The sequence below is a fragment of the Paenibacillus sediminis genome (genome assembly GCF_017873765.1).
Lineage (GTDB): Bacteria > Bacillota > Bacilli > Paenibacillales > Paenibacillaceae > Paenibacillus_AG > Paenibacillus_AG sediminis.
In genome coordinates this window covers 1,153,432-1,211,102 of record NZ_JAGGKP010000001.1, presented here as the reverse complement: position 1 = coordinate 1,211,102, position 57,671 = coordinate 1,153,432, and the positions used below count along the sequence as shown (strand labels likewise).

Genomic DNA, 57,671 nt, shown 5'->3' with positions numbered 1-57,671 from the left:
TACCTACCTTAACCGTTGGTATTTGGGAATATGTGCGTCACCAGTTTCTTATGCCTTACATATCGATGACAGCGGGTAATTACCTTACCCCGATCATCTTATTTATGGTCAGTGTCACACTTCTTGCACAATTGTTCAAAATCCTTGAACGTTATCAAGAAGAATTAAATCAAGAACGTGCGGTCAAAGCAACTTTAGAGGCGAGAGAACAGCTCGCAAGAGAGCTGCATGACGGGATCGCACAGTCACTCTTTCTGTTGTCGGTCAAAATCGACCGATTGGAGCGAAAAGAGCCGAAGTTCATAGAAAGTGAAGATTTACACAGTGTTCGTAAAACAGTTCATGAAGTAAATCGCTACGTGAGACAGGCTATTGCTAATTTACGTTATAATGCTACTTCAGAAACCGTGATTGCCGGAGAATCCATGCGGGAGCGTGTAGAACAGCTTGTACAAGAAACACATATAAGAAGCAAAATCGATTGGCGAATACCAGATTCCAGCTTGAGTCCAAATGAGAAGGTTGAAATGCTGGCTTGTATTCGGGAAGCGCTTCTGAACATACAGAAGCATGCGAAAGCGTCAGAAATAACCGTGTCTGGACAAGGAGAAGGAAATCGGTGGACGGTGCAAATTGAAGATAATGGGGTTGGTTTCGAAGGAGATCCGTTCGGGTGGAACGATCGTTACGGTCTTAAAATAATGAAAGAACGTGCTGAAGAAATGAATTGGCATATCGCGATTACGTCTGTGCCTGGAAAAACTACCGTTACGATAGAGAAAGGAGAGAGCTCATAAATGACGATTCGTGTATTAATTGCCGATGATCATGAGCATGCAAGAGAAGGCATCAGCGAAATATTATCAGCAGATCCGATCTTTGATATTGTTGCTGTGGCCAAGAATGGCCGAGAAGCGATTGAGCTCACAGAACAATGGATGCCTGACCTGATCTTAATGGATATACAGATGCCGGAAATGGATGGTCTTGAAGCAACCAAAATTATTAAACTGCGTTACCCGTACGTTAAAATAGTGATGGTCACGGTATCCGATGATGCGGCTCATTTATTTGAAGCGTTGAAGCAAGGAGCGCAAGGGTATTTGCTAAAAAATTTATCTCCATCGACATGGATTGAATATTTGCGTTCCATTATGAACGATGAAGCACCGCTCAGCAAAGAGTTAGCGTATCAAATTTTACAAGAGTTCCCTTTAGCAATGAAGAATGACGAGGATAAGCATCCATTAACAGTAAGGGAGCGGGAAATTTTGAACTGGGTAGCTCAGGGATTGACGAACCGTGAAATTGCTGAACAATTAACGATCTCCGAACAAACGGTCAAGAACCATTTGAAAAATATATTACATAAGCTGCATCTAGAAAATAGGGTTCAACTGACCAGATATGCGATGGAGCAAGGATGGATTCGTAGTACGGTCACAAAGCGGAGCGAGAATAAGGAGTAGAATAAGAAGGGGTGTCCCAAAAGCCATTTCGGCAAAGGGATACCCTTTTTTGTTGAAAAGAGCCCAATGGACTGAAAATTGTAATTGACAATTTAAGGAAATATAATAAAATAAATTTAATGATAAAATTATTTTAATGATATATAAATTAAAACGCCATACCATTTAGGAGGAGCGGATTACAAATGGCTGAAGCGGTTTTGGTTGAAAAACAAGGCATTCGTGAATTAGTTCGTTTTAAATCGTATATGCTCGTGATGGTTGCAAGAGTGATCTCACGTTTTGGGGATTCAGTTGACTCGATTGCGTATAGCTGGATGGTTTACTTGCTTACCGGTTCTAAATTGCTCATGGGAACATTGTTCGCGGTTAACTTCATTCCGAATATCGTAATCAGTTTTTTCTCAGGAGTATTAGCGGACCGGTGGTCGAAGAAGCGGATTGTCGTAATATGCAGTTTAGGCAGAGGTCTTACCGTCTGTCTAACAGCTGTACTGTTCTGGACGGGGCATCTTGAAGTGTGGCACTTGTTTCTTTTTACCGTCATCAATTCTACATTTGAATCGTTCTCGAGTCCTGCTGAAATGCAGCTCGTGCCCAGAATCGTTCCGAAACAAGTGCTGATGTCAGCTAATTCGTATAACAGCTCCATGTCCAGAATTGCAGAATTGATAGGCTTAGGGGCGGCTGGAGCACTTATTGGATGGCAAGGCATTTCTGGAGCAATTTTAATTGACGGTATCACATTTCTGATCGCTTCAACAATCTATATATTCATTCGAATAAATGATGATTCGCGAGCTATAAGCCCAATGTCTGCTAAAGTATATGTTAAGGAACTGAGAGAAGGCTTTTCTTTCATCAAATCTCACACGCTAATCTTAACAACAACACTCATGTGTGCACTCGTTAACTTTTGCTTGGCGCCCTACAGTGTCATGGAAACCGTTTATGTTCGTGACGTCCTGGAGTCAGGGCCGATCACATTAAGTTTGCTTAGCGCAGCTCAAATTATCGGCATGATTTTAAGCGGCATTTGGATAGGAGAGAAGGGTGCAAAGTATAAGAAGAGCATCCTCATCATGATTGGTTTTACGACGCTGGGTGTTTGCTATGCTCTGTTTTTCGTTACGGGTGTAATGTCTTCTTTATACGCGGTTGCAGCTGCTGTAGTCTTTAGCTTTGGTATCGGTGTCGCTATTCCTTTCGTCACGACGCCGACGTCAACTTATATGATGGAAGTAACGCCTAAAGAGATGTTAGGCCGTACGGGCGCGCTGTTAAATATGATCTGTATCTGCGCGATGCCGCTAGGCAGCAGTGCAGCTGGTGTCATTGCAGAATGGGTCAAATTGCCGGTTCTCTTTCTAAGTATGGGAATTCTAATTACTTTGCCCGTGTTATGGCTCGCACGCTATCGTAAATTTAGAGCGATCTAATAGAATGGATGTGCACTTCGGCGTTATTTTACATTTATAGTAAGTTCGTGGGATAATAGAGTCAGTTACAATAATCGACAGTCGATAACAGAGGTGTAAAAATTGGCACAAAAAGTATTAACAACGATTGAAGAGATCAAGGCTTATTCAGATCCATATCGAATTAAAATTATGAATACGTTTCAAAAAATGGGCCGTCCAGCAACGGTAAAAGAAATCGCCGATGAGCTGGGTGAAGTCGCTGCGAAAGTACACTATCATGTTAAAAAGCTCGAGAAGGTAGGCTTAGTTGAACTAGTAGAGACGAAAGAGATTAACGGCATTATTGCAAAATATTATGAAGCTTTCTCTGGAGATATACGGATTAAGCATGAAGGAATGGAGGATCATATTAAACAGGTCTTTGCTTCAGAGACGATTGCACTGCTCTCAGGTCTCTATGATGAGAATAAGAGTCGATTTCTAAAGTATGCTAACCGCATGGATGTATCCCCCTTTGCCAACTTGATCAACAATACACTTTATTTGACTCAAGAAGAAGCTGAGCAGTTTATTGACTATATCAAATCTTTTGCAGAAGCCCACAGTAAAAAAGTTAGACAAAAAGATATTCAAGCTTACGAGTTTTTTGCCACGATTGTTAAAGAGATGCCTAAAGAGAAAGATAGTAATTCGTAGATTTACAATATTTTTTATACTTCATATATAAAAATACTGTACTTGAAAAAAGAAAGTGAATTATATATGATTAAGTAAGATTTTCAGTAGGGGGTGTCTTTATGAAGGTAGAAATTTGGTCCGATTTTATGTGTCCATTTTGCTATATAGGAAAACGCCGATTCGAGGCTGCTCTTGAGCAGTTCCCGAACAAAGAAGAAGTTGAAGTCATCTACCGCAGCTTCGAGCTCGATCCATACTCCAAGCGAGATGTGGATTATGATGTACATGATATGCTTGCGAAGAAATACGGTATGACTCGTGCCCAAGCGATTGCGAATAATGAACATGTGGGCAAACAAGCACAAACGGTTGGTCTTACATATCATTTCGATACGATGATTCTGACCAACACATTTGATGCACACCGCCTGGCGCATTATGCTGGCGAGCTTGGCAAAATGAAGGAAATGACAGAAGTGTTGTTTAGAGCTTACTTCACTGATTCCAAACATATCGGTGATCATGAAACACTGGCTGATCTGGCAGCTGAAGTGGGACTTAACAGACATACGGTTCTTGAAATGCTCGCAGGAGATGACTACTCCAAAGAAGTTCGTGCTGATGAACAAGAAGCGAGTAAGCTAGGCATCACAGGAGTTCCGTTCTTCGTCATTAACCGTAAATATGCGGTTTCTGGTGCGCAGCCAACGGAATTGTTCACAGAAGCTCTAACAAAAGCTTGGAACGAAGAGAGACCTTTGACCGTTCTGAATGTTACAACGAATAGCACGGAAGATGCAGCTTGTGTTGACGGCACATGCATTGCACCTCAAAAAAAATAAGCAAAATCATTTTGGGCGAAGACCATCCTTTGAAAGGATGGTCTTTTTATTTTCACTAGCGCGTACCAACATTTTCATGTATAATGGGTGAAAATATCAACATATGAAAAATTCACAATAGAAAATAATAGCATGAACCTAGAAACTGCTGATCATATCCAAACGTTTGATGTACTTATTTATTTAGATTAATTGTATTAAAGGTAAACCTGAAAAAAACCATAATTTGTAAATTAATAAACATATGGAGGCGATATTCGGATGGCATTCTTAATTGCGCAGCGTGCTTTTATTAAATTGTATCTCATAACTATGGTAGAGAAGAATCGAGGGTATGGGTATCAGATGTTGGAGGAGCTTCGGAATGAATTCAAATCATTTGGCTACTCTCCTCCGCAAAGTGAAATATACCGGGCACTTCATGAGCTTGTACAGGAAGGAGTCCTCTATCGAACGAAGAAGCTGAAGGGCAATGATCCATCAGTCGATTTTCAGGAAATTGTACTCTATCATTTTACAGACCAAGGAGCCGAGTTAGCTAAGCTGTATAAGAAACAAGTGAAAGCCGATTTGGATCGGTGTCTCGCTATTTTACATAAATCAGTCGAAGATAATTATTGATCAACTGAAGGAGACAACAGAAATGAGACTTTTATTTTGGATAGGCTGTTTATCTTACTTACTTATTGGCTGTGCGCATGTTGTACTCGGTTCGCTGCTTCCTGTTATGCTCGATTATTACGGGCTGGATTATAGAGATGGAGGCACGCTTGTTTTTGTGCAATTCGCAGGGTTTATGGTTGGGGTATTACTCTCGCCGTATCTGATTGGTAAGTTCGGGAAGAGGAGAGGCTTAATTATTGCGCTTGTGCTGCTGTCGATAGCAGAGCTTGTGTACACTTTTCTACCGCCTTGGGGATGGATGTACGTAACAGCATTCGCGGCCGGGATGAGCTTTGGAACGATTGAATCTGTCATTGGTACGATCATTATTGCTGGGATTACCGAACAGACTGCTGTGGCGATGAGCCGATTAGAAGTATTTTTTGGAGTGGGTGCGTTATCGATGCCGCTGCTCTCAAGCTGGTTCATTCAAATCGATATATGGCGATGTTCATTCCTGATTATCTCCCTGATTGGTGTTATAGCTGCCGTCTTATGGGCACGAGGTTCTTTTGGATCGTTAAGTGAGGTGCTTGATCAACGCAAAGCGGACCTGAAAACAGCTCAAATCGTAGATCAAGCAAGTCGTATGCAACCAAGCTACAGTAAGAAAATGAATAAAAAAACCGTATCGATCATCGCATTGTTTATCGGATTTTTCTTCCTTTACGTTGGCATCGAAACGAGTTTGATTAACTTTATACCGTCGATTCTAATTGAGAAGCTTCATCTGAAAGAGTCAAGTGCGGCGCTTAGTGTAACGATCTTCTGGGTTGCCATGTCGATCGGCCGTATCTTCGCTGGAGTGATCGCTGAGAAGATTCAGTATGGGGTGTACGTATTAGCCAGCTGTATTGGTGCGATTATATTATTTGCCCTATTTCCGACATCTCAACATTCCATCATTTCGTTTGTCATTATTCTGTTATTAGGCATTGCACTATCTGGTTTATTCTCCATTGCGCTTGTATTTGTGAATAAGCTGTTGCCTGGTTCAGAGGAGTCTACGACAAGCATTATGATTGCTTCTGGTGCTGCGGGTGGCGCTGTTCTCCCGCTCATGATCGGCTGGAGCATGGACTTGTTCAGCGCGAATACGACTGCATGGTTATTAGCATTGTTTGCAGCATGTATGCTTGTTTTAAGTTTTGCGGCATTTGTCACGCAGCGTCGTCATAGAGTAGTACAAGAAATTCCAAATGGAATGTGATGGGTCTACGTCTTTTTTTATAATGAGGAGGGAAATATGGGTCTGAAAGCGGGAGACACTTTTGTATGGGAAAGAACCTTTACTGAAGAAGAGGTTTTGAAATTTGCTCAACTTACGGGTGACCAAGGAAGACACCATATGGAACATGATGATAAAGGGCGATTAATGGTTCATGGTTTACTCACCGCAAGTATAGGGACAAAAATGGGTGGAGATTTTAATTACATTGCGAGAGAAATCGTTAGTGAGTTTCTCAGGCCTGTCTTTACAGGAGATACAATCACATGCGAGCTCACACTTACCGAAATAGAGGAAATCGAAGGCTTCAAAAAGGTCGCCATCAAGTCTATCTATCGAAATCAGCATGGCAAGGAAGTCTTGATTGGAACAAGTCACGGAATTATAAGAGATTAAATAAAAGAGCTGACCTCGTTAATCGCAGAGATCAGCTCTTTTGAGTTTAGAGGTAAATTAGAATGCCCAGTTTCCTTTTAAGAATACAGGTTCTTCTTTACCGTCTTTCGTAATGCCGATAATGTCCATTTCCCCTGAGCCGATCATGAAGTCTACATGAGTTAAGCTCGTATTTAGACCGCTGGCAATAAGCTGCTCTTTAGACATTGCTTTTCCGCCTTCAAGACAGAATGCATATGCAGAACCAATGGCTAAGTGATTGGAGGCATTCTCATCAAATAACGTGTTGTAGAACAAAATGTTCGATTCGGAGATTGGGGATTTGTGTGGAACGAGAGCCACTTCACCAAGATAGTGGGAACCTTCGTCCATCTCTACAAGGCGTTTCAACGTTTCTTCACCTTGCTCAGCAGTCACATTGACAATCCGGCCATTCTCAAAGGTAATGCTGAAGTTATCAATAATATTTCCGCTGTAGCTAAGAGGTTTCGTGCTGGATACTGTACCGTTTACCCCAGTTTTGAGCGGTGCAGTGAATACTTCTTCTGTAGGCATGTTCGCTACGAATGTATTGCCATGCTCATTGATGCTGTCTGCAGCTACCCAAATATGACCTTCTGGAAGTTCTATGGTCAAATCTGTACCTGGAGCTTTGTAATGAAGTTTATGATACTTTTTATCGTTTAAATATTTGGATTTCTCATTTAGTGTCTTAATATGCTTCTCCCAAAGTCCGATTGGATCTTCTTGGTCTACACGAACGGTGAAGAAAATCGCATCCCACAGCTTTTGAACTTGCTCTTCTTCGGGAACGTCAGGGAATACCTTAGCAGCCCATGCTTTGGATGGAACAGCGACGATTGACCAGCTGAATTTATCCGCTTGTTGATAGGCACGATATTTTTCCATCGCTTGAGCGTATGTTTTTTGGAAGTTGGTGATCCGTTCTTGATCAACGCCTTTTAACAAGTCAGGATCTGCAGATGTGATGTGCAGTACAGCGGCGCCATTTTCAACGAGTTCAATCATTTCACCTGCATACCAGTGATGAGGAAGTAAGAATGAATCATCTGGAGCTAAGTCGTAACGAAGACGAGTCACCGTTTCATCTGACCAGTTCACTTTGACGTATTTCGCGCCAAGTTCATAAGCTTTTTTGACAACCAATCTTACAAATTCAGCAGATTCAATGGAACCATGTACGACCAACGTTTGGCCTTTTTGAATATTAACTCCGATTTTCACCGCGAGTTCAGCATATTTGTCTAATTTCTCTTGAAATGTTGACATGTTCATTCCTCCAATCTCTATGTAACTACAATTATTTATTGTACCGCAAATCGTCCAGTAAAGAAAATGCATTGCAGGGAAAATGATGTATAAGGCTAAGTGTTATGGAAAAGCATTCCATTATATTGAGATAGATGATAAATTTAAATCAATGTAATTAGTATGGGATAAAGGAGTTTATCTATGAACATTAGAAAAGCCGTGATAGAGGATGCTTACTCCATTGCTGCGGTTCAGGTAAACAGCTGGCGAACAACGTATAGAGGTATTGTGTCTGATGCTTACTTATCCAATATGTCTATTGAATCAAGGGAACAGGTTTGGAGAGGAGCAATAAGTCCTGAAGCAAATACAGATCTTAGATTTATTTATGTTGCTGAAGATGATGGAGGAGAGGTCGTCGGGTTTGCCATGGGCGGGCCTAATCGCAGTAAAGAGTTCGAATATGAAGGCGAACTGTATGCCATCTATTTGCTCGAGCATGTGCAGGGTCAAGGCATAGGAGCAAACCTGGTAAATCAGATTGTTCATGATTTCATAGAGCATGGCATTCATTCTATGTTAGTCTGGGTACTACGGGGAAATAAGGCTCTAGGATTTTATGAGAGAATGGGTGGACAGATGATCGGCTCGAAGACTATTTCCATTGGAGAAGAGGAGCATGAAGAGCTGGCTCTTGGATGGAAGGAACTACGGAACAATTGACACTTTAGCAAGGAATGTGTATTTTAATTAATAATAATGAAGAAAAAGCAACGACCATGGCCATAAGTTACGCGGGTAATACGGTTACAGAGAGAAGACTCAGCGGCTGAAAGGTCTTCCAAAGTATAGCGTAAGCTTCCTACCATGCAGCTGCAAGTCTGAATAGACTGCCGGATCATTCCCGTTATGGAAATGAAGGACTGCTTGCTATTGCAGGTCAGTCGAATTAGGGTGGTACCACGACACATTCGTCCCTTGAGGACGAGTGTGTTTTTTTATTTTATTCATATAATTCATGAAAATGGGGGGATTTCCATGCGTCAAAGCACCTTATTATCAACGACATTACGGGAGACGCCTGCAGAAGCGGAAGCGGCTAGCCATCAGTGGTTGCTGCGATCAGGGATGATTCGGCAGCTGGCGGCTGGCATTTATTCGTATTTACCGCTCGGCTGGAGAGTGCTTCGTAAAATTGAAAACATCATTCGTGAAGAGATGGACAGAGCGGGCGCGCAAGAAATATTCATGCCTGCGATGCAGCCTGCAGAGTTGTGGGTGAGATCGGGCCGGGATGAGCGATATGGACCTGAATTGGTTCGTCTTCAGGACAGACACAATCGTCCGTTCGTTCTTGGCCCCACGCATGAAGAAGTAATTACAACCCTCGTAGGCGGCGAAGTGAACTCTTACCGAAGATTACCGATGAATGTATATCAGATTCAGACGAAGTTCCGTGATGAACGAAGACCAAGATTTGGCCTGTTAAGAAGTCGAGAATTTCTAATGATGGATGCTTATTCCTTTGATACGGACTGGGAAGGCTTAGACAAAACGTATTGGCAAATGGTTAAGGCGTATCGTAATATCTTTACTCGCGTTGGACTGAATTTTGCTGCGGTTGAAGCAGATCCAGGCGCGATCGGAGGGGAAGGCGGCACGCATGAATTTATGGCTTTAGCCGATATTGGCGAGGATACGATTGCTGCATGCAGCAATTGCGACTATTCAGCGAATTTAGAGAAGGCTGCAGCCGGACCTGTGTTACTTTCGTCAGCTAACCATGAAGAAGGAGCAGTGTATGAGAAAATTTATAGTCCACAAATCAAAACCATTGACGAGCTTGTGACAGCATTGAATATCACCGCACGTGACATTATCAAGACGCTTGTCTATGAGGCAGATGGTCAGCTTATTGCTGTTGCGGTCCGCGGAGATCATGAAGTGAATGAGATCAAAGTGAAGAATACGATTGGAGCTAATGAGCTTACTCTTGCAGATGCTGAAGTGATGAAATCTCATGGTCTTGTGCTAGGTTTTGTTGGTCCAATTGGATTGACGATTCCTCTCTATATCGATCATAGCGTTGCTCAAATGACTTCTGCGGTAACAGGGGCGAATGAACTCGATTTTCATTTGCTCAATGTTCGCCCTTGCCGTGATTTTACAATGGCACACGTCGGTGATTATCGGAATGTGGTTGAAGGAGACTCTTGTCCTCGTTGTTCTGGTCAGCTGCGTTTACAGCGCGGTATTGAGATCGGGCACGTATTTAAACTTGGTACCAGATACAGCGAGACGCTAGGTGCAACATTCGTTGATCGTAACGGTAAAGAGCAACCGATGATTATGGGATGTTACGGTATCGGGGTATCCAGATTATTGTCTGCCATTGTAGAACAACATCACGACGAGAACGGGATTGTCTGGCCTGAATCAATCGCCCCATTCCAAGTCCACATTATCCCTGTATCGATGAAAGACGAAGCGCAAATGAATCTAACAGAAGCGTTATACAAGAGTCTTGTTAACCAAGGCTACGACGTATTAGTCGATGACCGTGATGAACGTGTCGGCGTCAAGTTGAAAGATGCAGATATGTTCGGCATTCCAAGCCGCGTAGTTGTTGGTAAGAAGGCAGCAGAGGGATTTGTAGAGTTTAAGAAGCGGCAGGAGCAAGAGGCAAGCTGGATTCGTGTGGATGAAGTGATTAGAAGGATGACGCTTTGAACATGACAGGATATTGTATCTAAAGTTGATTGAAATTTGTAAAGGATGAGAGAATAATCTCTCATCCTTTTTTGTCATTAAAGGTAATAGTTGTTTTTTGAAAAGAACTTGGGGACATTCCCGACGTCGTTTATTACGTAATTTCGACTTTAAAAAAGGAAAGAATCATACAATTCGCGAATACATTATCAACGCAAATATTTACGAAATTCACAAACATTCATTCTACAATGAAATATACGACGTTCGTGAATACAACAACGTTAGCTGAAATTACCGAGGGACAAACACATCAAACTAATTTAACTTTATTTCAATCTTTAATCTTGGAGGATATGAAATGATTTTACAAAGAGTTAGTTTAATCACGATAGGCGCATGGAATTTGCCTTTGCTTCGTTCGTTTTATAAAGGACTCGGATGGACAGAAACTGATTGGAGTTCTGATAACTACTCAGTATTTAAAACTGCTGGAGGAATGTTATCGATCTGGTCAATTGAAGAAATGACAAAAGGCATTGATTTACCAAAACCTTCAAGTCCCAATTATTTTAGAGGGGTGACATTAAGTATTAATACTGATTATCCGGTACAAGTAGATGAAATCATTAAATTAGCTCGAGAAGCAGGAGCCAGAATAATTCATGAGCCTAATAATGCTTTTTGGGGAGGAAGAAGTGCAGGATTCTTAGATCCGGAGAATAACTATTGGGAAGTAGCCTTTAATCCAAATTCTAAATTTGATGAACGTGGAACAATGATTGAAATGAATGGATAATGGATTTTGAATGTATTTCAAAGAAGTCGGTAACATCAGCTAACACCGTATTAACGCTTCGGATCATTCGGCCCTCGGTCCGCCGAGGCATTTCGGAGAAGCGGAATCAGCGGACACATCCGCACCGGCTAACTGCGCTTCGCGCAGCCGGCCACTTTGTGGCCTTAAGCCGGTGGGACGTCGTGAATACAAGAACGTTAGCAGAAATCCCCGAGATCGAAAGAGCATTAGAAAAACAAATGAAAGGGGCATTCATTTATGTGTGGAATAGGGATCCTCATTCTCATCGCAATTTGTTACACGCCAATTATTTATAGGATAAATAAACGATTAAATCATATTGAAAGACAGCTAGAAATGATAACAAACAATAATCAAAGAAATGATAATCAATAATTAGACGCGAGCTGAAACGAGGAATTTAGCGTCCTTTCGTCACCGCAAATTCTATTTTCTATAGTTAAACAAATGAAAAAGTGTAAATAGAAATTATAGGCTATAATACCATTTATAAAGAGCTTGATTAAAGAGCGAATAAAGAAAAATAATATTAAATGAAATTTGAATGAAGCTCGAAAAGTCGGGGACATCTGCTAACAACATATTCACGCTTCGTGGCATTCGCCCCCCCGCTCAAAATATCTTCCCCTATTGATCTTCATTATTTTCTTGACTTCTTGCACACATCTAACGATTCAAACTCTATGAAATAATAATTTCCACTAATCAGCTTCCACTTGAAGCAGTATAGAATGCCGTAGTCGTTCACAGCACCAAATTCTACGTTGCACGATGGTCTTAGATGGCTACTCGTTAAAGGAAATGCTCCAACGAACGTACTCACGCATATCAAACCCTCCAGCGTTATCATGATGTATGTTAGGTTTGCGTAAGCTCCTGCTTCTCCAGAATGGGCAGCGTGATTCGGATGGCTGTGCCATAGCCGGGCTCGCTTTCGATACGAACGCCGTATGGTGAGCCGAATAATAATTGGATACGGCTATGGACATTGTTGATGCCGATACCGGATAAATGCTGTTGCTTGCGCTCATTCACTTGATCCTCGATAGCTGACATACCGACCCCGTCGTCGATAACTTCGATAATCAGGAATTCCACTTGCCTGCGAATAAAGATATGAATATTCCCGCTAGGATAGCCGGGAAAGGCGTGGAAGAACGCATTCTCCACGAAAGGTTGAATGATGAGCTTCGGAACCAGCAGTTGCAAGCAATTTTCTTCGACTTCATAATGTACACCGATCTGATCGCCATACCGGATTTGCTTAATATACACGTAGTGTTTCAGGGTTTCGATTTCTTGCTCTACCGTCACGCGATCTTCCGTGGAACCGAGGGTACTCTGCAGCATGGAGATCAGACTGTTAATGGTCTCGTCGACTTGATCGGTACGATTCATTTTGGCCAAATATTTAATAGAGCTTAATGTGTTATACAGAAAATGCGGATTAATCTGCATTTGCAGCGCATTTAAATCCGCTTTTCGCCGCTCCTGCTGCTCATATATGAGCTTATCAGTGTATTGATTGATTTCGGTAATGAAACGATTGTAGGCCTTCGTTAAAACATTGGTCTCATAGCTACCGTCTTCCTGCAAGGGGTGATACTTCAAATTGTATCCTGTGGAGGCTTGCATCGTCTTGACCAGCTTATTCAAGGGGCGTGTTATCCGTCGGCTAATGGAATAGACGAACAACATACTGACGAGAAGGATGAAGATGACCACCTTGAGAATTTCATATGAGATCTTGTACAGTGAAGCAAATGCCGTTAACTGATCGATTTCCTCGACGAGATACGCATTGTACTCCGGTAAAAAATAGGAAATATAGGTTTGCTTATCATCGGCATCAGACCACACCCCCTTATGTTGCACAGAAGTGTTCGTAGCAATGGAAAGGAGCGACATATCCTTCTTGCTAATAAGCTTCTTGTTGCTGCTAGATAGTACGGTGCCGTCAGACGAAATAAGCGAGATATGGATACCGTCCGAAATATAGGGCTTATATTTGCGGTATATATTCTGTTCATCCATGACAACGGCTACATAACCGTACATGCGATCGGTGCTTGCGTCCATTAAAGGCTTGACGGCAAACAGGTAATTATCATAAGGAACGGATTCCGAGAATAAATCCAGACTGCTGTAGTAATGAATTCGGTTCTGGACTTGGCCGCTCAAGTTCATGAATTTCGATACGAAATCTTGAGGGATCTTGTCCCATTTCAGCGAGTTGCTCGAATAATGCCGTCCCCCTTCGCCAGGGATGCCGGATACGATGATATGTGAATTCTCCGGGCTTAGATAATCCTTATAGAGATCCATGTACCGACCGAGCGCAATGACGAGGTTAATCTGTTCCAAGGGCGTGTTGGCTGGCTTCGTAATATAATTTTTGAACTCCTTGCTTCGGTTGACTTGAAGCATGGTATTGACCACTTGTTCGTTATAGCTAAGTAAATCATCTTTTATCAGATTCATGTTGGCGGAGGCGCTTCGGATAACCTGGTCTAGCAGAATACGCTCCGAGATCGATGAGGATGCGAACATCAATAGTATAGAAATTATGATGATGCCGGATAACATCAGCATGAGGATTTTGATAAAAATGCTGTTTTTTCGAAGCACGTCATTCACCTGTCTTTATTTGTAGATATAATTGCGGTACTCCACAGGAGTCATGCCGGTCATCTTTTTAAATACTTTGGAAAAGTAATTATGATCCGAGAATCCGGTTAACTGGCTGATTTGAGAGATGGACAGCTCATAGTTTTGCAATAGCTCTTTTGCTTTATCGATCCGTACCCGATTGATAAACGTCGTCAGATTTTCGTTCGTCCGCTGCTTGAAATAAGAGGACAAGTAGCTGTAATTCAGATGAAATTTGTCAGCCAGCTCCGACAAGGAAATATCATTCGCATAGTTCTGGTTCACATATTCGTAAATCCGATGCAGAATCATAGATTGAGGATCTGTCTGCCGAACGACGGCTTTCAAATCGTCTACAAATTGAATAAAAACCGATTCCAGCTCATCCAAATCAAAAGCCAGGTCAATCTTCTTGAACAGTTTTAGCTTGGAAGAGCTTAACTCGGATAAAGGCTGCTTCATTTGTTCAAGCGTGCTCATAGCAGAATAGATAATGTTCTGGCATAAGCGTTTCAGGCTGTATTCGTCATACGCTTGTGTGGATCGAATGTGCGCGAATAAGGCTTGGGATTGAACGGAAGCGTCATCGATGGCAAGTGATCGGAGCGCCGATGTGAATTGAGCTTGATCAAAATTTACTTTATCGGTCTCCGGCTTGATCTCATGCTCAGGGATACAATGTCGCTTAGGGAAATAAATGAGCTTGCCTAAGTAAGGCGATAATCGTTCATGCTCGGCTTGAATCTTGGCAATGTTCTCGAACTCATGGGAGAGAACAAATTTAATATAGGTAAGCGATTTCATGGCAAGCCGCGTAAATTCATCTAGACAGGATTGCACGTCGTCAGCTTGATTCGTATCATAATTAACGAGCACGACGCATTCATTTTTGAGAAATACACAGACATAATTGCAGGAACTCAAATGATCCTGAGCAAGCTCAATGATCACTTGCTCGATTTGGGCTTGTGTCCAATGGGTTTTGGATAGCAGAATGCCAGTGCTGGCTTTCACTATGCGAAAATGCTTTCCTGCGAATTGTTCTCTCCATTCCTGCCAATCGTAGTCAATGTCTTCACTAAAGTTTCTATCGGTACTGAGTAATTGCCCGAGCCTTATGGCGGGATCCAGCTTCATTGGAGGTGAATCCAATCGGTTTGGAGGCATCTCACCGCAAAGGGATTGGATTAGGGAGATCAACTCCGTGGCCGATACTTTCGGCTTGAGCAAATAATCCGTGACACCGTATTTGAACACTTCTCGGACGTAGTCGAACTCGCTATAGCTGCTGAGCACAACTACTTTAATGTCGGGGTACTGCATACGCATCATTTTGGTGAATTCAACACCATCCATAATCGGCATGACAATATCTGTAATGACAACATGCGGACGAACCTTGTCGATCAAATGCAGCGCCTCTTGGCCGTTAGAGGCTTGAGCGACAATCTCTATGTTATATTCGCTCCAATTACATAGATGTATGATTCCTGTCCGTAAGATGCTTTCATCGTCTACAATCATGACACGGTAGGTTGCGGAGTTCTCTTTCATGATGGGCGACACCTCGTTGGAAAATCTATTTCCTTTATCATATAACAATCCAAAATAAAAGCATATGGTTCACCGCGTCCGTCCAAAATATACAAAAATTAATACTAATATCCGAAAATCCTACCAATAAAACGGTTTCATAACATTTGAGAGCAATAATTAATGCTAATAAAAAGCGATTTAATCTTATACAATCCCGCCTATAATTTTTTACAATACAAGTGCAAGATATAAAGCGTTTACAAAAATAGAACAAAGGGGTTGTACAACATGAAAAAGTTTCTCTCCGTATTATTACTTGTTACGATGACTGCTTCGCTCTTGGCGGCGTGCGGTTCATCAAACTCAGATTCTAACACAGCTGGAAGTACAGATCAGGGAGGTTCATCGAAAAAGAAGGTTGTAGCATGGGCGTGGGATCCTTCCTTTAACGGTGCTGCTTTGAAAATTGCCGAAGAGTTGTATCAGAAGGAACATCCGGATTTTGAATTGGAAGTTGTTGATATGGCCAAAGCGGATTTGGAGCAAAAGCTGAACGCCAACTTGGCTGCTGGGGTGAAAGATGGGTTGCCAGATATTATTCTCGTCAACGATCCAAATATCCAGAAATATGTGACGGCCTATCCGAATACATTCGCTGATTTTACGGACAAAATCGATTTTACCCAATTCTCTCCTTATAAAGTGGATGCGCTTCGCATCGGTGATAAAATCTACGGCGTTCCCTTCGATATAGGGGTAACCGGGATGTTCTACCGATCCGATTACTTGGAGCAAGCGGGTTATACAGCCAAAGATTTAGAGAATATTACGTGGGATCAATATATTGAAATCGGAAAAGTTGTGAAGGAAAAAACAGGGAAGTACATGACGACAATCAATCCTAACGACGAGGCTTTAACGTCCATTCTCTTGCAATCCGCAGGATCTTGGTACATTACACCTGAGAATAAAGGGAATTTCGTGAATAACCCGGTTATGGCGGAGACGCTTCGTGTGTACAAAGCGATTTCTGATTCGGGAATCGCAAAACCGGTAACCGGCTGGAGCGAGTTTGTCGGCAGCTTTAACGCAGGGGATGTCGCGACGGTTGTGTCCGGGGTATGGCAAGTGCCTTCCATTATGGATGCGAAAGATCAAAGCGGCAAATGGAGGGTAGCTCCGATTCCTAGATTGAATATAAAAGGCGGCGTGAATGCATCAAATGAAGGCGGATCCAGCTGGTTCGTATTAAACGGTTCCAAGAACAAAGATTTGGCGATTGATTTCCTTGCTAAGACGATCGGCGGAAGCAGTGAATTCTATGAACGCTTCTTGAAAGAAAAGGGCGGTGTTGGTTCTTATATTCCAGCGTTCTCTAGCGATGCTTACGGTCAGCAATCGGAATTTTTCGGCGGACAAGCCATTTATCGTGATTTTACGAAATGGTCAACGGAAGTGCCGGGGATCTCGTTAGGGATGTACACGCAAGAAGCAAAAGATGCGCTGAAGAACGAGCTTCCTAATATTTTGCAAGGCGCGGACCTGACGCAAAGCTTGGCTAACATTCAGAAATTGTTTGAACAACAGGTGCAATAAATAAAAAGTTAGCAGGTGGTAACCCATGGAACGCAAATGGAATAAATCCTCGCTGATGGGATGGCAATTTGTCGCATTGCCTTCGGCGCTCATCTTATTATTTAGTTTCTATCCGATGTTTCAATCTTTGCTGTTATCCTTTCAGTCTGGAAAAGGTACCGTATATCACTATGTAGGCATTGACAACTATATCCGGTTATTCTCGGATCCGATGTTTAAGCAAGCGGTGTTCAATACTCTGTTATACCTTATCGTCCAAGTACCCATTATGCTATTGCTCGGACTTGTGATCGCACATTTATTGAATAATCCGAAGCTTCGTTTTAAAGGCTTTTATCGTACGGCTATTTTTCTTCCTTGTGTAACGTCGCTTGTATCGTATGCGGTGTTATTCAAAAGTATTTTCGCGGTGGACGGCATTCTGAATAAGATGCTTTTATCGATGCACGTGATCCAAGAGCCCATAGCGTGGCTCATGGATCCGATCTGGGCGCGTGTGGTTATCATAGCGGCTATCACATGGCGGTGGACGGGATATAACATGATTTTCTATTTATCGGCTATGCAGAATATTGATCCAAGCATCTACGAAGCGGCGTCGATTGACGGGGCATCGAAGACACGTCAATTCTTTAGTATTACCGTGCCGATGTTAAAACCGATTATTTTGTTTACAGCTATTATCTCGACCAACGGTACATTACAATTGTTCGATGAAGTTGTGAACATCACGAAAGGCGGACCGGGGAATGCAACGATGACGATTTCGCAATATATCTATAATCTTTCATTCGTCTACACGCCTAACTTTGGTTATGCCGCAACTGTATCCTATGCCATTGTTGTTATGGTTGCCGTCCTAGCGTTGTTCCAACTAAAATTAGGGGGTGAGAAGCGATGAAAAAGTTGACAACAATGGTTGTCCATCTGTTTCTAATCGTAGCATCCGTCATCTCACTATTCCCGTTCGTATGGATGTTGATGGGGATGACGAACAGCTCCTCCGAAATTTTAAAAGGGAAGTTCAGCTTTGGATCGATGCTCATGGAGAACATCCATAAGCTGTTGGATATGACCAGTCTTGGGGCTGCGTTCTGGAATTCCGCTATCATTGCCATTATCGGTACGGTCGGGACGTTGCTCTTAAGCTCCATGGCAGGGTACGGCTTTGAAATTTATCATTCCAAAAGCAAAAGCCGACTGTTCGGATTGCTCATGCTGTCGATGATGATGCCATTTGCTGCCGTTATGATTCCGTTGTTCCGCATGTTCAGCGGCATGGGACTTTTGAATACGCCGACGGCCGTCATCTTGCCAACGATTACTACGGCCTTTATGATCTTCTTTTTCTTGCAAAATACGAAGTCATTCCCGCGTGAGCTGTTGCAAGCCGGTCGTGTGGACGGATTAAGCGAGTGGCGGTTATTCACCCGAATCTATATGCCAACGATGAAGCCTACCTACGCGGCGGCGGCGATCATAACATTTATGAACTATTGGAACAGCTTCTTGTGGCCGTTGATCGCGTTGCAGACGCAAGACAAGAAAACATTACCGTTAGTCGTCTCATCGCTGGCGTCATCTTATAATCCCGACTATGGCATTATTATGGTAGCGATTGTCATCACGACGTTACCTTCCGTATTAATCTTTTTCCTACTACAGAAACAATTTGTACAAGGTATGTTAGGTTCAGTGAAGTAATCGATAGAGGTGATTGGAGTGAAAAGGCAATTTGGGGAACGGCTGCTGCATGGTGCTGACTATAATCCGGAGCAGTGGCTGCATGACCCTGAGGTGTTGAAGCAAGATGTTCAGCTTATGAAGCAAGCCGGTTGCAATGTCATGTCCATCGGAATTTTCTCTTGGGCCGCATTGGAACCGGAGGAAGGGCGTTATCAATGGGAATGGATGGACCAAGTGATCCAAACTCTGCATGAGCATGACATTTCCATTTTCTTAGCGACACCGTCCGGAGCCCGCCCGGCATGGCTGGCAGAGAAATATCCGGAGGTGATGAGAGTTGCTTCGAATCGGCAGCGAAATTTATATGGGGCACGGCATAATCATTGTTACACGTCTCCGATCTATCGCGAGAAGATCGGGCAGATGAATCAGCAGTTAGCTGCCCGCTATGCGAAGCACCCAGCCGTTCGACTCTGGCATATTTCCAATGAATATGGCGGCGAATGCCATTGTGATTTATGCCAAGAGGCGTTCCGATCATGGCTTCAACGGAAATATGTAACGCTCGATCACTTGAATGAACAATGGTGGACTACGTTCTGGAGTCATACGTATACCGATTGGTCGCAAATCGAGTCGCCGGCACCGCATGGCGAGAATGCAACGCATGGCATGAATTTGGATTGGAAGCGGTTTGTAACCGACCAGACGTTGGATTTCATGCAGCATGAAATTGCAGCAGTGAAGTCGAGCAATCCTGATATCCCGGTGACGACGAACTTTATGTACTATTTTGACGGACTGAACTACTTCAAATTCAAGGATGCCGTGGATATCGTATCTTGGGATAACTATCCGACGTGGCACAAGCGAGCCGATCTTGATATCGCTATCGATACCGCGATGTATCACGATATGATGCGATCGATCAAACGTCAGCCGTTCTTGTTAATGGAGAGCTCTCCGAGCAGTACGAACTGGCAGAGTGTGTCGAAGCTGAAGAAGCCGGGCATGCATGTATTATCTTCCATGCAGGCAGTTGCGCACGGCTCCAATTCCGTTCAGTACTTCCAATGGCGCAAAAGCCGAGGCTCCAGCGAGAAGTTCCATGGTGCGGTGGTATCGCATGATGGAAGCCCAAACACGCGTGTATTTCAGGAAGTGACCGAGCTTGGAAGACTCCTGCATCAGCTGTCCGACGTAGCGGATACAGGGCGGGATGCCCAGGTAGCGATCGTATATGATTGGGAGAATAAGTGGGCCATCGAAGACTCGCAAGGTCCGCGGAATATCGGCATGGGCTACAAAGAAGAAGTTCAATCGCATTACCGTGCGTTGGTGAAACAAGGCCTTACCGTTGATTTCGTAGACATGGAGTGTGAAATCGACGGCTATAAGCTCGTGATTGCCCCGATGCTATATATGCAGCGCGCCGGCTTCGAACAGAAGCTTCGCAGCTTTGTCGAGCAAGGCGGTACCTTGGTGATGACTTACTGGAGTGGTATCGTGAACGAGAACGATCTCGTGCATTTGGGTGATGCTCCGCATCAGCTAACGGATGTTGCGGGAATCGTCAGCGAAGAAATCGACGGCTTGTACGATCATGAGCATAATCGTGGCCGCGTCATTCATCATTTGGAGGGACAAACTCTTACTGGCGAGTATTGCTGCCATAAGCTCTGTGACCAGTTGCACCTGCATGGGGCCGAAGCCTTAATGGTCTATACCGATGATTTCTATGCCGGACGTCCCGTATTGACTCGCAATAACTTCGGTCAAGGTCAGACCTATTACATCGGCAGCCAGTTCGAACCGAGCTTTTATGATGATTTGTACAAAGATTTGATTCGCCAGCTCCATATACAACGTCCTGTTGAAGCTGAAATGCCGCAAGGAGTATATGTAACAACGCGTTCGAATGCGAAGGTGGAGTATCTTTTCGTTCAGAACTTCACGGCGGAGGCACAGGCCATTCCGGCTCTAGGAGCGGAATGGTCGGCGGTTACCCGAGACGTAGATCTGAGCCGTGATTGGACAGCGGCATCGTTCGAGGTTTTGGTAGCGAAGCGTAGCTTAATAATCTAAAACTTTCTCACCAAACGTGGATTTTCTATATATGTAATTCGATCTTCTTATTATTCACTCCCCCAAAAAACCTCCTGGTACATATTAGTTCCAGGAGGTTTTACATATCCATCACAAAGGAATCATCGCCGTAAATGTCGTCAATTGATCGGTACTATCGATCGTAATCGTGCCTTTATGTTTATTGAGCGTATTCATGACAATCGAAAGTCCAAGGCCTGAATTGTGCGAATTTGAGCCTTTTTTCGTACTGAAGCCTGGCTCGAAAATTCGAGCTTTCATGGAATCTTCGATCTTAGATCCGTTGTTATGAACTTTAATGAAGAGATAGTTATTTTCTATGTATACGAATACCTTGACTTTCTTATCAGGGTTGTCCGTTGCAAGAACGGCTTCAAAGGCATTATCGATCAGATTGCTTAATATTTTAACCAGATCCGTTGTTTTGATCACATTAATGTTCAGAGATTTTAAGTCCGTAAAATGCTGTTCAAAAGTTATTTTTTTCTCAAAAGCTTGAGTGATTTTTGCCTGTATGAGTGCGCTTAGCACAGGTATGTTTATATTTACAATATCGTTTATTGCCTTGATCTCACCGATAAGTTCTTTCATATATAATTTTAATTCATCGTAGTGCTTTAAACTAACTAACAGTTGGATTGTCGTTAAGTGATTGTTGAAATCGTGCCTTTGTTCTCGAATTGAACTGAATAGTGCATCTACGTTTTCTAAATACATATTTTCAACATTCTCTTCAGCAGCTTCACGTACTCGCCTATTAATGTGAATCGAAGAGAGAACAATAGCGATAATAGCTAAGGTGCATAATGAAATGACCAATCGGATTCTGTTCATTTGCTCTTTTAGAATTAAATTAATTTCATCTAAATCCGACACTAGACCGATAACAACAGGCTTGCCGATTTGCACAGGAATAAATGTTTTTAAAATATTCTTATCATGAACAGTAGTAGAAAAAGAAGCGATTTTACCCGTTTGCATCACTTCACGAATGTACTGTTTATCTTGTGGATCTTGATATTGATATGTACCAAACAATACTTTTCTAGTTACATATTCGATGATGCCATCTTTTTCTCGTTGCTTCGCTTGATCCAGCATATAAGATGGATTAAATACCGAAATCTCAAGAGTATGGCTGTTTTTATTGTTCTTAATTAATTGCTGGATAGATGCATCAACGCCCGTTTGAGTTTGGTATTGTCTGAACGTCGTACCATGTACAAAAGGGTTAATGATATAGTTCGTAGTCCCGTCGTAATAATATCCCCATTTATCTATATTTTGCAGATTGGATGAAGAGGTGTTGAGCGGTCCCGACCAAAAATTAGGAAGCGTCTGCCCGATGCTCACATGGACTTGCTCCTTGTTCATGAGCTGCTTCAGCGCAAGAAACCAATCTCCGCCCCAGCTTTTTGCACTTGTATGAATATCTAAAGGATCTGATGATTTGTAGGATACAATATCGTCACCTGATCGTTTAAATAACGTAATTTGATCTACGCCAACTTTGCGGCTTAATTCAACGAGTTGTTCGTTAGTAACCTTATCGATATCAGGATCAAGATTGGATTTTGCTGCAATTGCTGCTGTTCTCAGATGCTCTGCCATCATTTGTTCGAAGTAATCTTCGCCTTTCGAAGATAGTTCAATCGACGTTTTGATTTGATGAGCAATGAAATTCATTTTATCAATTTGATCTTTGATGAGGGCTTTCTGCGTTGAATAATAGTAAGTAACGTTAACGATGATGAGTACTAAAGACATAACAGCAATAATGTAAAAAGTAATATGGAGCGGTTTTGAAAATAATTCTTTTTTCACCCTCATTATAATGTATTTATCCTCCGTATGTCATGAACGCTAGCAGTTGTTTCTCTTAATTATACATATTTCGTCAAAATATCACACAAATTTCGTCAAAATACTACAAATATTTTACTTCCGTTGTATTTGGTCTATTGTTCCTTGCACATGGTATAAACAAATTCCAGATGGGTTTACCAAAGGTTGCTGGTTGGTTTGGAAGTCTTGGTGTTCCATCGACTCTCGGATATATCGTTGCATATCTTGAATTGCTTGGTGGAATTGCTCTAATTATCGGAATTGGCACACGTTATGTAGCTGCAGGTTATGAGATGGATATTGCATATCTGCTTGTTGCTATATACCTCGTATTTGGCGGTGAACCTGGATACTCTGTTGATTCTGCATTGACAAGAGGCAAGACGAGAAGAGCTTGAGACATGCAAATACCCTTGACGTAAAGTCAAGGGTATTTTTTAGTTTGTATGTCTACAAGTGCAGTTCCTTAATTGTCTCAGCCCATCTATTTACTACTTCACTCGGCTCATCTAATTCAAATTCAATGCCGGACGTTAATGTTGCATATTTTGCGGTATCTTCTCGGCATGAAATGATTTTGGCTGTAAATCGCTGCCGCTCATGTTGTGCATTTGGAATGACAGGGAGTGGAGTAAGCTGCAGCTTGATATAATAAGCAACTCCTTCATATACAAAGATGAGCGTCGCTTTGCCAGTTCTCATCATGTTATTCGTCGTTGTAGTCTTCGGCCACATGGCTAGTCTTAACTCCGTTTGACTCGTGCATACTACTTCTCCCACACTAATCATGGCGCTATGCGGCCAGCCATCTTCCGATACTGTTGTTAGCATCATTGCGAAATGTTGTTTCTCAGATAAATTTTTACCATCAAATAGCCACTCAAGTTTCGAGTTTAAATGTCTGTTCGTGGTCACATTTAGTCAGTCCTTTGTACCCAATAATCATTTAGAATCACTGCAATCTCAGGACATTTCTTCCAATCAAAAGAACATGGTATAATAGTTATACTAATGTGCAAGGAGAGAATGTCAAATGAGCGTTAACATCGTAAGTGCAGTCATGAATGTTACAGAGGATCGGAAATATGTTGGGAAAACCGTCTTCAAATATGAAAATCATAAAGCACCGTATGAAATTACCTTTTACAGCGAAAAGGGAAAAGATTGGGATTATAGTTTGAGCTTTGCTTCTAAATCGGGCGATGAAGAACAATTTCTGCAAGTAGATGCACGTATCGAAGAAGATGACGAGTTGTTCGATACACTTCTGGATGCCGCCCTAGACACATTAGAAGAGAGTAAATAACCGTTACAAACAACAGCAAACTCCAGATGCATCTAGGGGCAAGGAGTTTGCTGCTTTTAGAAACGTTGAATAATTAAATATGATGATTTACAACGAAACTTCACTTTAAGCTTCCTTCACAAGCGGATCGTCCGTTGCTGCTGTGGAATCAAGTTCAACCCATGCTGTAGACCATTCTTGAATACCTCTTATGACAGGTTCTAAAGCAAGTCCTTTCGGTGTCAAAGAGTATTCAATACGGACTGGAGTTTCTGGGTATACATGTCTTTTCACGACGCCTTCTTGTTCAAGATCTTTTAACCGTTCGGACAAAAGTCTGCCGCTGATCGGAAGAGACGATTCAATGGTACAGAAGCGCTTCGGACCTGAAAGAAGCTGATAAATAATCAAACCTGTCCAACGTCTGTTTAACATTTCCATACCTTTTTCAAATCTTGGGCATAACTCCGTTTGATTCATGCTCATCACCTCACTATATAACTAATTATACCCTAAAACTACTTCTTTACATATAGTTATCTTATAAAACTCCATTACTTGACATATATAAATTATTTATCTATACTTACTTACATAAAGTAATGAGATACCAATGTAACAAAATATAGATTATTATTACTATAGATTAAAAATAAATGTTATCCAGAACTTTTGGAGATTGGAGTAATCATATGATATCGAATGAAGTAATGAACCTTCTTAAAGATAAAATGACGATACTTTCACAACCAAACAAAGAGGATCTGTGCCTTGTAGGTCCGATTGAGCTTCCTGTTCAATTGGATGATCAAGTTGTTCATTTCAAATGGTATAGCTGGGTGAATCTGCACGGCGCCTCTGCGAAAAAAGAAGATATATTAAATTCGCTCGCAAGTGCTAATTTGGCAGCTTCTCAACAATCATCTGTATTAGTCTATGGTGACTTTGAAAATTCGGATGAAGCGCTCATTCGGATGCACAGCATTTGCCATACAGGCGATATTTTCGGAAGTAAACGTTGCGACTGCGGATTCCAATTGCGTCAATCGATGCGAATGATCGTTGAGAACGGAAGCGGTGCATTATTCTACCTTGCGAACCATGAGGGTAGAGGGATCGGGCTGTTCTCGAAATCTTTTGCTTATCTTCTTCAACAAGAGGGGTACGATACTGTTGAAGCGAACCACGCTCTTGGCTTTGAGGATGATACTCGTTCGTATGAAGAAGCTATTCGAGTGTTAAACAACTTGCGTGAGAAGCCTGTTAAATTGATTACGAACAATCCTAAGAAGCTCAAAGCATTGCGTGAAGCTGGGCTATCTGCTGAAGAACACGTATCGCTTTGGGGTGACATATCCGACTACAACCGCAAATATCTAGCTACGAAAGTGAATAAGTCCGGTCATATTCCACAAGGACAACGAGCTATATCTGTCTAAGGAGCGAATAAAGTGAATAACGCAAAAACAGATCAAACATTTATGAAAATGGCGCTCGACTTAGCGGCAACAGCAAAAGGAAACACGAATCCAAATCCGGTAGTCGGCGCTTTAATTGTGAAGGACGGCGTCATTGTTGGCTCAGGTATCCATCGGAAAGCAGGCGAGCCTCATGCAGAAGTGCATGCTTTCCGTATGGCTGGAGATCACGCTAAGGGAGCTACATTATATGTGACCCTGGAGCCTTGTTCGCACTATGGTAAGACGCCGCCATGCGCAGAGCTTGTGAGAAGTTCTGGCGTGGCTCGCGTCGTTGTTGCCATGCAAGACCCTAACCCTCAAGTAGCTGGAAGAGGGATTAACATGTTGCGCGAAGCAGGCATCGAGGTTGAGGTTGGGGTCTGCGAGGAAGAAGCAAAGCTCCTTAATGAACGTTTTATTCATAATATGCTTCATAAGACACCTTTTGTCATTTCGAAAGTTGCGATGACCTTAGATGGTAAAATTGCTGCTCAAGGTGGGCATTCCCAGTGGATTACTGGTGAAGAAGCTCGCTTGTCTGTGCATCACCTCCGTAATGAAGTAGATGCAATATTAGTAGGCATCGGCACGGTGCTTGCAGATAATCCAAGTCTGACGACACGTCTGCCTGAAGGCGGGAAAAATCCGATTCGAGTTATTGTTGACTCCCATCTCCGTACTCCTATAGACGCCAAAGTTACAGATTGTACAGCAGCGCCTACGATCATTATTGCGGCTGAGGGTGCGAATGCAGATAAAGCAGCTGCTTTAGAGGCGAAAGGTGTAGAAATTATTTATACCGAAGCTTCAGACAGTGGGGTTGATCTCGCTGCAGCGATGTCTAAATTATATGATAAAGGTATAACCGATGTCCTTGTAGAAGGCGGTAGTGAAATACACGGCGCGTTCTTAAGAGCTGGTCTAATTCATAAATTCATGATCTATATTGCTCCGAAAATTTTAGGTGGACGTCATTCCTTAACGCCGTTTGCTGGTCAAGATGTGAACCGGATGGATCAAGCGCTGGACGTTGAGATCCATTCCATACAAACATTCGGTCAGGACATTTGCATCACAGCATATCCAAAACGGTAAAATCACCTTAATCTCGCTGCGTAGATTATAAACATCACTAGAGTTAGGTTGATTATAAAATGATTATTGAACAATTAACGCTATTAACGAATCAGTTAGAAGAGACTCGTCATTTCTATACAAAGGTATTTCCTTTTGAATTAGTGGATCAAGGAGACAGCCACTTCACAGTAAAGGTCGGACAGACGCTCCTTACGTTTCAATACAAACAGAGTGAGACAGATCCGTTCTATCACTTTACATTCAATATTCCAGAGAACAAATTCGCCGAAGCTGTGGAATGGGCATCAACCAAAGTTGATTTTGCCGAAGAAGTGGGAGAAATTGTGTACGATTGTGTAGAATGGAATTCGCATTCTGTCTATTTCTATGATCCTGCAGGCAACATTGTTGAATTTATCGCACGCCATAATTTGAATAATGCTGTGAATCATCCGTTCTCGCCCAAAGATTTTTTGTACGTAAGTGAAGTCGGTGTTGTGACATCTGATATTCACGCTATAGTACATCAATTAAATGAGCTTGGTATTCCGAGCTGGAATGCAGAAGAGAATTTTAATCCCGTTGGGGATGAGCACGGGTTGTTCATTATTGTAAAAGAAGGACGTCGCTGGCTCTATTCTAATAAAAATGCTCATTTTTACGATGTCAAAGCAACGGTTAAAGGGCTTGGAACACTTTGTTTTGAACAGGACGGGGATCAAGTCGTCATTAGGCGATCTTCATCCAATGTGATATACTCAACCTAAGATTAATGATTCGCTCCACAATATGCCAATGGAGAGGTCTTAATTATATAAAATAATGCATAAGAAAAAGGAGATCAAACACATATGGCTCATGTACAAATTGGACAAGTTGTAGACTTTACACTTCCTGCTTCCAATGGACAAGAAGTATCTTTGCACGATTATAAAGGAAAGAAAGTCGTTATTTATTTCTATCCAAAAGATATGACACCAGGCTGCACAACGGAATCTTGCGATTTTAGGGATTTCAATGGTCAGTTTAAAAACTACAACACTGAAATTTTAGGGATTAGCGCTGACGATCTGAAATCCCATGATGAATTTATCGCTAAACACCAGCTTCCATTCCTTCTATTGTCTGATACAGACCATAAAGTATCTGAGCAATTTGGCGTGTGGAAACTTAGAAATATTGATGGTAATGAATTTATGGGTATCGAACGTTCCACGTTTTTAATTGATGAAGATGGCAAGCTTGTGAAAGAATGGCGTGCCGTTGAAGTAGAAGGTCACGTTCAAGAAGTTCTTGAAGCGATTAAGAATAACTAATAGTTTTATTTATTTATAAAATAACCTTCTGAATGATCGCTTCTGACGATCGATCATTCAGGAGGTTTTCTCTTATTAATTAGAGCTCTTCTTATGGGTCGGATGCTCTGCCGGCAATCTTTCCACCGGAAATAGATGTTTGTTGTATGTGAGCAAATCAGAAACTGTAATCAATTTGTACCCTCTGCGAGTCAATTCCGGAAGGATCTGTTTCAACGCCTCAACGGTTTGGTATCTTCCTCCCTCGACATGATCGTGCATGAGCACAATATCCCCGTTACGAGCATTGCCCAGCACTTTGTTTACAATTTTATTGACGCCAGGGTTTCGCCAATCCTTCGTATCTTGGTGCCATGACCACATAATCACTAGAAAACTATTTTTACTGCATACATTTACAAGGGTATCGTTATAAAATCCAGCAGGCGGCCGAAAGAGAAAAGTATTTTGACCGATAATCGATTTAATTACTTTTTCATTATCTTTTATTTCTTTCTCGATTAACTCAGCGCTGCTGCGCTTACTGAAATATCGATGAGTATATGTATGGTTGCCAATTTCATGGCCTTCTCTAACTTCTCTTTTCCCAATCTCAGGGTACAATTGTAATTGTTCACCTACGACGAAAAATGTAGCTTTCGCATCATACTGCTTCAATAAGTCCAAGATCATCGGTGTTTGCTTCGGATCCGGACCGTCATCAAATGTTAGGGCTATAACCTTCTCTTCTGTTGGGACTTCCCATATGACACTGCCATGCGATTCGTAATAATCACGGCTTCGTTGTTCGACAGGCACTGCAGCCCAGCTCGAATTTGGAAAGAGCAGAAAGATGGCAATAAGCATTACCCATTGCTGTAATTTATTCATTGAATTTGAATCCTCCGCAAGATGTATTATCGTGTACAGATAAACCTTATTATGCGGTTCCACTTTTAAACATATGCGTACAAAATTCGACTAAAAAGCAGGAGAAATGTTATGATCTATAGAATAAGAAGGGACGAGTGCTTTATCATTGAATATGCATACTAAATATTGGAAAAAGTAGAATGGTGGTAGAAATTTTATCTTTTCTTAAGGTTTGTTTTCTTATAATCTGATAAAGTAACTTAGAGTAAGAACTATGTTTTGATACATTAAGAAGGGAGTTTTACACAGAATGAGCGAGAAAGAACAGTGGGAGACAGAAGAGGGGACAAGCAATAAAGAGCAATCTGCTGATATTGTTGAAACGAATGAACAAGCAGACAATAACTTGGAAAATGAAACAGCTGAACAAGAAAGTGCAGTTGCTGCTGCCCCTTCCCATAAAGGAAGCAACAAGATTTGGATGGGTATCTCTATTATACTAGCTGCAGCTTTAATTATCGTAATTCTTACAAAATTCACTGGAGGCAACGAAACCGTTGCTACTGTAAATGGCACTAAGATCACTAAAGATGATTTCTATAAAGAACTCGTTAAAGCAGGCGGAGCAAAGACTTTAGATAATATGATTACACAGGAACTCGTGAAACAGGAAGCAGATAAAGCTGGCATTAAAGTTACAGAAGATGACATCAACAAAGAGCTTGCGAAGATGAAAGAAGGATTTGGCTCGGATGAAGAGTTCAAACAGGCAATCGAGAACTACTATGGTATGACTTACGATCAATTCAAAGATCAAATGAAATTCCAAGTAGAAGTTAGAAAGCTGCTTGAGCCTCAAGTCAAAGTAACGGATGATCAAATCAAACAATATTATGAACAGAACAAAGCATCTTATAATACCCCAGAACAAGTTAAAGCTTCTCATATCTTGGTGAAAACCGAAGCAGAAGCAAAACAAATTTTGCAACAGCTGAAAAGTGGTGCTGATTTTGCAACACTCGCGAAAGAAAAATCAATCGATCCAGGCTCTAAAGATAAAGGCGGAGAACTTGGATACTTCTCACGCGGCGATATGGTCAAAGAATTTGAAGATGCAGCATTCTCAACTAAAGTAGGTGAGATTAGCGGTATCGTTAAATCTGAGCATGGATACCATATCATTAAAGTAGAAGATCATAAACCAGCTCATACAGCAACTTTGGAAGAGAAAAAGGCTGAAATTAAAGATACTCTAATCTCTCAAGAAGTTAGCAACAAATATAACACTTGGATTGAACAATTGAAAGCTAAAGCAGACATCTCCAACACATTGGAAAGTGCCAATAAAGATGCAGCTAAAGCAACAACAGACGCGACTACAACAAAATAACCTATAAATATTTATTACCCCCTCAAACGATGGTAACGTCGATTAAGGGGGTATTTATATTGCATATGTGATGATTCACATAAGGCTTAGCCAACTGATATCGCGGCCTGGCAAAACAATGTCTGCACGGAGTAGACCGAACAGCCAATTGTGAGATAAGTTGCCGATATCCTACTCCAATCTATTATTTTCTTAATTTAGTTTAACTCGGTTCGTTTTAAAACAAAATTAATGGGTAAAAGTTACCATTCATTGACAAGTTCATGTTTTTTACTTGACTGTATTGTTGGGTATGCTACCATTATAAAATTGTGAGCACAATTATCGATGCATAGAGAAAGGAAGGAATGGGACATGGAGAACAACGAAATTGTTGTCACACGAGAAGGCTTAGCGAAGCTGGAAGAAGAATTGGAATATTTGAAATCCGTGAAACGCAGAGAAGTTGCAGAACGGATCAAAACTGCGATTGGATACGGTGACTTAAGTGAGAACTCGGAATACGATGAAGCTAAAAATGAACAAGCATTCGTCGAAGGCAGAATTCTTACCCTTGAGAAGATGTTAAAAAACATCCATGTTGCAGATGAAAATTCCGATAAATCGACCGTCTATGTTGGAGCGACCGTTAGGCTGAAAGATCTCGAATTCGATGAAGAATTAGAGTACATGATTGTAGGTCAATCGGAGTCAGATCCATCCAATAACAAAATTTCATACGTCAGTCCGTTAGGCCAAGCTCTTGTTGGTAAAAAGAGCGGTAGTATCGTTGAAGTGGCAGCGCCAGACGGCGTTATTCAATACAAAATACTCGAAATCAAATAAATTATTCGTGTGATTTAGTTTGCGACACAAACGATGTCTGATGATGTCTAGAACGTTTATTCGTTTGTGTCGCAAACGATTATTATCCAGCCTGTTGAATTGACGGACTGGTTACCGGCGGTTCATGAATATGCTGCTTCGTACGCATAAACAAAATAAGGCCGAACAACGTAAAGACTCCGCCAATCGTTTGAAGAGTCGACAGCCTCTCACCAAGCAGAATCCATGCCAGAATACTAGCACCTACAGGTTCGCCTAATATGGACATCGACACTGTCGTGGCAGAAATATATTGCATGAGCCAATTAAATAGAAGATGACCGAATACGGTTGGCACGACTGCCAGCAAAGTGAATATTCCCCAATCCGAGGCTTCGTAATTCGTGAATGATATACCCATAACTGCGTTATACACCGCAAACACAACGACTGCACATGTAAACACAATGATGCTGTACAAATATGAAGAAACTTGGGATAATACTTTTTGTCCCGCCAGCATATGAAAGGCAACTGCGGCAGTTCCAAGCACCGATAAAATATCTCCGTACAACTGCGTAGTTGATACTCCAATATCACCCCATGCGATAAAAGCGACCCCTCCAATTGCAATAAACATTCCTAGAAGCGAGGATAAGGCTGTTTTTTCTTTATATAAAATAAATGATCCGATCATGACAAACACCGGCTCAAGCGCTAATATCATCGTCGAACTTGCAACTGTTGTATATTTCAGGGAACCCATCCACAGCAAGAAGTGAAGGGCTAAGAAAAAGCCTGATAGGATAAGTAGAATCCAATTTTGTTTACTTATGTATGGAATTTGATTGACATGTTTTCTGCCAAAAGGGAGCATGAGAATAACGGTAAATAACAAGCGGTACATACCCTGAATAGATGCTGGAGCGTCCGACCATTTCACAAAAATAGATGAGAACGAAACGGCAACAATTGCGATAAATAACGGGATAAACATAGATGTGGAAGATTTCGGTTTCATGATGTCTACCTTTCTTATTCTAGTATTGAACATCTCATTATACCGAGGATTATTGTCATTTTCCAATATTTTTTCAAACGATTATTCATCATTTTTTGATATGATAGGAGATGAAATCTTAATATAAAGAGAAAGGCGATGCAGCTAGTGAACAAGCTATTGACAGTCATTTTTGTTCTAGTCATATCGATAGTTGCAATTTGTTCAAATGCGCTGGCAGCTGCTGCAATACCTTTTCAAGATATTTCAGATAGTTACGCTAAGCAGGAAATTGTTGATTTATATAATAAGCATATTATTGCTGGTACAAAACCTCAGCAGTTTGAGCCTCATAAAACAGTTACGAGAGCTGAATTTGTTGCGATGATGAATAGATTACTTAAGGTTGAACCAGTGAATAATCAGATTGCTGCATTTGTTGATGTGCCGGGGAATGCCTGGTTTTACAATGAAGTTCAGGCGGCGATCAACTTGGGCTTGGTGCAAGGAACGAGTGAGCACTATTTTTCACCGAAAAAAGTGGTCACACGCCAAGAAGCCGCGGTTATTCTAGTACGTGCGCTTAAACAGAATACAGATTCAGCAGTCAACTCCGACTTGTCATTCTCTGATGCAAACGACGTGGCATCATGGGCAGTTGACGAAGTGAATAAAATGAATCAATTAGGTTTGATGAAGGGCAGCGGCGGGGAGTTTCGACCTGAAGCTCCTTTAACACGCGAGGAGACAGCAGCAATAATGTATCGTGTCCTTCATATGTCTAACTGGTCTAAAGTCATTCAGACGAACCCGGCATCAACCATTCAAATGGGATGGCAGCTCGATCAATCTGCAGCACAGTTTATTGACAGCATTAAGAAATCTCATGTGAATACAGCAGTTCCTAGATGGTTCTTTATCGAAAAGACGGGGACTGTATCTAACTACACAGATACGACTCTATTAAATTGGACAATGAAGAATCATATAAAATTATGGGCACTCTTTGGCAATCATTCGGATTCGAATGTAACTCACGAGATGCTGTCCACTGAAGCGAATAGAAGCAAAACGATTAATCAAATTGTTTCGTATGTAAAGAGATATCATCTCAATGGCATTAATATGGATTTCGAAAATGTAGCTGCCAGTGACCGAGATCATCTCACCAGCTTTGTCGCTAGTCTAGCGAGTGTGCTCCATCAGGCAGGTGCTGTGTTATCCATCGATGTCTCTCCTGATTTAGGATCGGACTGGACGGCAGCATTTGATTATGCAAAGCTTGGTACCTTTGCAGATTATGTTGTACTGATGGCATATGACGAACACTGGGGAGGGGGGGCTGAACCAGGTTCAGTATCTTCGCTGCCTTGGTTCAAACAAGCAATCGACAAGCAGCTTGCTAGTGTTCCGTCATCCAAGACAATCGTTGCACTTCCTTTCTATACAAGAGATTGGTCGGTCACTTCTCAAAGTGTAACGTCAAGTGCAATAACATTAACCGAACAAGTTGCAAAGATAAAATACGGGCCGGGCAGAGTAAAGTGGGACGACGCGGTAGGTCAATATGTAGTGAGCTACACTAAACAAGGTGTACCCCATTACATTTGGGCTGAGGACAGTCGTTCGCTTTCTGCCAAATATGAATATGCAAGCAGCCGAAACGTAAAAGGATTTGCATATTGGTATATGGGTGCTGAGACTGCTGATATATGGACAAGCATTCATAACCTACAAAGATATACTTCATATGAATTTAAATAATGATTTCATTTATGTGCATCCAACTTGGATGTTTTTTTTTATTCTTTTCATTGACGGAAACCAAGCTGCCCATATAATATAGGAATAATAATCCTTTTCAGGATGATTCGCAAATATTTATGCTTTAAGACTTTTATCCGTGAAAGAATAAAAGTTAAACAGCATAAAAGGATAAAAGCGATAAAGGGTATTGTTGTTTCATATCGAAAAGGAAGGTTACTCACACTCAGGAAGGGGTTATCTTTATGTTGAAAAAGAAGAAGCTATGGTTGTCAATCGTCTTGTCAGCACTATTAGTCACAGCGGCTGGTTGTGGGAATGATACTAAGACAGAAAGCGCATCAGGCGCTAACACAGGCGGATCTGCAAGCTCCGATCAAAAAACGTACACCATCGCGATTTCACAGTATGTAGAGCATCCATCACTCGATGCAACTCGTGAAGGATTTATCGCGGCGCTTAAAGATGCAGGTATTGTTGAAGGACAAAACTTGAAGATCGATTACAATAACGCCCAAGCTGATTCCACGAACAACTTATCTATCGCTCAAAAGATTGCCTCCGAGAAGAGTGATCTTGTCCTAGCTATTGCAACTCCATCGGCTCAAGCCGTCGTTCAAGAAGTGAAGGATAGACCCGTTTTGTTCGCAGCGGTAACAGATCCGCTCGATGCGAAAATCGTAGATAAGTTAGATAAACCAAGCGGCAACGTGTCTGGTGCATCAGATACAAATCCACAAGCAATTACGGAATTGATGGACTTTATCGCTAGTAATTTCCCGAACGTTAAAAATGTTGGACTCGTTATTAACGAAGGTGAACCTAACGCGGTCGTGATGGCGAACAAAGCTGAGGAAGCTCTATCCAAGCACGGCATTAAGCTTGTGAAAGCAGCTGTTACGAACACTTCTGAAGTGAAGCAAGCTGCGCAATCGCTCGTGGGTCGTGTGGATGCCTTATATATTACGTTAGACAACGTCGTTGTAAGCGGTGTAGACTCCATTCTTCAAGTGGCGAATGAGAATCATCTCCCGTTCTTCTCAAGTGATCGTGACACCGTTGAGAAGGGAGCTTTTGCAACAGTCGGTTTTAAATACTACGACCATGGCTATCAAGTAGGACAGATGGCGGTTGAAATTTTGAAAAACGGAAAGAAACCTAGCGATTTGAAAGTAACTGTTCCTGAGAAGTTGGACTTCATTCTTAATTTAAAAGCAGCTGCAGCGCAAGGGATTGAAGTAACGGACGCAATGAAAGGCCTAGTCAAGGATCAGACAAATAACATAATTCAATAGAACATAACTTCTAGAGTGGGCGCCGCCATATAGTCGTCGTACCTCTCTTTTTTTCATGTAGGAGGGAAGAAATATGGTTTCATCATTAATCGGTGCGGTAGAATTGGGTCTCATTTATGCGATTATGGCACTTGGCGTTTACATCACGTTCCGTATTTTGGATTTTCCTGATTTGACCGTTGACGGAAGCTTTGCGACAGGCGGAGCGATCGCGGCGGTCATGATTTCACATGGATATTCTCCTTGGCTCGTCAGCTTATTAGCTTTTGCAGGCGGTCTTGCAGCAGGCGCATGTACAGGTCTATTGCACACGAAAGGTAAAATTAACGGATTGTTATCAGGAATTCTGATGATGATTGCTCTTTATTCCATTAACATGCGGATACTGGATAAACCAAACGTCTCGGTGTATGGAGAAGACACTGTGTTCACATCGATCTCTCCGTTAGTTCTTATGCCGTTCGTCGTTATTGCCATTAAACTGCTGCTTGATTTATTTTTGCATACAGATTTAGGTCTTTCTCTTAGAGCTACAGGGGATAACGCTCGTATGATTCGCAGTTTCGGCGCGAATACGGATAACACGACGATTCTTGGCATTAGTATATCGAACGGACTTGTCGCATTATCAGGTGCGCTCATTGCTCAGCAATCTGGGTTCGCCGATATTACGATGGGTGTCGGCATGATTGTTATCGGACTTGCGTCTGTCATTATCGGCGAGGCTATTTTTGGGGCGGGATCCGTATTTCGTGCGACATTTGCAGTGTTGCTCGGTTCAATCGTGTACCGGATTGTTGTTGCACTTGCACTCCGCGTAGAGTGGATGGAGGCATCCGATCTGAAATTAATTACGGCCGTCATCGTTATTATCGCTTTAGTGTTTCCGTCGGTACAGCGTTCAATCAAACAGAAGAGTGCTGCACGTAGACGTTCTGCTGAATTAGCAACGCTGGCAAGCAAGAAGAGCATTGGAGGTGATTACTGATGCTAGATCTCAGAAACGTATCAAAATTGTTCAATCCAGGAACGTTCGATGAGAAAGTAGCTCTGATGGACGTTCAGCTCAGTATGAAACCAGGTGACTTCATTACAGTTATCGGCAGTAACGGTGCAGGTAAATCTACGCTTATGAACATTATTTCGGGCGTCATGAAGCCAGATACAGGAGAAGTACGGATTGATCATCGAGATATTCAGCAGTTGCCTGAGTTTAAGCGAAGCCAGTGGATTGGCCGAGTGTTTCAGGACCCAATGGCAGGTACTGCCCCTCATATGACCATAGAAGAGAATCTTGCCATGGCATATGCTCGCGGCAAACGCCGCGGATTAAGCATCGGTGTGACATCTCGAAAACGGAGTATGTTCCGAGAACAGCTGAATCGTCTTGGCATCGGTCTGGAAGACCGTCTCCGCGCGAAAGTCGGGCTTCTATCAGGAGGCGAACGTCAAGCATTGAGCCTGCTGATGGCTACCTTCACTAGGCCCCAAATATTGTTGCTTGATGAGCATACGGCAGCGCTTGATCCGGCAAGGGCTGAACTGATTACGAAATTGACCCAAGATATTGTTCAAGAAATGAAGCTCACCACATTAATGGTCACCCACAACATGGAACAAGCGATTCGTCTCGGTAACCGTCTTATTATGATGGATAAAGGGCGTATCATACTCGATGTGAATGAAGAACGGAAGAAGAATCTAACCGTAGAACAGCTACTCGGCGAATTTGAGCAGATCAGCGGTCGTAAATTGGCTGATGATCGGATGGTTTTAGGATTATAAGACAACACAGGTAACAAATATAGATTCGGGGAAGAATGTCAAATATATTTGACATTCTTTTTATTTTGCCTTATGATCATGTCAAACATCTTTTACATATTGGAGCTGTGTTCTGAAGTATGGAAAATCGAATACGAGAATTGAGAAAGACGATGGGGCTGTCCCAAGAGGAGTTAGCTCATTCATGCAATGCATCCAGGCAAACGATCAATGCGATTGAAAATAACAAATATGACCCCAGTCTCGCATTAGCCTTTCAAATTGCCTCGTTGCTGCAAGTAACCGTCGATGAGCTGTTTATTTTTAATCCTAGGAGGAACGAGAAATGAAATTCAGAAAAGCAGATGAAATGGAAAGATATCAAAGTGAGAAATCCGCAAAGTATGCTTTTATGTTCTATACGATTGCCTTATTAGTATGGTCATTGTTCGACTTTTTTACGAAAGGTAAGACCGGATGGGAATTTACAATTTTGCTCATAGGTAACGCCATCTTCTTCTGGTCGAGAGCTATCTATAATCGAAAAATGAGATGAGAGGTAGAGGTGACATGAAATGTGTGATTAGTACCTAGATTCTACATATACAACTTAGATCAGCAAAAAGAACTCATGAATGAATTGAAATTACGTGGTTTTATAATGGAGGAATTAATAAGCCCAATTCAACTATGGAATAATAACTTAATCCATAAAGAAAGAAACGAAAGTGTTTCTATTGAAAAAGTATCTGAAAATAACTTTGAAGAAGCATTAGCTATCGAATGCAGTATAAAAGAGTTCGGAGGAGAAGTTAGAAAAAAAGCCTTTCAGAACGAATATAAAAGTCCCGCCTTCACACACTATCTCCTTCGGTACAATGGAGTAGCGTGTTCCACAGCGAGTATTTTTGAACATGGAAAACAAGCAAGAATGGAAAGTGTAGCTACACTGGAACCATTCAGAGGTAAAGGGTTAATAGGGGAACTCATTTACTTCATCCAAACTGAAGTAATCTATAGAGGATTAGAGAATCTTTGGGTTCTTCCCATTAATGAAAAAGTGGAAAAGGTATACCAGAAGTATGGGTTCGAAACCGCTCAAAAAGTTATAATGGGGCATGCATTTTTAGAAGGTAAGAGCATCAAAGAAATTCAAGGTGTCTAGATCGTATTCAAGTCTATGAAAAAGAGGTCAACCAAATAAATACTTGATTGACCTCTCCGGCCTTAGACTATCTGCGCCTTTGATACCTCGGCTTCAAAATAGTCCTCTAGCTCAGCAAGCTTCCTCAGATCCTCAAGAGATATTTTACCGGCAAGATAATGCTCGACGACGAGTTCCCATTTTGGATCGATTTTTTGCTTTAACATGCTTCGAACCGCATTTTTCACCATTCTGCGTTCTTTCGCATTGGAGTACACATCTTTATATTGCTGAACACGCTCAAAATCTAATTTGTTATAAATAGCCCGAAATACCTCAGCGGTCATCCGTGCGTCGTCTAACGCCCGATGTGCCGATCCTGTAGGTGTTATTTCAAGATCTTGCAGGGCAGTCTCTACACTGACATCGTTCGTTAGGTTTTTATAGCGTACGTAACCCTTCAGCAGATCAAAATATTTAGCTGCCAGCCAATATGAATCATCGAGCTGGTGCATCCGTGTATCGTATACGATTCGCTTCAAATCTTCACCGCCCCAGGTGACAAGTAAGAAGGATTCGCTTCGATCCAGCCAGTTCATAAAATCAGCTATCACTTTACGGAACCTGGGAGCCTGATCGATTGCTGCCTGAGGTATTCCTGTCTTCTTCTTAATAAACGTGTTCAGTTTTGAGAAATATATCGGTTTGATTAATGATGAAAATCCATCGATCAACTGCAGATTTGCATCTAAGCGAACTGCACCAATCTCTATCACCTCCATCGGTAACTCACTAGCAAACTTCCTTCCGTTAAATTCGATATCCAAAATTATATAGTCCAATATGATTGCCCCCGCCTGTGTAATAGATATTTTGTGCTTTTCATTCTATCAGAAAAAGACTATCGAATGGAATAATCTATCACACATCGGGCTGTAAATAAAAACCAAATCAAACATAATCACTAATAAAGTGTTAAGTAATGTTAAATCTGAGGAATTGATATATGGGGGAAGGCTATACTTTCATTCATTGGAGTAATTTTAGTTTATTGTCTTATCTGAGATTTAGATATTTCGAATCCTCGTGCGGTATTGTAAAGGGACCATAAGACAATAAAAACGCTGTTTATCTGATCCAATTCAGATAAACAGCGTTTCTTATGTTTATTTTGATGCAACTTTTCCATTTTTGTTTTCGTGATTTTAGTCATCGTCTCAATTTGAATATTTTGACCCCCGCGACGTTGAACCATCATTTCATTTAATCGGCTCGTTTTTTAGTTATTACGCTAACAGGGAACGATAGCTAAATTCAAAAAAGCCCTTCACCTGAATAGGGAAGGGCTTTATATTTGCATACAAAGAGACAATATGATATGATTAGTGATCCAGAGTGATTAATAATAAAAAAATATAGATCACCTATTTTAACTACAATTTAATAATATCACATGGAATCACGGTTTGTCAAATTTTTTTATTCTCCTTACTAAATAAAAAGGAGCGTGTTCAGGAAGATGTTAAATGCGAAGGATTGGCAGCACGAACAGGAACGGTTAGATCTAATCACGGAAAAATTGCTATCGAGAATTGCCGAGTTGGAGCCAGAGGTGACCGGGCTAAGCGATCAGGTACGGGATATTCGTAAGCGATTTTGGGAGGAAGTTACGGTCAATACGAGCACGGACGAAGACTTTGAAGAGACATTCTACAGTATAAAGCAACAAGAAGCGGTGTTGTCCGAACGTGAGCGCAGTCACAGGCAACGGATGCAGCGATGGAAAAGCATGAAGCGGATGCTCCCGTCACCCTATTTCGGGCGCATCGATTTTCAAGAGGATGGCTTGAGCTCTAGTGAACAAATATATATCGGCGTATCGTCCTTCGTCGATGAAGACGGCATGGGCTTTCTGGTGTATGACTGGAGAACACCAATTGCGAGCATGTACTACGATTATTCCCCAGGGGCTGCCTCATATGAGACACCAGGCGGACAAATCAATGGGGCGATGATGTTGAAACGGCAATACCAGATCCGCGATGGTAAGCTCCAGAATTTGTTCGACACGAGCTTAACGATCGGCGACGAATTGCTTCAGCAGGTATTAGGCAAGGGAGCAGATGCACAAATGAAGAGCATCGTGGCGACCATCCAAAAGGAGCAAAATGCCATCATTCGTAACGATAAGAGCCGTATGCTCATTGTGCAGGGAGCGGCCGGAAGCGGAAAGACTTCCGCGGCGCTACAACGGGCAGCGTACCTGATGTATAAATACCGTGATAGTCTCAAGGCGGATCAGATCGTTCTTTTCTCGCCCAATTCGATGTTTAACAGCTATGTATCCACAGTCCTTCCAGAACTAGGCGAGGAGAACATGCAACAGACGACCTTTCAGGAATATCTTTCGTATTGGCTTGGGTCAACTTTGCGTCTAGAGGATCCGTTCGATCAGATGGAATTTCTGCTGACTGCAAAACCAACACAAGGATATGAAGTACGGCTGAAAGGGATTCAATATAAGTCTTCGGAAGCTTTCCTGAAAGCTCTTCAATGCTATGCTCTTTGGCTGGGGAAGGAAGGCATGCTATTCCGCGGGATAAGTTTTCGGGATCGCGAGTTGATTAGCGCAGAGCAAATGAAATCGAAATTTTACAGTTATGACAGTTCCATCCGGCTGGCTAATCGCGTTGTTCTGTTGCGGGACTGGTTACTGAAAGAGCTTAATTTGCTGGAGCGCAAGGAGCAGGAGGCCTACTGGGTTCAAGATGAACTTGATTACCTCGACAACGATCAATATGCCGCTGTCTACAGTGAGCTCCTCAAGAAGTACCGGCGAGAAGAGGCTGTCTTTGATTTTACCGAACAGTATGTGGAAGCTTATGGCGAGTTTCGTGGGAAGGAGCAGGGAGAAGAGAATGTCTTTGACTTTGTCGAGCAGGAAGAAGAACTGTTGCGTCGGATCATCGTGAAGGAACATTTCAAACCGCTGAAGCGGGACGTGAAGAAGTTAATGTTCATAGATGTGATTGGGCTATACCATCAGTTGTTTGAAGACGATGCACCTTATCGGAAAATGACCAACGAGACTGAATTGCCTGAATCATGGCGAGAAATCTGCATGCTAACGAGGGAGAAGTTAAATCGGCACGAACTGTTTTATGAGGATGCGACCCCATTTCTGTATTTAAAGGAACTCGTCGAAGGTGCTCGTACGAACACGGAGGTCCGGCATATATTCGTCGATGAGGGACAGGATTATTCACCGTTTCAATATGCGTTTCTTAAAAAGCTGTTTCCTCGTGCCCGTATGACGGTGCTCGGTGATTTCAGCCAGGCGATCTTCGCACAAGCAACGAATCTGCACGAGGCGGATTCGCCATTACTTCGGCTTTATGGCGAAGACGAAACGAGCCTAATACGTCTTGTCCGCAGTTATCGTTCAACCCGCGAGATTGTAGAGTTTACAAAGTTGTTACTGCATGGTGGAGAGGAAATCGTACCTTTCAATAGGAGCGGTAGAAAGCCTCTCCTATTGAAGGTGGGCAGCGGTGAAGAGCGGGCGACGAGAATAATAAAGGATATCACGCAGCTTAAGGCCGAGGGCTTCGACTCTATCGCCGTCATTACGAAAACCGCAGCCGAAAGCCACGAGGCCTATGAAGCATTAAAGACGAAGGGTTGTGAGGGTCTACGGCTCATTACGAAGGAGACGCTCACCTTTGAGAAGGGAGTAATGGTTATTCCTGCATATCTTGCTAAGGGTGTTGAATTCGATGCGGTACTGATCTACGACGCTTCTTCTCAAGTATACAGCCGGGAGAGCGAGCGCAAGCTCTTTTATACGGCATGTACTCGCGCAATGCATCGGCTTCTACTCTACGCTCTAGGGGAATGGGCGCCCTATGTATTGGAACTGGATACGAGCTTGTATGAGTTAGAGTGAGTGAGGCAAAGTATCGTATAATTTGGAAGAGTCCAACTAATGGAGAGCGATAGTTCAATAAGAAAACAGAGAGCAGACTTATTGTCTGCTCTCTGTTTCATAAGGTAAGAATGGGCATATTTCTGCCTATGATAATGATATTGATTATATCACTTATACTTTCTGACGGAAGCAAAAACGATTTGGTATATGTAAATTGTTCACGAAGTCTCATATGAATGGCGTTAATGAGCTTGTCATATTCCCTTTTCCGAACAGATTCATAATAATGGCCCCAGGAGAATCTAGCTTTTCTCTCGTTATACTAAAAAATTCCCTAGATGTTAAATGCGGGGGAGTTCCCTCTATGGAAGTATATATCAGTATGATTATGAAGTGGAATTAGCGGCTTCATTTACTTATAATAAGAACAAACCTATCGACGCAGGAGGCGTATCGTTAATGAAAAACGAAATTATTGAACGATTTACTACATATGTAAAAATAGATACTCAGTCCGATGAGAACAGTAACACTTGCCCTTCCACACCGGGACAGCTGACGCTAGGTCGTATGCTCGTAGAAGAGCTGAAAACCATCGGCATGCAGGAAGTGACGATGGACGATAATGGGTATGTTATGGCGACCCTTCCTGCGAACACCGACAAGCTGGTACCAACCATTGGTTTCCTCGCTCACCTAGATACAGCGACCGATATGACCGGCGCTAATGTGAAGCCGCAAATCGTAGAGAACTATGACGGCAATGACATCGTGCTCAGTGATGAGCTCAAAGTTGTGCTGTCGCCAAAGCAGTTCCCTGAACTCTCCAACTACAAGGGCCACACGTTAATTACTACGGACGGTACGACATTGCTAGGTGCGGATGATAAAGCCGGCATTACTGAAATCATGACTGCAATGGCATATCTTATCAGCCATCCGGAAATCAAGCATGGCGAAGTAAGAGTAGCCTTTACTCCGGATGAAGAAATCGGACGTGGTCCGCATCGATTTGACGTCGCTGCATTTCGCGCGAAATATGCTTACACTGTAGACGGCGGACCGCTCGGTGAGCTTGAATATGAGAGCTTCAATGCAGCTCAGGCAAAAATCACAATTAAAGGCAATTCCGTACACCCCGGAACGGCCAAGGGAAAGATGGTCAACTCCGTTAAAATCGCTATGGAGCTGCAAAGCAAGCTGCCTGCGAACGAGGCTCCCGAATTTACTGACGGTTACGAGGGCTTCTACCATCTCACCTCCATCCAAGGCAGTGTAGAGCTAACAAAGCTAAATTACATAATACGAGATTTCGACAAAGACAATTTCAATGCTCGAAAATCAAATCTTAAACGTATAGTTGATGAGCTGCGAAGTAGCTATGGAGCAGACAGCATCCTACTAGAGCTGAAAGACCAGTATTACAACATGCGCGATAAAATCGAACCGGTTAAGGAGATCGTCGACATCGCTTATGATGTGATGAAGGGCCTGGGCATTGAGCCGATCGTCAGACCGATTCGGGGCGGTACGGACGGTTCCCAGCTTTCCTATATGGGACTGCCTACGCCGAATATTTTTACAGGCGGGGAAAACTACCACGGTAAATATGAATATATTTCGGTCGATAATATGGTATTAGCAACTAAAGTCATCATCCACATTATTGAATCGTTCGAGCAGCGAGCTTAAGCTTCAATAAACGATTCGAGAAAATACAATATCTCAATAACATTATGTAACGGAGACGATTCAAAAATGCAGCACAATGAACCTTCTACAAGTCGCATACAAATTGGGCTAGCGGGTTGGGGAGACCATGAAGATTTATATGGAGCCGGGATAAAGGCGCCAGAGAAGCTGAATAAATACAGTCGGTATCTTCCCATTGTTGAGTTAGACAGCTCATTCTATGCCATCCCTACTCCTGAACGAATGAAGGGGTGGAGTACGCAAACGCCTGATCATTTTGGGTTTATTGTTAAGGCATACCAAGGGATGACTGGGCATACGCGCGGTAATATTCCTTTTGAGGACGAGAGAACGATGTTTCAAGTGTTTCGTGATTCGGTCGAAGTTCTTCAAGGTGACGGTAAACTTAGGGCTGTACTGTTTCAATACCCCCCTTGGTTTGATTGTACACATCATAACGTTGACATTTTGCGGAGAACGAAAGAATGGATGGAAGGTTTTCCTGTAGCGTTGGAATTTCGTCATCAAAGCTGGTTTACTCCGGAAATGCGTGATAAGACGCTATCTTTTATGCGCCAAGAAGGCTGGATTCATAGTATCGCAGACGAACCTCAAATCGGTGAAGGATGTGTTCCGATCGTGCTTGAACCGACGCAGGCGGAAGCTACTATGGTGCGGTTTCATGGACGTAATGCAGCTGGCTGGAAAGCAAGCGGTCAGGAGAATTGGCGAGAAGTAAGATATTTATACCGATATAGTGTACAAGAGTTACTTGAGTGGAAAGATCGAATATTACAGTTAGGCAAAAGTACGAAGCAGATATGGATCATATTTAATAACAATTCAGGCGGTGATGCAGCTTCGAATGCTAGGCAGCTGATGAGTATGTTGGGGTTGGACGAACCGCCGTTACCTGAAGAGCAAATGACGTTATTTTAATATAGGAGGGACTGCCGATGAGGCATGAATCTGAGGTCATTTGCCAAATCGCCAATTGGGGAGAAAGTGAACGCGACGTTATCGCATTAATATTAACGAGCTCGCGTGCGAACCCGCATGCTTATGTCGATGAGCTGTCTGATTATGATGTAGAGGTTGTGATTCATGACCATTCTTCTTTAGGATTGTTTGATGATTGGCTTAACCAGTTTGGAGAAATTATTACATCGTTTAAAGATGAGAATATACTAGATAAAGGGCTTAAATCGTATACGAAACTTGTTCAATTTGAGGACGGTTTACGCATTGATTTTCAAATTAGACCGATTACGGAATGGCTGGCTAAAAATAAGGAATCGTTATATCCGCCGTATTTAGATTTAGGGTATCGTGTGCTGTTAGATAAGGATGGATTTACAAAAGACCTTAAACCGCCATCCTACACTTCTTATGTGACGAAGCCGCCAACTAGGGATGAATATATGGCTCAAATCACGTCATTTTGGTGGGATATAACCTATGTCGCGAAAAGCTTGAAGCGGGATGAGCTCTACTTTGCGAAATATATGCTGGATCACGTCATACGCTATTCCTTTCTACTCAAAATGATTGAATGGTACATCGGTGTGCGGCATTGTTGGACTGTCAATCCGAACAAATATGGCCGCTGGTTTAAGAAATATATTGATGAAGAGACGTGGCTGGAAATCGAGCATACTTTTGCGGGAGCGAGTATAGAAGAGAATTGGACCGCTATGTATAAAACGATGTGGTTGTTCCGGCGACTAGCGAAACATGTAGGTCATGAGTTAGGCTTTGAGTATCCAGACGATTTAGATATGAGAGTTACTGGATACGTTGAAAAGCTGCACAATGCTTAGAATGGCTTGATATTGCTAAAAGGTTGGGCATGATTATATGATTATAAAAAAGGGGTGTCCCTTAGTCATTTCATGGCTTTTGGGACAACCCCCTTTTATTTTACATATAATCCAGATCCATGATGATTACGCTTGTTTAACCATTTTTTGCATTTCTGCAGCTGTGGCTTTCATATCTTCTGCACCAGTAATACCGCCGCCTACAATAACAAGATCTGGTTGTGCGTTAATAACTTCAGGCAATGTGCTGAGTTTAATGCCGCCTGCTACAGCAGTTTTCGCATTTTTGACAACACGTTTAATTTTTTTAAGATCTTCGAAAGAGTTTTGACCTACAGCTTGAAGATCGTAACCTGTGTGCACGCAAATGTAATCTACACCCATCGCATCAAGTTCTTTAGCACGTCCTTCAATATCTTTAACACTGATCATGTCGACCAAGATTTCTTTGTTTTGTTTCTTCGCTTCCGCTACAGCCCCTTTAATGGACTCGTCTTCCGCTACACCAAGAATGGTGATGATGTCAGCTCCTGCTTCGGAAGCTTTCATGACTTCATAGCCTGCAGCATCCATAATTTTAAGGTCAGCAAGTACTTTCAGGTTAGGGTATGCTTGCTTCACTTCTTTCACCGCTCTAAGGCCTTCGTTAATAACGACAGGTGTACCGATTTCGACGATATCGATATACGGTTCAACCTCTTTCAATAATTCGATGGCTTGCGGAATGTTTACCAAATCTAATGCTAATTGCAATTCCATGTATATATCTCTCCTTTATTGTGTCTGTTTGTTTGGTGCATGACTTATTCTAGGTCCAAACTTTCAAAAAAGGAAGTACGCACTTTCAAGTGATGTAGTTACCCTAAGTATACTAATGTACGGCAAAAGGCTTTTTGGGCGATGCTAATTATTTCTGTACATTTGACAATGGAGCTAACCTAACATTGTAATCAACATTAATTTCCATGTTCTGCCAATAATCCATCCATTTTCCTTTACTCATGGGTCGAGCAAATGGTGAAAGGGTCAGATTGCCAAACTGTAGAGGATCCACTTTATACTGTTGCATTTTTTTAAGCAAATCTGTTGTCTGTTGTTCTAGATAGTGTTCGATATCATCTCTGAGTTGGTAAAATTGTTCCTGCTCTATGATATTCTTATCTCCTCGATATTCCTCAACTATGCCTGTAATATCTATTTGTATGGAAAGCGTCGAGTAAGTCCGATCTAATTTCTTGTGAACATCGGAATGGATGTACCCTAGGGTGGTGGCTAGTTTCGGTATAGGTAAAAACTTAAGGTAATGATCGTTGTTAAGAAGTTGGAAGATTTGATCGTCCATTTGTTTAATCGTTCCTATTAACTTGTCCTGGTCGAACATGGCGGTTCCCAAATAGGAGAAATTATCACTGTTGACTTTAAACACAGGAAGGATTGGATACGGGAATGGCGAATACAACGTACTCTTAAACTGATGCAGATTCATAATACTCATTTCACCCTGATTATACTTCTCGTAGTGCTTGAGCATGCGATAAAAAAAATAATCGAGATCGGGTTGTGTTTTTATTTGATTTTGCATATAATCATCGAAATTTCCTCTTACAATGACTAAATAAAGGCGCTGCGAAATTTCAGGGTCTACTAATAATGTATTAATGATCGAAATGACTCCTTTTCTGGCAAGCTCCTCATTGATTAATACCATGCGAGTTTGTCCCCGTTTCAGTTCACGATAATAGATTAAATTGAATTTCTCGCCGCCTTGTTTAAATAAGTCAACCTGTAGGGAAAGTAAACGTTTGGTTTCTTTAATTACAGGCGGGACAAGCGTGCTAATTTTTAACTTTCCTTCTTCTCCAGTATTAATAGACCAGAATATAACAGGTGAAATTTCTTCAATGGTATTGTTCTCGACAAATGGATCACAGCCTGTCATCAGGAACATATTGCATAACATACCTAATAACGAGAGACGTTTAAAAAAAAGCCACATTTATTGAACACGCCCCTTTCGTCTGATCGCAATCATAAGGAATGCTGGAACCAACAAATAGGTGAATGCGCCTGACCACATTTCAATGGTAACCCAAATGTTAATATCTGACGTACCTGGCCTCCAAAACCACTTTTGTAATATGAACATAAACACAAAAATAGCTACATAAATTGAAATCAATCCGATGGGGGTTGTTTGTTTCTCCAGTCTTTTCAAGCTGATTCGAGTTGCCCCGTAAAAAAATAGCAGCAAGATGGCAATATTAAATACGAAATGGAACAAATCAACGGAGATCAAAATGATATCGATGCGTTCAAAAATTGGGGACTGTAGAAATCTCACCATGTTAACAACAGGATAATTGGTTTTACTTAAATAATTGGAACCAAAAAAGAATAGTGATGCGATAAACACAATCAAATATTCTAACAGTGTCAGAATATTTCCAATTGTTAAATATTTTAGCATTTTTTGATTGTTGTCTAGCCAAGGAGTCAAACAAATCAGATATTCTGGACCTGAGAAAGCTGACCAAAGGAATAACAACGCATACCAAGAATGGAGCGACCATTCTGTCGGAATCAATGGATATAAATCATGCAGAGCTGCAATCGGAGGAGTGAAAAAAGGATAAAAAAACAATAGTATCATCCAGAAAACGCACAAATATGCGATAACGACAAATCGGATTGTGTTCTCCATGCCGTGAGATGCTACGAAACAACTGATCCCAAAAACAAAGAAGATTAGCCAACTAATTTTCATCGAGGGGAAAATAAATTGTGAAATGGTTCCCACGTAATGTAGTGTGGTTACTACAATTTTAATCAATATTGGAAACAAACCGATGAAGGCAAAAAAACGAACCGTTCGTTCACCCAAAAGCTTTACGAATCCTTGATAACCCATGGCGGCAAAATTCGAAGTAAACCACTTGGACAAGAGCACCAGATTGAGCTGAGATAATATTCCTACGGCTATAATTGCCCAAATCATGTATGGTTGTACTAAAAACATGGGGGTGATAAAGAGGAAGTAAAGTAACTGTAAACGATTCACGATAAGTATGACATAAACGCTTCCAAAAGTAGACTTTTTCTCAAATAACGAAAATGCGGACAATTGTATCATCTCCTTCGACTAGTTCGCCATTTTTTCAGAGGATGCAGATAAACAGGACGTGTTTTCATCCAAGGCAGATGACCTCGAATGAAGAGGTCTATCCAGTCTCTTCCATGAAATGGAGCTAATGGTGCAAAGTAAGGCTGTTTGAGTGAAGTGATTGCACTTAGGTGAGCGAGAAAAGCAATCATCCCAATCACGATTCCTAGAACTCCTAGAAAGGAGGAAAGTACAAGAAATACAAATTGGATGATCGCATGTGACTTGGTCATTAAGTAATTGGGAACTAGAAACGAAGCAATGGTAGCAATGCCCGCGAGCACAATTAACACTTTACTGGCGAATTCGGCTTGTACTGCAGCTTGTCCAATGACAATACCACCAATGACCCCTAAGGTTTGCCCTGATTTTGTTGGCATACGTAAACTCGCTTCTTTAATAATTTCTAGAGTAGCTAATATGAGAAATGCTTCCCAAAATGGGGTGAAAGGTAAATTCAATCTAGATTCCATCACAACGAACAATATTTGCATTGGCATCATTTGATAATGATGTGTTGTTAGCGCAACATACATCGGTATCAATGTGATCGAAACAAAATAACTAATAAATCGAAGGGTACGCAAAAAACTGGCAATAATCCACCGGTGAATGTAATCTTCAGGAGATTGAAAGTGATGGAAAAAAGTAATTGGCGCAATTAAGGCAAACGGTGTGTTGTTTACTAGGAGAGTAAGCTTGCCCAGACCGAGCGAATAGACGCACACATCTGGACGGTCTGTTTGTTGGAATTGCGGAAATATACTATGAGGATGCTCCTCCATGAACGCAGCAACATTAGACGATTCTAAAAATAGATCAAAGTCAATGCTGCTTAGTTTATCTCGTGCAATCGAAATGATTTCAGGATTGGTCAGTCCTTCGATATACATGAGGACAATCGTTGTTTTACTCATAGACCCAACATTAAAGCTTTCTGTTTTTAATTCAGTAATAGGGAGTCTTCTACGAATTAGAGTAATATTTTGGTCTATTTGCTCACTGAAGCTATCTTTCGGTCCATATAAGATGGTCTCTGTCTCAGATGATTCAATAGAACGACTCAATGCAATGTCGAGATGAACAGTCCACCATTGTTCATAGAAGACGTCATAAATAATAACGGATCCTGATAGCAACTGCTCAAGCGCTTCTTCTAAAGTGGAGATACTTTTGATTTTGGCAATCGAAAGAGTATCGAAAACTGAATTATGAGTCCAGTGGTTAAGCGGTTCAATTACGGATTCATTCAGACGTTCCTGATTTACAAGTGTTCTTATGTAAATGAATGTTACTTTAAGATCTGCATTGGGCTCACGTTCAATGATTTCAGCATCATCCATCTTGGCTAGCTTTTGTTTAAGATTTTCTAGCGTTAGAGGGGTAGCGGTTTTAGTTTGAGTTTGATCCTTTTGCTGATTTTGCTGACTTTGCTGGTTTTGCTGGTTTTGCTGACTTTGATTTTGCCCACGATCGCTTCCCTTGTCTTCCTTTGACTTGTTCCAGAACATAACATCCATCACCTAATGTATCGTATAGTCAATAATTGTTAATTCGCATTTATTATGAACCGTTTTGTTTCATTCCATGCGAAAATTTTCATAATTTATTTTCTTAAAAGGGGAAATAAAAGCAAATTATAATAACTTGGATAAAATTAACATGGATTTTATCACTCAAATCATTATAATGTTTAGTAGTTCTAATTCCTACTAATTTTATATGATAAAGGGGTGAATGATATGGCACAAACTACATTCGCTAAGCAGACAGCGTGGGATCATAAGTCAACAACCGTTGTCACAGAGCTTAATCCTATGCAGAAGCCATTAGTCGTAATCGGTATACTTGCAGCCATTGTTCTGCTGAGTTCGATTGTTCATGGGTCGAACTGGACACAGGGTGTACTGTTTATTATAGGTCTTGCGCTTGGAGTTACATTGCTCCACGCTCGCTTTGGGTTTACATCCGCATTCCGGAGACTTATGTCAGTAGGCAATGTTCAAGGATTACAGGCACATATGCTTATGCTCGCTGTAGCGTCAACGTTATTTGCCATTATTTTAGCAACGGGTTTTAGCTTTACAGGAGTAAAACCAACAGGATTTGTATCACCTGTAGGCGTGAGCGTTATCTTCGGCGCATTTCTATTTGGAATAGGGATGCAGCTTGGCGGCGGCTGTGCATCAGGAACATTATATTCCGTTGGGGGCGGTTCGTCTTCAATGATCCTAACGCTGATCGCTTTCATCGCAGGATCAACTCTCGGTGCATATCACTATACTTTCTGGATGAAAGATACTCCGTCTCTGCCGCCAATTTCGCTGGCTGAATCTACTGGACTCGGTTACTTTGGCGCGTGGGGTGTGCAGATGATCGTTTTTGCCATTATTTATTGGATCACTACGGTCATTGCGAAGAAGAAAAATCCGCCAATGATGAAACCACTTCCGACAACAACGGGTCTTAAAAAAATCGTTCGCGGTTCTTGGCCGTTATTTGCCGCAGCTATTATTTTAGCGGTATTGAACGCTTTGACGTTAACTGTTCGAGGAAATCCGTGGGGAATCACGTCTGCCTTTGCGCTTTGGGGCGGAAAAGCACTCATGGCAATGGGCGTAGATGTAACGAGCTGGGGTTATTTTACTGGCGCTAACGGAGCAGCGCTGACTCATACAGTGCTTGCAGATCCGACAAGTGTTATGAACTTCGGAATTATGCTAGGTGCTTTCATCTCAGCAGCATCACAAGGTACATTTAAGCCAAGCAAAATTAAGCCAGGCGTTGCGCTCGCTTCGATGATTGGCGGCGTGATGATGGGTTATGGAGCACGTCTTGCCTTCGGATGCAACATCGGTGCATACTTCGGTGGTATTGCATCATTCAGCTTGCATGGCTGGGTATGGATGGTCATGGCGATGCTCGGAACCTATACTGCCTTGTTCATCCGCCCTCTATTCGGGCTCTCAAATCCAAAGCCAACGGATTCAATTTGCTAATTTGAATAAACAGGACTATAATAGGACTCCCTTCTTCGTGTAAGGGAGTTCTTTTTTATTTAAAAAGAATGATTTACCGTGATTTGAACATAATATGAGTGTTTTTATACAGTCCAACTGCGATTATTAAAGACTTGAAAGAGAACTTGTAAAGTTGCTTAATGCACTTAAGAGTTATAAAATAGTAACCCATAGCAGTCTATCATTGTTCACAAGAGGGGAAGGTTGAAAATTATGCCATTTATTACGGTGAAGGTTCTAGAAGGAAAGAGTAAGGAACAAAAAAGAAAACTCATTGAAAAGATGACTGAAGTGGTTACTGAAACCTTAGAGGTTGATAAAGACCGTGTGTTTATTTTCATAGAAGATTTAGAGAAGGATAACTACGGTAAACAAGGCAAGATGTTCTCCGATATCGAGAGATCTTAATACTTTAGACTTATAAAGGGCGTAACACCGAGCTCACCCGCAGCTCTCGTGTTACGCCTTTTTATTATTTCAGGCAATAACGGATATTAAGTAAATCGATTGCAAATACTTTTGAGCTACTAAGATTCTTTTAACAGGATTATTGAAAAGTATAATCCACGAGTAGCCAGGGGCATAAGTCCCTGTAATTGATCAGGAGCTAATAATTCATTTTCTTCTGAAAATCACTAATTTAAGAAATGTTATGATATTATTCCAGATTTTAATGATTTTAATAAACGCTTGATTTGTTTGAATTTCTTCCTTCAGTAAGATGGGCGAAGACATATTATCGGAAAGATTTGGACTTTCTGACTCCAATATAGGAACTCTGTTTTCTTCATGTGTGGAGTTCATCTCAATGGCTGGCCTCTTATTTCTTTCTTCGTAACGCATGATCATTTCATAATCCCAAGGAATATTCTTAAAGTTATTGTGACCCGTACTTAGTAAATCATCTTGATATTGATCTACGAGTTTTTGCACGTTATCGTCACTTGTATGCAGACGGATGCTTTTATCCAGCCATCTCCCGGTTCCTGAAAAATGAAAAAAAACGAGCGGCCTGCCATTAACGTAATACTGATCCTTACCTTTTCGAGTCAGCCTCCTTTGTGAAAGATTCCAGCTGGCCATATGATAGCTGGGATCTCGTAAAATATAAACTTCTTTAAAAAAACTAGGCACGTGATTCAACCATTTTTGATCCAAGAACAGGCCCTTCTTGTAATCAATAATGGCGTAATCATGGCATCGGGCAGCCCACCATTTAAGAAACCGTCTGGACTCTGCTGTTTTGCTTAATCCGAGGAATCCTACTTGAAAGACACCATCCTTCAAATTGACCAGCTCTTCTTCAATGGAATTTAAATAATTCTGAGGCTCCAAACGATGGGGTGTTAAAATGATGGAATAACGGTTTAACAGCTTGTCGAGTTCATCAAAAGAACTATAAACGCGTATATCAGCATCTAAATATATGAATTTTGTTTCATCCGCATAGCGATCAAATAAGTGTAGAAGCAAGTAGGGCTTCAAAATCGTGGTCATTCCATAAATGTCTCTTTTCGTTACTAGCTCTTCAAAGTCAGGGATTTCCAAATTTTTAGCCAATACAACATCATCCATACATTCAAAACTTGCTGCATCAGGATGAAGGCCATTTTCCACTAGACAAAATACAAATCTGCAATCTTTGACATGAGCTTTCACTGATTTGACCAGTACCTGCGCATAAGCAAGATGATTGGCTGCTGTAACTGTGCATATAATCATTCACAATTCACCACCTTATCTATAATGATCAGACGATCGTTTTGCTATGAACTGTAGTTTTTATATGTTTTTAACACCTCTATAAAGTTTTGATCGAGCAGAGAATACTCTTTCGGTAATTTGGGTAACATCCTTTGCCACAGATTCCCATAATCATGAAAGTCAAAGGGAGTAGGCAGTTCATAGAGCTGTTCGCTGATTAACGGCGAATTTGTTTCTTTACTTTTGGTATGGGTTATTAATGTCCCTTTATTTTTTGTGTAGAAAATCTTCTCATAAATGTTGAATAAACGGGTAATCATTTTTTCAATCGGCCATTGGTTTATCCCGAATTCTCTTCCATTATTGCTGAGAGTCTTCTGAAGGGTCTTATTTCCCATAATTTCTTTAATATTTTGATATAACGATTCGCTGTTGCCTATCTTGGCTACTAATCCCGTCACTCGATGCTGTACCATTTCCGGCAATCCTCCTGCATCCGTAACGATAATCGGCTTACCTGCTAATTGTGCTTCCATCACGGCAAAAGGAAGATTGTCCTGAATACTGGGAAGTAAGCAAATATCGACCAGTTTAAGCAAAGCCGGCACGTTATTTTGTTTGCCCATGAACAGTACATTTTGATCTAGATTCAATTTTTTCGCTTGTAGCTCCAATTCCTCGCGTAGCACACCATCACCGATTAACCAACATACCCAATCGTCACGTTCCTGCTTCAATTTTGCTAATGCTCCTAGCAAATATTTATGGCCCTTTTCTGCAGAAAGGCGAGCTGTACAAGCGATGATCGTTTTATTGTGCGGCGGGCCCAGTAACGAATCTTTTTCCATTCTGTTTGTAAATGCTTCAAAGTCAATTCCGTACGGTACCACCTCGATCTTTTCACTCGGCACTTTGTATTCATCAACCAGTATTTTTTTTAGCCAATTTGAAGGAACGATAATATAATCACTAGAGATTGATCCGACATAATCACGAGTATAAGCGTAATGCCACCGAATGGTATCTTTCCCTTTAATTTCACCCTGCAGAAGCTGTTCGTTGGCAAATGCTCCATGAATGGTGGCGATTAGTGGGATATGTTTTGGCTTCACATGCAACATAGCCCGGGTTGAGATGACATCTTGGGTATGGATCAAATCGTATTTCCATAGATCGAAGCACGCTGCCGCAACTTCAAAACTGATCCGTTCGTATTCATAATCTTTGACTTGGGGATCGAGTCCCGGAAAGTATCGATCGTACAGCGGATTAAGCTTTTCTTGCACCTGGTATTTGACTTTGTATTTCATAAGATAATTTCCATTATTGATGATATAGTATTTTAAAACATCGGGATGGTGAGTGAAAATATCGACTTCATGTCCCGCGCGTTCCAAGGCTTGTTTAAGCTCCCTCACATAAGGCCATAACCCTGCTGTTGACGGAAGATAAAAGTAACACGCCAATAAAATTCTCATTATCTCACCCTTTCTGAGCTAATCAACTTCTATAGGATTCGATTCCCTGTACCAAGCAATCGTTTGCAGCAGCCCTTGTTCAATATTAACCTTCGGACTGTAGCCAAGCATCAATTTCGCCTTGCTAATATCGGGCAGCCGATTTTTCATATCCTCATACCCAGGCCCATATGCCAATTCATAGGGAAGATGGACAATGGAGGATGAAGATCCGGTCAGTTCCTTTATCTTGTAAGCCAAATCATTTATCGTTAAGCGATAGGTTGTTCCGATATTGAAAGCATGTTTGTCGAATGCGGGTTCCATACATGGAATGATCCCTCTAACTGTATCGTGGATGTAGGTAAAACAACGCATTTGCTCACCGTCTCCATAAACCGTGATGTCTTTATTGTTTAATGCGGCAACAATAAATTTAGGTATAACACCTCCATACTGTGTCGAGGTTTGACGTGGTCCGTAAGTGTTAAAGAATCGTATGATGGTAACCGGTAAACCTTTGTCGGCATAAGCAAAGCACATATGTTCATCAATCGCTTTAGCTGTAGCGTAGCACCACCGATGAACTTGCGGGGGCCCAAGGACACGATCGGATTCTTCAGTGAATGGGAGCTTTTCGTTTTTTCCATAAATCTCGGATGTAGAAGCGAACACGACCTTAATTTGTTTCTCCCAAGCGAGTTCCAGAATATTTCTTGTTCCATCAATATTGCCTTCAATGACTTTAAGCGGACTTTCAACAGTATTTTTCACTCCTAGTACTGCTGCCAGGTGGTATACTACATCACATTGATTCATCAATTGTTTGAGCAACGGACGATTCAGGATGGAACCCTGAACAAAACGAAAACGCGGATGCCCTTCGAGTTCGGCAATGTATTTCTTTTTCCCGTTTGACAAATCATCCAGCACAACTACTTCGTGCTCGGTTTTCAGCAATGCTTCAGATAGATGTGATCCTATGAATCCGGCGCCGCCGGTGACAACAATCCTCATGGTTCTCCTCCTCCCAAAAAACATACTTTTGCCTTGCCTTTATGCCCGAATAATGTATGACGCGTGTCAAAAACCAGTGAAGTATGCTCAAGAATTTGTTGAGCCGGCAAGGCGGAATGGTTTGTTAAAACAATAAGACAGTCGCTTTCTGCGAGTACTGCATCCGTTAATTGCACACTATTTAACGTTTCTTGATCAATCGTAATGGACGGAATGTAAGGATCATGATAAGAAACATTCGCACCTGCTTGCTTCAATTCATGAATGATCAAAAAGGCTGCAGAATCTCTTGTGTCGGCGATATCCCCTTTGTAGGTTACACCGTAGAGTAATATATTTGCGCCCTTTAATGGCTTTTTGTGAACTAGAAGTTGTTCAGTCCGGTTGACGATATACTTCACCATTTCGAGATTCATTGCATCGGAGAATTCAATAAATTTGCTGATATAGTGATTTTGTTTTGCTTTCCACTGGAGATACATCGGATCAACGGGTATACAATGTCCTCCAATCCCGGGTCCTGGATAAAATGCTTGGAATCCATAAGGCTTCGTATTTGCAGCCTGAATGATTTCCCAAATGTCCAGATGGAGATGATCGCATAAAATAGCCATTTCGTTAATGAAGGATATATTAATAAACCGGTAACTGTTTTCTAGTATTTTGGCCATTTCCGCCACTTCCGTAGAAGATACAAGGACAACGGTTTTGTATATTTTGCTGTAAAGCTCGAAAGCTTTCTCTTTGCAGGCTTGCGTTAAACCGCTTAATATTTTCGGAATTTCGTTAACGGTAAAACTTTTATTGCCTGGATCAATTCTTTCCGGGGAATAAGCCAAGTTGAAATCGATTCCTGCTTTCAAACCGCTTTGCTCCAAAATAGGCAGGAGCACTTCTCTAGTAGTTCCCGGATAAGTGGTGCTTTCCAAAATGATCAGTTGATTGTTTTGCAGAATTCGGCTGATTTGTTCTCCTGCACTTTGAATATAGGAAAGATCCGGTGTTCCTTGCTCTGTTAACGGAGTAGGAACGCATATAACGATGGATTCTACCTGTTTCAATGCGTTGAAATCAGATAAAGCTTTAAATTGATTCGCTGATATAACCGCTTGAATTCTATCATCCTCAATATCATTGATATAACTGATGCCTTGATCCAGCTTAGCAAGCTTCTGCAAATCGGGATCTATACCTGTAACATTAAAGCCCTTATCCGCCAACATGATTGCAAGCGGAAGACCGACGTATCCCAGTCCTACGATTCCTATTCTTTTTTTTTCGGTTTGCATCTTGTTGTTCATCCTTCCTCGTTATATTTCGAGCTTAATATATTCTAGAAAGTAACCATTGGAAAGGACGAACTTCCAATTTGCTAGAAAATCAACTAATTGCTCAATATTTTCTGATAGTAGGTTAACGTATCTTTCAATCCCGTCTGCAAATCAAATATAGGTTTCCAGCCCATCAGTTGAAGGGCTCTGCTATTATCTAATCTGCTATATTGAATATCCCCGTTTCTCGCAGGCAAATAGTTGGGTGTTTGTGATTTATTGGTGATGGTATTCATCAATGCAAACAGTTGATTGATACTCGTTTTTTCATTCCGGCTTATATTGAAAACCGCATTTTCGCCTTGGTGAAGTGAAGTAACGTTGGCTGCCGCTACATCTTTCACATAAATGAAATCACGGGTTTGTTCTCCGGTTCCAAAGATGGAAGGTGATTCACCTCTAAGCAGATTTTCCGAGAATATGGATATAACGCCTCCTTCACCTGAGGATGTTTGACGGGGTCCGTATACGTTGG

54 protein-coding genes and 1 pseudogene (2 of these 55 only partly in view) are annotated in these 57,671 nt (G+C 41.7%); 37 read left to right on the top strand and 18 right to left on the bottom strand.

Translation table 11 applies throughout. The features are described from left to right. The 8 genes from J2Z20_RS05835 to J2Z20_RS05800 all read left to right on the top strand — a co-directional run. Window positions 1-797: the 3' portion of a sensor histidine kinase gene (locus J2Z20_RS05835; protein ID WP_209846373.1), read on the top strand. The gene continues 37 nt to the left of window position 1, outside the view; only the last 797 of its 834 coding nucleotides appear in the window; the start codon falls outside the window, past its left edge; it ends in the stop codon at window positions 795-797. Then, entirely contained in the window at window positions 798-1,469 is a 672-nt protein-coding gene (locus tag J2Z20_RS05830) for a response regulator (protein WP_209846372.1), read from the top strand. Between the two features lie 185 nt (window positions 1,470-1,654). Further along, window positions 1,655-2,908, top strand: a complete 1,254-nt coding sequence (locus J2Z20_RS05825; RefSeq protein WP_209846371.1) for an MFS transporter — start codon at window positions 1,655-1,657, stop codon at window positions 2,906-2,908. Window positions 2,909-3,010: 102 nt separating this feature from the next. After that, window positions 3,011-3,586 carry an ArsR/SmtB family transcription factor gene (locus J2Z20_RS05820; protein ID WP_209846370.1) on the top strand — a complete coding sequence of 192 codons (576 nt, stop codon included), beginning with the start codon at window positions 3,011-3,013 and terminating at the stop codon, window positions 3,584-3,586. A 101-nt stretch (window positions 3,587-3,687) separates the two neighbouring features. Continuing rightward, a complete protein-coding gene (locus J2Z20_RS05815) occupies window positions 3,688-4,410 on the top strand; it encodes a DsbA family oxidoreductase (RefSeq protein ID WP_209846368.1) in 723 nt (240 codons plus the stop codon). Window positions 4,411-4,671: 261 nt separating this feature from the next. Next, entirely contained in the window at window positions 4,672-5,031 is a 360-nt protein-coding gene (locus tag J2Z20_RS05810; RefSeq protein ID WP_209846366.1) for a replication termination protein, read from the top strand. Window positions 5,032-5,053: 22 nt separating this feature from the next. After that, entirely contained in the window at window positions 5,054-6,283 is a 1,230-nt protein-coding gene (locus tag J2Z20_RS05805) for an MFS transporter (RefSeq protein WP_209846364.1), read from the top strand. 36 nt (window positions 6,284-6,319) lie between these two features. Then, window positions 6,320-6,697 (top strand): hotdog family protein, encoded by a 378-nt coding sequence (locus J2Z20_RS05800; RefSeq protein WP_209846361.1) that lies wholly within the window; start codon window positions 6,320-6,322, stop codon window positions 6,695-6,697. Window positions 6,698-6,754: 57 nt separating this feature from the next. Here J2Z20_RS05800 and J2Z20_RS05795 read toward each other — a convergent pair whose 3' ends face one another. Beyond that, window positions 6,755-7,987, bottom strand: a complete 1,233-nt coding sequence (locus tag J2Z20_RS05795; protein ID WP_209846357.1) for an aminopeptidase — start codon at window positions 7,985-7,987, stop codon at window positions 6,755-6,757. Between the two features lie 183 nt (window positions 7,988-8,170). Here J2Z20_RS05795 and J2Z20_RS05790 point away from each other — a divergent pair, with 183 nt between their 5' ends. The 4 genes from J2Z20_RS05790 (at window position 8,171) to J2Z20_RS05775 (ending at window position 11,794) form a co-directional block, all read left to right on the top strand. Beyond that, entirely contained in the window at window positions 8,171-8,692 is a 522-nt protein-coding gene (locus J2Z20_RS05790) for a GNAT family N-acetyltransferase (RefSeq protein WP_209846353.1), read from the top strand. A 315-nt stretch (window positions 8,693-9,007) separates the two neighbouring features. After that, entirely contained in the window at window positions 9,008-10,699 is a 1,692-nt protein-coding gene (locus J2Z20_RS05785; RefSeq protein ID WP_209846350.1) for a proline--tRNA ligase, read from the top strand. Window positions 10,700-11,039: 340 nt separating this feature from the next. Next, window positions 11,040-11,477 (top strand): VOC family protein, encoded by a 438-nt coding sequence (locus J2Z20_RS05780; RefSeq protein WP_209846347.1) that lies wholly within the window; start codon window positions 11,040-11,042, stop codon window positions 11,475-11,477. Beyond that, complete coding sequence (locus J2Z20_RS05775) at window positions 11,477-11,794, top strand: hypothetical protein (protein ID WP_209846344.1); 318 nt, start codon at window positions 11,477-11,479, stop codon at window positions 11,792-11,794. The genes J2Z20_RS05780 and J2Z20_RS05775 overlap by 1 nt, the downstream gene beginning before the upstream one ends. Before the next feature lie 562 nt (window positions 11,795-12,356). On the opposite strand, the gene J2Z20_RS05770 is transcribed toward J2Z20_RS05775, so the two are convergent. Then, window positions 12,357-13,979, bottom strand: coding sequence for a sensor histidine kinase (locus J2Z20_RS05770; RefSeq protein ID WP_209846340.1), 1,623 nt, complete (start codon window positions 13,977-13,979; stop codon window positions 12,357-12,359). A 162-nt stretch (window positions 13,980-14,141) separates the two neighbouring features. After that, entirely contained in the window at window positions 14,142-15,701 is a 1,560-nt protein-coding gene (locus J2Z20_RS05765; RefSeq protein WP_209846337.1) for a response regulator transcription factor, read from the bottom strand. Between the two features lie 270 nt (window positions 15,702-15,971). Here J2Z20_RS05765 and J2Z20_RS05760 point away from each other — a divergent pair, with 270 nt between their 5' ends. The 4 genes from J2Z20_RS05760 to J2Z20_RS05745 are packed head-to-tail and all read left to right on the top strand — an operon-like array spanning window position 15,972 to window position 21,050. Next, window positions 15,972-17,279, top strand: coding sequence for an ABC transporter substrate-binding protein (locus J2Z20_RS05760; RefSeq protein ID WP_209846334.1), 1,308 nt, complete (start codon window positions 15,972-15,974; stop codon window positions 17,277-17,279). A gap of 25 nt (window positions 17,280-17,304) precedes the next feature. Next, a complete protein-coding gene (locus tag J2Z20_RS05755) occupies window positions 17,305-18,180 on the top strand; it encodes a carbohydrate ABC transporter permease (protein ID WP_209846330.1) in 876 nt (291 codons plus the stop codon). Continuing rightward, complete coding sequence (locus J2Z20_RS05750) at window positions 18,177-18,983, top strand: carbohydrate ABC transporter permease (protein ID WP_209846327.1); 807 nt, start codon at window positions 18,177-18,179, stop codon at window positions 18,981-18,983. The genes J2Z20_RS05755 and J2Z20_RS05750 overlap by 4 nt, the downstream gene beginning before the upstream one ends. 18 nt (window positions 18,984-19,001) lie before the next feature. Then, entirely contained in the window at window positions 19,002-21,050 is a 2,049-nt protein-coding gene (locus tag J2Z20_RS05745; protein WP_342454265.1) for a beta-galactosidase, read from the top strand. A 111-nt stretch (window positions 21,051-21,161) separates the two neighbouring features. Here J2Z20_RS05745 and J2Z20_RS05740 read toward each other — a convergent pair whose 3' ends face one another. Further along, entirely contained in the window at window positions 21,162-22,901 is a 1,740-nt protein-coding gene (locus J2Z20_RS05740; RefSeq protein WP_209846324.1) for a sensor histidine kinase, read from the bottom strand. A gap of 83 nt (window positions 22,902-22,984) precedes the next feature. Here J2Z20_RS05740 and J2Z20_RS05735 point away from each other — a divergent pair, with 83 nt between their 5' ends. Next, window positions 22,985-23,314 (top strand): DoxX family protein, encoded by a 330-nt coding sequence (locus J2Z20_RS05735; RefSeq protein ID WP_209847345.1) that lies wholly within the window; start codon window positions 22,985-22,987, stop codon window positions 23,312-23,314. A 52-nt stretch (window positions 23,315-23,366) separates the two neighbouring features. Here the strand turns inward: J2Z20_RS05735 and J2Z20_RS05730 are convergent, their stop codons facing one another. After that, window positions 23,367-23,831, bottom strand: coding sequence for a pyridoxamine 5'-phosphate oxidase family protein (locus J2Z20_RS05730; protein WP_342454264.1), 465 nt, complete (start codon window positions 23,829-23,831; stop codon window positions 23,367-23,369). A 118-nt stretch (window positions 23,832-23,949) separates the two neighbouring features. Between J2Z20_RS05730 and J2Z20_RS05725 the strand changes: the two genes are divergently transcribed. Continuing rightward, the gene (locus tag J2Z20_RS05725) at window positions 23,950-24,222 is read left to right on the top strand and encodes a hypothetical protein (protein ID WP_209846321.1); all 273 of its coding nucleotides are present in this window, start codon (window positions 23,950-23,952) and stop codon (window positions 24,220-24,222) included. 105 nt (window positions 24,223-24,327) lie between these two features. On the opposite strand, the gene J2Z20_RS05720 is transcribed toward J2Z20_RS05725, so the two are convergent. Next, window positions 24,328-24,681 (bottom strand): winged helix-turn-helix transcriptional regulator, encoded by a 354-nt coding sequence (locus J2Z20_RS05720; protein ID WP_209846319.1) that lies wholly within the window; start codon window positions 24,679-24,681, stop codon window positions 24,328-24,330. 212 nt (window positions 24,682-24,893) lie between these two features. On the opposite strand from J2Z20_RS05720, the gene J2Z20_RS05715 reads away from it, so the two are divergent. From J2Z20_RS05715 to bcp, 4 genes are all read left to right on the top strand, one after another. Further along, complete coding sequence (locus J2Z20_RS05715) at window positions 24,894-25,640, top strand: GTP cyclohydrolase II (RefSeq protein ID WP_209846315.1); 747 nt, start codon at window positions 24,894-24,896, stop codon at window positions 25,638-25,640. Window positions 25,641-25,652: 12 nt separating this feature from the next. Then, the gene (gene ribD, locus J2Z20_RS05710) at window positions 25,653-26,756 is read left to right on the top strand and encodes a bifunctional diaminohydroxyphosphoribosylaminopyrimidine deaminase/5-amino-6-(5-phosphoribosylamino)uracil reductase RibD (RefSeq protein WP_342454262.1); all 1,104 of its coding nucleotides are present in this window, start codon (window positions 25,653-25,655) and stop codon (window positions 26,754-26,756) included. Window positions 26,757-26,815: 59 nt separating this feature from the next. After that, on the top strand, window positions 26,816-27,505 hold the full coding sequence (locus J2Z20_RS05705; RefSeq protein ID WP_209846312.1) for a VOC family protein: 690 nt from the start codon (window positions 26,816-26,818) through the stop codon (window positions 27,503-27,505). Between the two features lie 84 nt (window positions 27,506-27,589). Then, window positions 27,590-28,054: a thioredoxin-dependent thiol peroxidase gene (gene bcp, locus J2Z20_RS05700; protein ID WP_209846310.1), complete on the top strand. Its 465-nt coding sequence runs from the start codon at window positions 27,590-27,592 to the stop codon at window positions 28,052-28,054. Between the two features lie 75 nt (window positions 28,055-28,129). Here the strand turns inward: bcp and J2Z20_RS05695 are convergent, their stop codons facing one another. Continuing rightward, the gene (locus J2Z20_RS05695) at window positions 28,130-28,924 is read right to left on the bottom strand and encodes a polysaccharide deacetylase family protein (protein ID WP_209846308.1); all 795 of its coding nucleotides are present in this window, start codon (window positions 28,922-28,924) and stop codon (window positions 28,130-28,132) included. A gap of 292 nt (window positions 28,925-29,216) precedes the next feature. Here J2Z20_RS05695 and J2Z20_RS05690 point away from each other — a divergent pair, with 292 nt between their 5' ends. Then, window positions 29,217-30,296, top strand: coding sequence for a peptidylprolyl isomerase (locus tag J2Z20_RS05690; protein WP_209846306.1), 1,080 nt, complete (start codon window positions 29,217-29,219; stop codon window positions 30,294-30,296). A gap of 354 nt (window positions 30,297-30,650) precedes the next feature. Continuing rightward, window positions 30,651-31,121 (top strand): transcription elongation factor GreA, encoded by a 471-nt coding sequence (gene greA, locus J2Z20_RS05685; protein WP_209846304.1) that lies wholly within the window; start codon window positions 30,651-30,653, stop codon window positions 31,119-31,121. An 82-nt stretch (window positions 31,122-31,203) separates the two neighbouring features. Here greA and J2Z20_RS05680 read toward each other — a convergent pair whose 3' ends face one another. After that, window positions 31,204-32,121: a DMT family transporter gene (locus J2Z20_RS05680; protein WP_209846302.1), complete on the bottom strand. Its 918-nt coding sequence runs from the start codon at window positions 32,119-32,121 to the stop codon at window positions 31,204-31,206. 138 nt (window positions 32,122-32,259) lie between these two features. On the opposite strand from J2Z20_RS05680, the gene J2Z20_RS05675 reads away from it, so the two are divergent. From J2Z20_RS05675 to J2Z20_RS05645, 7 genes and pseudogenes are all read left to right on the top strand, one after another. Further along, complete coding sequence (locus J2Z20_RS05675) at window positions 32,260-33,864, top strand: S-layer homology domain-containing protein (protein ID WP_209846300.1); 1,605 nt, start codon at window positions 32,260-32,262, stop codon at window positions 33,862-33,864. A gap of 245 nt (window positions 33,865-34,109) precedes the next feature. Then, on the top strand, window positions 34,110-35,159 hold the full coding sequence (locus tag J2Z20_RS05670) for an ABC transporter substrate-binding protein (RefSeq protein ID WP_209846298.1): 1,050 nt from the start codon (window positions 34,110-34,112) through the stop codon (window positions 35,157-35,159). 73 nt (window positions 35,160-35,232) lie between these two features. Then, window positions 35,233-36,147 (top strand): ABC transporter permease, encoded by a 915-nt coding sequence (locus J2Z20_RS05665; RefSeq protein WP_209846295.1) that lies wholly within the window; start codon window positions 35,233-35,235, stop codon window positions 36,145-36,147. Next, window positions 36,147-36,944: an ABC transporter ATP-binding protein gene (locus tag J2Z20_RS05660; RefSeq protein ID WP_209846292.1), complete on the top strand. Its 798-nt coding sequence runs from the start codon at window positions 36,147-36,149 to the stop codon at window positions 36,942-36,944. Before J2Z20_RS05665 ends, J2Z20_RS05660 begins: the two co-directional genes overlap by 1 nt. A gap of 119 nt (window positions 36,945-37,063) precedes the next feature. Next, window positions 37,064-37,273, top strand: coding sequence for a helix-turn-helix transcriptional regulator (locus J2Z20_RS05655; protein WP_209846290.1), 210 nt, complete (start codon window positions 37,064-37,066; stop codon window positions 37,271-37,273). Further along, entirely contained in the window at window positions 37,270-37,479 is a 210-nt protein-coding gene (locus J2Z20_RS05650) for a hypothetical protein (protein ID WP_209846287.1), read from the top strand. The genes J2Z20_RS05655 and J2Z20_RS05650 overlap by 4 nt, the downstream gene beginning before the upstream one ends. A gap of 27 nt (window positions 37,480-37,506) precedes the next feature. Beyond that, window positions 37,507-38,088 (top strand): annotated as a pseudogene (locus J2Z20_RS05645) (GNAT family N-acetyltransferase); the annotation flags it as partial. A 62-nt stretch (window positions 38,089-38,150) separates the two neighbouring features. Here J2Z20_RS05645 and J2Z20_RS05640 read toward each other — a convergent pair. Next, a complete protein-coding gene (locus J2Z20_RS05640) occupies window positions 38,151-38,909 on the bottom strand; it encodes a 3'-5' exonuclease (RefSeq protein WP_209846284.1) in 759 nt (252 codons plus the stop codon). Between the two features lie 677 nt (window positions 38,910-39,586). On the opposite strand from J2Z20_RS05640, the gene helD reads away from it, so the two are divergent. The 4 genes from helD (at window position 39,587) to J2Z20_RS05620 (ending at window position 45,507) form a co-directional block, all read left to right on the top strand. Further along, the gene (gene helD / locus J2Z20_RS05635) at window positions 39,587-42,013 is read left to right on the top strand and encodes an RNA polymerase recycling motor HelD (RefSeq protein ID WP_209846281.1); all 2,427 of its coding nucleotides are present in this window, start codon (window positions 39,587-39,589) and stop codon (window positions 42,011-42,013) included. A gap of 441 nt (window positions 42,014-42,454) precedes the next feature. Then, on the top strand, window positions 42,455-43,687 hold the full coding sequence (pepT, locus tag J2Z20_RS05630) for a peptidase T (RefSeq protein WP_209846277.1): 1,233 nt from the start codon (window positions 42,455-42,457) through the stop codon (window positions 43,685-43,687). 66 nt (window positions 43,688-43,753) lie between these two features. Next, the gene (locus J2Z20_RS05625; protein ID WP_209846274.1) at window positions 43,754-44,626 is read left to right on the top strand and encodes a DUF72 domain-containing protein; all 873 of its coding nucleotides are present in this window, start codon (window positions 43,754-43,756) and stop codon (window positions 44,624-44,626) included. 17 nt (window positions 44,627-44,643) lie between these two features. Further along, window positions 44,644-45,507 carry an aminoglycoside 6-adenylyltransferase gene (locus tag J2Z20_RS05620; RefSeq protein WP_209846271.1) on the top strand — a complete coding sequence of 288 codons (864 nt, stop codon included), beginning with the start codon at window positions 44,644-44,646 and terminating at the stop codon, window positions 45,505-45,507. A gap of 126 nt (window positions 45,508-45,633) precedes the next feature. On the opposite strand, the gene hxlA is transcribed toward J2Z20_RS05620, so the two are convergent. The 4 genes from hxlA to J2Z20_RS05600 form a co-directional block, all read right to left on the bottom strand. Continuing rightward, entirely contained in the window at window positions 45,634-46,266 is a 633-nt protein-coding gene (gene hxlA / locus J2Z20_RS05615) for a 3-hexulose-6-phosphate synthase (RefSeq protein ID WP_209846268.1), read from the bottom strand. Between the two features lie 148 nt (window positions 46,267-46,414). Beyond that, window positions 46,415-47,503, bottom strand: coding sequence for a Ger(x)C family spore germination protein (locus J2Z20_RS05610; RefSeq protein WP_209846265.1), 1,089 nt, complete (start codon window positions 47,501-47,503; stop codon window positions 46,415-46,417). Then, a complete protein-coding gene (locus J2Z20_RS05605) occupies window positions 47,504-48,637 on the bottom strand; it encodes a GerAB/ArcD/ProY family transporter (RefSeq protein WP_342454260.1) in 1,134 nt (377 codons plus the stop codon). Further along, the gene (locus J2Z20_RS05600; protein ID WP_209846259.1) at window positions 48,634-50,178 is read right to left on the bottom strand and encodes a spore germination protein; all 1,545 of its coding nucleotides are present in this window, start codon (window positions 50,176-50,178) and stop codon (window positions 48,634-48,636) included. Before J2Z20_RS05600 ends, J2Z20_RS05605 begins: the two co-directional genes overlap by 4 nt. Before the next feature lie 231 nt (window positions 50,179-50,409). On the opposite strand from J2Z20_RS05600, the gene J2Z20_RS05595 reads away from it, so the two are divergent. Both J2Z20_RS05595 and J2Z20_RS05590 read left to right on the top strand, forming a co-directional pair. Continuing rightward, on the top strand, window positions 50,410-51,666 hold the full coding sequence (locus tag J2Z20_RS05595) for a YeeE/YedE family protein (protein WP_209846255.1): 1,257 nt from the start codon (window positions 50,410-50,412) through the stop codon (window positions 51,664-51,666). Between the two features lie 234 nt (window positions 51,667-51,900). Continuing rightward, a complete protein-coding gene (locus J2Z20_RS05590; RefSeq protein ID WP_209847336.1) occupies window positions 51,901-52,095 on the top strand; it encodes a 2-hydroxymuconate tautomerase in 195 nt (64 codons plus the stop codon). A gap of 207 nt (window positions 52,096-52,302) precedes the next feature. Here J2Z20_RS05590 and J2Z20_RS05585 read toward each other — a convergent pair whose 3' ends face one another. The 5 genes from J2Z20_RS05585 to J2Z20_RS05565 form a co-directional block, all read right to left on the bottom strand. Next, entirely contained in the window at window positions 52,303-53,409 is a 1,107-nt protein-coding gene (locus J2Z20_RS05585) for a glycosyltransferase family protein (RefSeq protein ID WP_209846252.1), read from the bottom strand. A gap of 44 nt (window positions 53,410-53,453) precedes the next feature. After that, window positions 53,454-54,869, bottom strand: coding sequence for a glycosyltransferase family 4 protein (locus tag J2Z20_RS05580; RefSeq protein ID WP_209846246.1), 1,416 nt, complete (start codon window positions 54,867-54,869; stop codon window positions 53,454-53,456). 18 nt (window positions 54,870-54,887) lie between these two features. Beyond that, window positions 54,888-55,865 (bottom strand): NAD-dependent epimerase/dehydratase family protein, encoded by a 978-nt coding sequence (locus J2Z20_RS05575; RefSeq protein ID WP_209846243.1) that lies wholly within the window; start codon window positions 55,863-55,865, stop codon window positions 54,888-54,890. Next, entirely contained in the window at window positions 55,862-57,154 is a 1,293-nt protein-coding gene (locus tag J2Z20_RS05570; protein ID WP_209846240.1) for a nucleotide sugar dehydrogenase, read from the bottom strand. The genes J2Z20_RS05575 and J2Z20_RS05570 overlap by 4 nt, the downstream gene beginning before the upstream one ends. A 95-nt stretch (window positions 57,155-57,249) precedes the next feature. Beyond that, on the bottom strand, window positions 57,250-57,671 hold the final stretch of the coding sequence (locus J2Z20_RS05565; RefSeq protein WP_209846237.1) for an NAD-dependent epimerase/dehydratase family protein. Its footprint extends 502 nt past the window's final position; 422 of the gene's 924 nt are visible here — the last part of the coding sequence; the start codon falls outside the window, past its right edge; the stop codon is at window positions 57,250-57,252.

Coding starts and splice junctions, on each gene's coding strand:
- J2Z20_RS05660 (WP_209846292.1), top strand. CDS start 36,147: ATGCTAGATCTCAGAAACGTATCAAAATTGTTCAATCCAGGAACGTTC.
- J2Z20_RS05780 (WP_209846347.1), top strand. CDS start 11,040: ATGATTTTACAAAGAGTTAGTTTAATCACGATAGGCGCATGGAATTTG.
- J2Z20_RS05575 (WP_209846243.1), bottom strand. CDS start 55,865: ATGAGGATTGTTGTCACCGGCGGCGCCGGATTCATAGGATCACATCTA.
- J2Z20_RS05620 (WP_209846271.1), top strand. CDS start 44,644: ATGAGGCATGAATCTGAGGTCATTTGCCAAATCGCCAATTGGGGAGAA.
- J2Z20_RS05805 (WP_209846364.1), top strand. CDS start 5,054: ATGAGACTTTTATTTTGGATAGGCTGTTTATCTTACTTACTTATTGGC.
- J2Z20_RS05815 (WP_209846368.1), top strand. CDS start 3,688: ATGAAGGTAGAAATTTGGTCCGATTTTATGTGTCCATTTTGCTATATA.
- J2Z20_RS05740 (WP_209846324.1), bottom strand. CDS start 22,901: ATGAGGGTGAAAAAAGAATTATTTTCAAAACCGCTCCATATTACTTTT.
- J2Z20_RS05755 (WP_209846330.1), top strand. CDS start 17,305: ATGGAACGCAAATGGAATAAATCCTCGCTGATGGGATGGCAATTTGTC.
- J2Z20_RS05625 (WP_209846274.1), top strand. CDS start 43,754: ATGCAGCACAATGAACCTTCTACAAGTCGCATACAAATTGGGCTAGCG.
- J2Z20_RS05715 (WP_209846315.1), top strand. CDS start 24,894: ATGATATCGAATGAAGTAATGAACCTTCTTAAAGATAAAATGACGATA.
- J2Z20_RS05750 (WP_209846327.1), top strand. CDS start 18,177: ATGAAAAAGTTGACAACAATGGTTGTCCATCTGTTTCTAATCGTAGCA.
- J2Z20_RS05675 (WP_209846300.1), top strand. CDS start 32,260: ATGCAGCTAGTGAACAAGCTATTGACAGTCATTTTTGTTCTAGTCATA.
- hxlA (WP_209846268.1), bottom strand. CDS start 46,266: ATGGAATTGCAATTAGCATTAGATTTGGTAAACATTCCGCAAGCCATC.
- J2Z20_RS05585 (WP_209846252.1), bottom strand. CDS start 53,409: ATGATTATATGCACAGTTACAGCAGCCAATCATCTTGCTTATGCGCAG.
- J2Z20_RS05670 (WP_209846298.1), top strand. CDS start 34,110: ATGTTGAAAAAGAAGAAGCTATGGTTGTCAATCGTCTTGTCAGCACTA.
- bcp (WP_209846310.1), top strand. CDS start 27,590: ATGGCTCATGTACAAATTGGACAAGTTGTAGACTTTACACTTCCTGCT.
- J2Z20_RS05705 (WP_209846312.1), top strand. CDS start 26,816: ATGATTATTGAACAATTAACGCTATTAACGAATCAGTTAGAAGAGACT.
- J2Z20_RS05610 (WP_209846265.1), bottom strand. CDS start 47,503: ATGTGGCTTTTTTTTAAACGTCTCTCGTTATTAGGTATGTTATGCAAT.
- J2Z20_RS05690 (WP_209846306.1), top strand. CDS start 29,217: ATGAGCGAGAAAGAACAGTGGGAGACAGAAGAGGGGACAAGCAATAAA.
- J2Z20_RS05825 (WP_209846371.1), top strand. CDS start 1,655: ATGGCTGAAGCGGTTTTGGTTGAAAAACAAGGCATTCGTGAATTAGTT.
- J2Z20_RS05795 (WP_209846357.1), bottom strand. CDS start 7,987: ATGTCAACATTTCAAGAGAAATTAGACAAATATGCTGAACTCGCGGTG.
- J2Z20_RS05695 (WP_209846308.1), bottom strand. CDS start 28,924: ATGAATAAATTACAGCAATGGGTAATGCTTATTGCCATCTTTCTGCTC.
- greA (WP_209846304.1), top strand. CDS start 30,651: ATGGAGAACAACGAAATTGTTGTCACACGAGAAGGCTTAGCGAAGCTG.
- J2Z20_RS05570 (WP_209846240.1), bottom strand. CDS start 57,154: ATGCAAACCGAAAAAAAAAGAATAGGAATCGTAGGACTGGGATACGTC.
- J2Z20_RS05760 (WP_209846334.1), top strand. CDS start 15,972: ATGAAAAAGTTTCTCTCCGTATTATTACTTGTTACGATGACTGCTTCG.
- J2Z20_RS05775 (WP_209846344.1), top strand. CDS start 11,477: ATGGATTTTGAATGTATTTCAAAGAAGTCGGTAACATCAGCTAACACC.
- J2Z20_RS05605 (WP_342454260.1), bottom strand. CDS start 48,637: ATGATACAATTGTCCGCATTTTCGTTATTTGAGAAAAAGTCTACTTTT.
- J2Z20_RS05770 (WP_209846340.1), bottom strand. CDS start 13,979: ATGAATCTGATAAAAGATGATTTACTTAGCTATAACGAACAAGTGGTC.
- J2Z20_RS05790 (WP_209846353.1), top strand. CDS start 8,171: ATGAACATTAGAAAAGCCGTGATAGAGGATGCTTACTCCATTGCTGCG.
- J2Z20_RS05830 (WP_209846372.1), top strand. CDS start 798: ATGACGATTCGTGTATTAATTGCCGATGATCATGAGCATGCAAGAGAA.
- pepT (WP_209846277.1), top strand. CDS start 42,455: ATGAAAAACGAAATTATTGAACGATTTACTACATATGTAAAAATAGAT.
- J2Z20_RS05680 (WP_209846302.1), bottom strand. CDS start 32,121: ATGAAACCGAAATCTTCCACATCTATGTTTATCCCGTTATTTATCGCA.
- J2Z20_RS05785 (WP_209846350.1), top strand. CDS start 9,008: ATGCGTCAAAGCACCTTATTATCAACGACATTACGGGAGACGCCTGCA.
- J2Z20_RS05590 (WP_209847336.1), top strand. CDS start 51,901: ATGCCATTTATTACGGTGAAGGTTCTAGAAGGAAAGAGTAAGGAACAA.
- J2Z20_RS05810 (WP_209846366.1), top strand. CDS start 4,672: ATGGCATTCTTAATTGCGCAGCGTGCTTTTATTAAATTGTATCTCATA.
- helD (WP_209846281.1), top strand. CDS start 39,587: ATGTTAAATGCGAAGGATTGGCAGCACGAACAGGAACGGTTAGATCTA.
- J2Z20_RS05665 (WP_209846295.1), top strand. CDS start 35,233: ATGGTTTCATCATTAATCGGTGCGGTAGAATTGGGTCTCATTTATGCG.
- J2Z20_RS05765 (WP_209846337.1), bottom strand. CDS start 15,701: ATGAAAGAGAACTCCGCAACCTACCGTGTCATGATTGTAGACGATGAA.
- J2Z20_RS05655 (WP_209846290.1), top strand. CDS start 37,064: ATGGAAAATCGAATACGAGAATTGAGAAAGACGATGGGGCTGTCCCAA.
- J2Z20_RS05595 (WP_209846255.1), top strand. CDS start 50,410: ATGGCACAAACTACATTCGCTAAGCAGACAGCGTGGGATCATAAGTCA.
- J2Z20_RS05580 (WP_209846246.1), bottom strand. CDS start 54,869: ATGAGAATTTTATTGGCGTGTTACTTTTATCTTCCGTCAACAGCAGGG.
- J2Z20_RS05800 (WP_209846361.1), top strand. CDS start 6,320: ATGGGTCTGAAAGCGGGAGACACTTTTGTATGGGAAAGAACCTTTACT.
- J2Z20_RS05720 (WP_209846319.1), bottom strand. CDS start 24,681: ATGAATCAAACGGAGTTATGCCCAAGATTTGAAAAAGGTATGGAAATG.
- J2Z20_RS05725 (WP_209846321.1), top strand. CDS start 23,950: ATGAGCGTTAACATCGTAAGTGCAGTCATGAATGTTACAGAGGATCGG.
- J2Z20_RS05600 (WP_209846259.1), bottom strand. CDS start 50,178: ATGTTCTGGAACAAGTCAAAGGAAGACAAGGGAAGCGATCGTGGGCAA.
- J2Z20_RS05650 (WP_209846287.1), top strand. CDS start 37,270: ATGAAATTCAGAAAAGCAGATGAAATGGAAAGATATCAAAGTGAGAAA.